Annotated in this window: 58 protein-coding genes and 3 pseudogenes; 1 reads left to right on the top strand and 60 read right to left on the bottom strand. The window is 42.8% G+C overall.

Going from position 1 to position 57,671, the window contains the following annotated elements; translation table 11 throughout:
- Window positions 1-239 precede the first annotated feature (239 nt).
- The 32 genes from DMI82_RS02395 to DMI82_RS02240 form a co-directional block, all read right to left on the bottom strand.
- Complete coding sequence (locus DMI82_RS02395) at window positions 240-800, bottom strand: hypothetical protein (RefSeq protein ID WP_006426967.1); 561 nt, start codon at window positions 798-800, stop codon at window positions 240-242.
- 80 nt (window positions 801-880) lie between these two features.
- Entirely contained in the window at window positions 881-3,142 is a 2,262-nt protein-coding gene (locus DMI82_RS02390) for a glycoside hydrolase domain-containing protein (protein ID WP_007884642.1), read from the bottom strand.
- A 170-nt stretch (window positions 3,143-3,312) separates the two neighbouring features.
- Window positions 3,313-5,004, bottom strand: coding sequence for a lysozyme family protein (locus tag DMI82_RS02385; protein ID WP_006426969.1), 1,692 nt, complete (start codon window positions 5,002-5,004; stop codon window positions 3,313-3,315).
- 29 nt (window positions 5,005-5,033) lie between these two features.
- The gene (locus DMI82_RS02380) at window positions 5,034-5,384 is read right to left on the bottom strand and encodes a hypothetical protein (protein ID WP_006426970.1); all 351 of its coding nucleotides are present in this window, start codon (window positions 5,382-5,384) and stop codon (window positions 5,034-5,036) included.
- Complete coding sequence (locus tag DMI82_RS02375) at window positions 5,384-7,714, bottom strand: VirB4-like conjugal transfer ATPase, CD1110 family (protein WP_199669452.1); 2,331 nt, start codon at window positions 7,712-7,714, stop codon at window positions 5,384-5,386. The genes DMI82_RS02380 and DMI82_RS02375 overlap by 1 nt, the downstream gene beginning before the upstream one ends.
- A complete protein-coding gene (locus tag DMI82_RS02370; RefSeq protein ID WP_023923453.1) occupies window positions 7,707-8,147 on the bottom strand; it encodes a PrgI family protein in 441 nt (146 codons plus the stop codon). Before DMI82_RS02370 ends, DMI82_RS02375 begins: the two co-directional genes overlap by 8 nt.
- 3 nt (window positions 8,148-8,150) lie before the next feature.
- Window positions 8,151-8,582 (bottom strand): DUF4313 domain-containing protein, encoded by a 432-nt coding sequence (locus DMI82_RS02365; RefSeq protein WP_055215240.1) that lies wholly within the window; start codon window positions 8,580-8,582, stop codon window positions 8,151-8,153.
- Window positions 8,583-8,587: 5 nt separating this feature from the next.
- Entirely contained in the window at window positions 8,588-9,430 is an 843-nt protein-coding gene (locus DMI82_RS02360) for a hypothetical protein (protein WP_171027960.1), read from the bottom strand.
- 87 nt (window positions 9,431-9,517) lie between these two features.
- Window positions 9,518-9,835: a hypothetical protein gene (locus tag DMI82_RS02355; RefSeq protein WP_006426976.1), complete on the bottom strand. Its 318-nt coding sequence runs from the start codon at window positions 9,833-9,835 to the stop codon at window positions 9,518-9,520.
- Window positions 9,836-9,922: 87 nt separating this feature from the next.
- Window positions 9,923-11,647 carry a VirD4-like conjugal transfer protein, CD1115 family gene (locus DMI82_RS02350; protein WP_179976722.1) on the bottom strand — a complete coding sequence of 575 codons (1,725 nt, stop codon included), beginning with the start codon at window positions 11,645-11,647 and terminating at the stop codon, window positions 9,923-9,925.
- A 23-nt stretch (window positions 11,648-11,670) separates the two neighbouring features.
- Complete coding sequence (locus DMI82_RS02345; RefSeq protein WP_101884938.1) at window positions 11,671-11,949, bottom strand: DUF4314 domain-containing protein; 279 nt, start codon at window positions 11,947-11,949, stop codon at window positions 11,671-11,673.
- A gap of 16 nt (window positions 11,950-11,965) precedes the next feature.
- On the bottom strand, window positions 11,966-12,277 hold the full coding sequence (locus DMI82_RS02340) for a hypothetical protein (RefSeq protein WP_004614509.1): 312 nt from the start codon (window positions 12,275-12,277) through the stop codon (window positions 11,966-11,968).
- Between the two features lie 83 nt (window positions 12,278-12,360).
- Window positions 12,361-13,347 carry an ArdC family protein gene (locus tag DMI82_RS02335; RefSeq protein ID WP_171027959.1) on the bottom strand — a complete coding sequence of 329 codons (987 nt, stop codon included), beginning with the start codon at window positions 13,345-13,347 and terminating at the stop codon, window positions 12,361-12,363.
- Between the two features lie 5 nt (window positions 13,348-13,352).
- Window positions 13,353-14,159: a PcfB family protein gene (locus tag DMI82_RS02330; protein ID WP_004614511.1), complete on the bottom strand. Its 807-nt coding sequence runs from the start codon at window positions 14,157-14,159 to the stop codon at window positions 13,353-13,355.
- A 2-nt stretch (window positions 14,160-14,161) separates the two neighbouring features.
- Window positions 14,162-15,445, bottom strand: a complete 1,284-nt coding sequence (locus DMI82_RS02325) for a relaxase/mobilization nuclease domain-containing protein (RefSeq protein ID WP_110102386.1) — start codon at window positions 15,443-15,445, stop codon at window positions 14,162-14,164.
- 6 nt (window positions 15,446-15,451) lie between these two features.
- Window positions 15,452-15,760: a plasmid mobilization protein gene (locus tag DMI82_RS02320; protein WP_015513332.1), complete on the bottom strand. Its 309-nt coding sequence runs from the start codon at window positions 15,758-15,760 to the stop codon at window positions 15,452-15,454.
- Window positions 15,739-15,915 (bottom strand): DUF3789 domain-containing protein, encoded by a 177-nt coding sequence (locus DMI82_RS02315; protein WP_015513331.1) that lies wholly within the window; start codon window positions 15,913-15,915, stop codon window positions 15,739-15,741. The genes DMI82_RS02320 and DMI82_RS02315 overlap by 22 nt, the downstream gene beginning before the upstream one ends.
- A gap of 138 nt (window positions 15,916-16,053) precedes the next feature.
- Window positions 16,054-16,377 carry a DUF7768 domain-containing protein gene (locus DMI82_RS02310; RefSeq protein ID WP_015513330.1) on the bottom strand — a complete coding sequence of 108 codons (324 nt, stop codon included), beginning with the start codon at window positions 16,375-16,377 and terminating at the stop codon, window positions 16,054-16,056.
- Between the two features lie 81 nt (window positions 16,378-16,458).
- The gene (locus DMI82_RS02305) at window positions 16,459-17,262 is read right to left on the bottom strand and encodes a DNA-methyltransferase (RefSeq protein WP_330409188.1); all 804 of its coding nucleotides are present in this window, start codon (window positions 17,260-17,262) and stop codon (window positions 16,459-16,461) included.
- A gap of 20 nt (window positions 17,263-17,282) precedes the next feature.
- Complete coding sequence (locus tag DMI82_RS02300) at window positions 17,283-17,876, bottom strand: hypothetical protein (protein WP_110102472.1); 594 nt, start codon at window positions 17,874-17,876, stop codon at window positions 17,283-17,285.
- Between the two features lie 11 nt (window positions 17,877-17,887).
- Complete coding sequence (locus DMI82_RS02295) at window positions 17,888-18,634, bottom strand: hypothetical protein (protein ID WP_110102382.1); 747 nt, start codon at window positions 18,632-18,634, stop codon at window positions 17,888-17,890.
- Between the two features lie 6 nt (window positions 18,635-18,640).
- A complete protein-coding gene (locus DMI82_RS02290) occupies window positions 18,641-19,618 on the bottom strand; it encodes a DUF3991 and TOPRIM domain-containing protein (RefSeq protein WP_110102380.1) in 978 nt (325 codons plus the stop codon).
- The gene (gene metK / locus DMI82_RS02285) at window positions 19,618-20,778 is read right to left on the bottom strand and encodes a methionine adenosyltransferase (RefSeq protein ID WP_164979694.1); all 1,161 of its coding nucleotides are present in this window, start codon (window positions 20,776-20,778) and stop codon (window positions 19,618-19,620) included. The genes DMI82_RS02290 and metK overlap by 1 nt, the downstream gene beginning before the upstream one ends.
- Before the next feature lie 88 nt (window positions 20,779-20,866).
- On the bottom strand, window positions 20,867-25,231 hold the full coding sequence (locus tag DMI82_RS02280) for a SpaA isopeptide-forming pilin-related protein (protein ID WP_110102377.1): 4,365 nt from the start codon (window positions 25,229-25,231) through the stop codon (window positions 20,867-20,869).
- A gap of 74 nt (window positions 25,232-25,305) precedes the next feature.
- Complete coding sequence (locus DMI82_RS02275; protein ID WP_015513326.1) at window positions 25,306-25,788, bottom strand: gamma-glutamylcyclotransferase family protein; 483 nt, start codon at window positions 25,786-25,788, stop codon at window positions 25,306-25,308.
- A gap of 12 nt (window positions 25,789-25,800) precedes the next feature.
- Window positions 25,801-26,757 carry an amidoligase family protein gene (locus DMI82_RS02270; protein ID WP_006426990.1) on the bottom strand — a complete coding sequence of 319 codons (957 nt, stop codon included), beginning with the start codon at window positions 26,755-26,757 and terminating at the stop codon, window positions 25,801-25,803.
- Between the two features lie 2 nt (window positions 26,758-26,759).
- Window positions 26,760-28,055, bottom strand: a complete 1,296-nt coding sequence (dcm, locus tag DMI82_RS02265) for a DNA (cytosine-5-)-methyltransferase (protein WP_110102375.1) — start codon at window positions 28,053-28,055, stop codon at window positions 26,760-26,762.
- Between the two features lie 70 nt (window positions 28,056-28,125).
- Window positions 28,126-28,716 (bottom strand): hypothetical protein, encoded by a 591-nt coding sequence (locus DMI82_RS02260; protein ID WP_015513324.1) that lies wholly within the window; start codon window positions 28,714-28,716, stop codon window positions 28,126-28,128.
- A 154-nt stretch (window positions 28,717-28,870) separates the two neighbouring features.
- Window positions 28,871-29,161, bottom strand: coding sequence for a plasmid segregation centromere-binding protein ParR (locus DMI82_RS02255; protein WP_110102373.1), 291 nt, complete (start codon window positions 29,159-29,161; stop codon window positions 28,871-28,873).
- A complete protein-coding gene (locus DMI82_RS02250) occupies window positions 29,158-30,066 on the bottom strand; it encodes a ParM/StbA family protein (RefSeq protein ID WP_158526417.1) in 909 nt (302 codons plus the stop codon). The genes DMI82_RS02255 and DMI82_RS02250 overlap by 4 nt, the downstream gene beginning before the upstream one ends.
- Window positions 30,067-30,253: 187 nt before the next feature.
- Window positions 30,254-30,586, bottom strand: coding sequence for a DUF5720 family protein (locus DMI82_RS20200; protein ID WP_005341391.1), 333 nt, complete (start codon window positions 30,584-30,586; stop codon window positions 30,254-30,256).
- Window positions 30,587-30,626: 40 nt separating this feature from the next.
- Window positions 30,627-31,019 carry a hypothetical protein gene (locus DMI82_RS02240; RefSeq protein ID WP_242981797.1) on the bottom strand — a complete coding sequence of 131 codons (393 nt, stop codon included), beginning with the start codon at window positions 31,017-31,019 and terminating at the stop codon, window positions 30,627-30,629.
- A 129-nt stretch (window positions 31,020-31,148) separates the two neighbouring features.
- Here DMI82_RS02240 and DMI82_RS02235 point away from each other — a divergent pair, with 129 nt between their 5' ends.
- A complete protein-coding gene (locus DMI82_RS02235) occupies window positions 31,149-31,385 on the top strand; it encodes a helix-turn-helix domain-containing protein (protein WP_005341369.1) in 237 nt (78 codons plus the stop codon).
- A gap of 307 nt (window positions 31,386-31,692) precedes the next feature.
- On the opposite strand, the gene DMI82_RS02230 is transcribed toward DMI82_RS02235, so the two are convergent.
- From DMI82_RS02230 to DMI82_RS02095, 28 genes and pseudogenes are all read right to left on the bottom strand, one after another.
- Window positions 31,693-32,172, bottom strand: coding sequence for a flavodoxin (locus DMI82_RS02230; protein ID WP_242981796.1), 480 nt, complete (start codon window positions 32,170-32,172; stop codon window positions 31,693-31,695).
- 45 nt (window positions 32,173-32,217) lie between these two features.
- Entirely contained in the window at window positions 32,218-32,850 is a 633-nt protein-coding gene (locus DMI82_RS02225; RefSeq protein WP_006427000.1) for a flavodoxin family protein, read from the bottom strand.
- Window positions 32,851-32,868: 18 nt separating this feature from the next.
- Window positions 32,869-33,756: an aldo/keto reductase gene (locus DMI82_RS02220; RefSeq protein ID WP_182465507.1), complete on the bottom strand. Its 888-nt coding sequence runs from the start codon at window positions 33,754-33,756 to the stop codon at window positions 32,869-32,871.
- A 117-nt stretch (window positions 33,757-33,873) separates the two neighbouring features.
- Complete coding sequence (locus DMI82_RS02215) at window positions 33,874-34,800, bottom strand: prolyl oligopeptidase family serine peptidase (RefSeq protein WP_110102365.1); 927 nt, start codon at window positions 34,798-34,800, stop codon at window positions 33,874-33,876.
- 17 nt (window positions 34,801-34,817) lie between these two features.
- Complete coding sequence (locus tag DMI82_RS02210) at window positions 34,818-35,510, bottom strand: DUF4405 domain-containing protein (RefSeq protein ID WP_110102363.1); 693 nt, start codon at window positions 35,508-35,510, stop codon at window positions 34,818-34,820.
- A gap of 158 nt (window positions 35,511-35,668) precedes the next feature.
- Window positions 35,669-36,643 carry a LysR family transcriptional regulator gene (locus tag DMI82_RS02205; protein ID WP_330409186.1) on the bottom strand — a complete coding sequence of 325 codons (975 nt, stop codon included), beginning with the start codon at window positions 36,641-36,643 and terminating at the stop codon, window positions 35,669-35,671.
- 185 nt (window positions 36,644-36,828) lie between these two features.
- Window positions 36,829-38,507 (bottom strand): annotated as a pseudogene (locus DMI82_RS20525) (recombinase family protein); the annotation flags it as partial.
- A gap of 38 nt (window positions 38,508-38,545) precedes the next feature.
- Entirely contained in the window at window positions 38,546-38,692 is a 147-nt protein-coding gene (locus DMI82_RS20015) for a hypothetical protein (RefSeq protein ID WP_199579958.1), read from the bottom strand.
- Window positions 38,693-38,721: 29 nt separating this feature from the next.
- On the bottom strand, window positions 38,722-40,461 hold the full coding sequence (locus tag DMI82_RS20010) for a recombinase family protein (RefSeq protein WP_199579957.1): 1,740 nt from the start codon (window positions 40,459-40,461) through the stop codon (window positions 38,722-38,724).
- 181 nt (window positions 40,462-40,642) lie between these two features.
- Complete coding sequence (locus DMI82_RS19700; protein ID WP_158526416.1) at window positions 40,643-40,804, bottom strand: hypothetical protein; 162 nt, start codon at window positions 40,802-40,804, stop codon at window positions 40,643-40,645.
- Window positions 40,805-40,952: 148 nt separating this feature from the next.
- Window positions 40,953-41,183, bottom strand: coding sequence for a hypothetical protein (locus DMI82_RS02175; RefSeq protein WP_021650484.1), 231 nt, complete (start codon window positions 41,181-41,183; stop codon window positions 40,953-40,955).
- Between the two features lie 4 nt (window positions 41,184-41,187).
- Window positions 41,188-41,508, bottom strand: coding sequence for a DUF6508 domain-containing protein (locus tag DMI82_RS02170; RefSeq protein ID WP_044960788.1), 321 nt, complete (start codon window positions 41,506-41,508; stop codon window positions 41,188-41,190).
- Window positions 41,509-41,971: 463 nt separating this feature from the next.
- A complete protein-coding gene (locus DMI82_RS02165; RefSeq protein WP_330384935.1) occupies window positions 41,972-42,685 on the bottom strand; it encodes a succinate dehydrogenase/fumarate reductase iron-sulfur subunit in 714 nt (237 codons plus the stop codon).
- Window positions 42,682-44,226: an FAD-binding protein gene (locus DMI82_RS02160; RefSeq protein ID WP_110102355.1), complete on the bottom strand. Its 1,545-nt coding sequence runs from the start codon at window positions 44,224-44,226 to the stop codon at window positions 42,682-42,684. The genes DMI82_RS02165 and DMI82_RS02160 overlap by 4 nt, the downstream gene beginning before the upstream one ends.
- Entirely contained in the window at window positions 44,223-44,762 is a 540-nt protein-coding gene (locus tag DMI82_RS02155; RefSeq protein WP_009203875.1) for a hypothetical protein, read from the bottom strand. Before DMI82_RS02155 ends, DMI82_RS02160 begins: the two co-directional genes overlap by 4 nt.
- 10 nt (window positions 44,763-44,772) lie before the next feature.
- Window positions 44,773-45,291, bottom strand: coding sequence for a DUF6921 family protein (locus tag DMI82_RS02150; protein WP_021650478.1), 519 nt, complete (start codon window positions 45,289-45,291; stop codon window positions 44,773-44,775).
- Between the two features lie 16 nt (window positions 45,292-45,307).
- Window positions 45,308-47,662 (bottom strand): heavy metal translocating P-type ATPase, encoded by a 2,355-nt coding sequence (locus tag DMI82_RS02145; protein ID WP_110102353.1) that lies wholly within the window; start codon window positions 47,660-47,662, stop codon window positions 45,308-45,310.
- Window positions 47,663-47,720: 58 nt separating this feature from the next.
- On the bottom strand, window positions 47,721-48,080 hold the full coding sequence (locus tag DMI82_RS02140) for an ArsR/SmtB family transcription factor (protein WP_021650476.1): 360 nt from the start codon (window positions 48,078-48,080) through the stop codon (window positions 47,721-47,723).
- 492 nt (window positions 48,081-48,572) lie between these two features.
- Window positions 48,573-50,087, bottom strand: a complete 1,515-nt coding sequence (locus DMI82_RS02135) for a glucosaminidase domain-containing protein (protein ID WP_110102350.1) — start codon at window positions 50,085-50,087, stop codon at window positions 48,573-48,575.
- Complete coding sequence (locus tag DMI82_RS02130; RefSeq protein ID WP_021650473.1) at window positions 50,084-50,500, bottom strand: phage holin family protein; 417 nt, start codon at window positions 50,498-50,500, stop codon at window positions 50,084-50,086. Before DMI82_RS02130 ends, DMI82_RS02135 begins: the two co-directional genes overlap by 4 nt.
- Window positions 50,501-50,592: 92 nt before the next feature.
- Complete coding sequence (locus DMI82_RS02125; RefSeq protein WP_021650472.1) at window positions 50,593-51,993, bottom strand: hypothetical protein; 1,401 nt, start codon at window positions 51,991-51,993, stop codon at window positions 50,593-50,595.
- Window positions 51,993-52,166 (bottom strand): hypothetical protein, encoded by a 174-nt coding sequence (locus DMI82_RS20760; RefSeq protein ID WP_244094845.1) that lies wholly within the window; start codon window positions 52,164-52,166, stop codon window positions 51,993-51,995. The genes DMI82_RS02125 and DMI82_RS20760 overlap by 1 nt, the downstream gene beginning before the upstream one ends.
- A gap of 18 nt (window positions 52,167-52,184) precedes the next feature.
- Window positions 52,185-53,990 (bottom strand): annotated as a pseudogene (locus DMI82_RS02120) (hypothetical protein); the annotation flags it as partial.
- 164 nt (window positions 53,991-54,154) lie between these two features.
- The gene (locus tag DMI82_RS02115; protein WP_021651675.1) at window positions 54,155-54,439 is read right to left on the bottom strand and encodes a hypothetical protein; all 285 of its coding nucleotides are present in this window, start codon (window positions 54,437-54,439) and stop codon (window positions 54,155-54,157) included.
- A 44-nt stretch (window positions 54,440-54,483) separates the two neighbouring features.
- Entirely contained in the window at window positions 54,484-55,086 is a 603-nt protein-coding gene (locus DMI82_RS02110) for an alpha/beta hydrolase (protein WP_110102471.1), read from the bottom strand.
- Window positions 55,087-55,120: 34 nt separating this feature from the next.
- Window positions 55,121-55,588, bottom strand: a complete 468-nt coding sequence (locus DMI82_RS02105) for a hypothetical protein (RefSeq protein WP_110102348.1) — start codon at window positions 55,586-55,588, stop codon at window positions 55,121-55,123.
- A gap of 123 nt (window positions 55,589-55,711) precedes the next feature.
- Window positions 55,712-56,314, bottom strand: coding sequence for a Type 1 glutamine amidotransferase-like domain-containing protein (locus tag DMI82_RS02100; protein WP_021651673.1), 603 nt, complete (start codon window positions 56,312-56,314; stop codon window positions 55,712-55,714).
- A 204-nt stretch (window positions 56,315-56,518) separates the two neighbouring features.
- Window positions 56,519-57,553 (bottom strand): annotated as a pseudogene (locus tag DMI82_RS02095) (phage tail tape measure protein); the annotation flags it as partial.
- Window positions 57,554-57,671 lie beyond the last annotated feature (118 nt).

The raw sequence follows: 57,671 nt of genomic DNA, 5'->3' as shown, positions 1-57,671 counted from the left end.
GAAAAAACTGTCGCCATTTTATAATTTATTTATATTTTTTATGTTTTATTTATATTTTATCCAAATATTACAGCGATAACTAATAATGTCACCCCCTGCATTATTCTTTTTATTTTTAGCGTCATTTGATAAAACATCAACGTTTTTGATGGCAAAAAGGGAACCTGCAAAACCAGATTCCCTTTAAAATACATGCTCTTCTCTAAAAGGATGATAAATCCACCATCCTCTGCTTATTTTTAAAAACTTTTTCCTTTTTTACAATACTTATAAATATTAAATGGTTTTTCTTTTTTTTCAAATAAAATCCCTGTTGTTTTAATAATTTTTATAAGTTCATCCGACTCCATATCTGTCGTTTTAAATATAAATATTTTCTTTTCATTTGTTATGAAAAAAAAGAAGTTTTTATATAAGAACATTCTATCAATATTTTTAAATTCATAAATTTGATCTTCATCTATTTTAATTGCGTTTTCATCGATATCCACCGTTTCATATCCTGATCTACCCCAGACAAATTCATGAACATTTTTTTCAAAATTTTTACCAATCATTTGATACCAAATAATCCAAGCCACACAAGCCACACAAGTTCCAATCCCTATTCCAAACATCAAATAACTTTCCGACAGATAACAATTAATCGACAGTAAAAATTCTACAGGTGTAAAAATATAGATAATCATTCTACTTTTCTGTCTTGTTTTAAATAATTGATTAGGAATTATAAACCCAAGCGAAAGCATTCTTTCTAATTCTTCCCTATCCTCATCTGACACAATTGATTTAATATGCATTCTTCTTAATCCCCCTTTTGCCAGAGGTCCTCTTTATAAAATCGAACCTCTGGCCATTGTCTCTTTTATTCTTTTACAATTTACAGCGCTTGAATCAACAAACCAAAAACAGTACCTGCTCCAGCTGAAAATAAAGCAATAATTGACGGAATTGCATTTACAACTAATGCACCCGCAAGAACTAATATTACGGCTCCTGCCAGTATATTACTATGCTCTTTTGTGAATTCTACAACATTAAATTCAAGACCACTATTAGAATTTAATGTCATTGTAAAAATCAAAGCAACCGATATTGTCCACTCTTTTTCCTCTTCTGGCAGCAAATCTGATGTACTAAATACAATGGAAAACTCTACACTATTGGCAAAAACATTATTTATTTCAAAAGCAATATTACCAGATTTAACCGATAAAGCAATTTTTTCTATCGTATTTCCAAAGTTATCTGCTCCCTCTATACCTGTATCTGATAAATTTGATGAAATCTCCATAATTTGATTTTTGCAAGTTTGTGTCAATTCTCCATCATTTCCTATATCCACTTTTATATTATAAATTTTACCAGTTGAACTTTCAAGCGATGTGGATATTTTAGTAGAAATATCAATTGCTCCTTGAGGACTCATCATTGTTCCCAGTGAAATTTCCTTATCATACTCCACACCCACATCCATAATTTTATTCAGATAACCAAGCGGCTCCATTACATTATAGACATATTGATTTCGTGCTATTTTTACCTTTGCCCGAAGATTTTCTTGCGCTATTTCCTCATCTGTTTTTGTCGATACGGCATCGAACTTTTTAAATCCAGTATCTCTCCCTGAATATGCATCTTTATCCAGTGGGAACGAAGGTGATGAAGAAAATGAGTTCAACTCACAAAATTGATCAAATGCCCAGTTCTTCGGCATCGAATATCCCAAATTACAGCTAAATCCAGTTGACATATCTGCCACAAATGATTTACTTGCCAATCCTGCTTCATAAACTTTAGTACATACATATCTTGGTGCATAAATGCCGACTTTATAATTTTTATCATTTGTCGAACTGAAAAAGATCATGTGAATCTGTTCAAAATAAGGTATAATAAATGTATCAATCTGATATGAATAACAATCAAAATCCACTGCAAAGTATATAGTCGTTCCACTTGGTATACCGATTCTCTCGGCTGCTAAAATTGCTGTCTGTGCATCAACACTTCCCTGGGACGGATCCTTAAAATAGTTTAATTCATATCCTCCATCCTGATATATCGGGAATACCGATAATCCTGCATTTTCAATGTTTTTCACTTCTGTTGATGTCAAATATTTCGGTGTATGTTCTTTTCCAACAGAACCTGTCAGATAACGTCCTACATGAGTATACCCTGCATTTTTTATATCTAATGCCTGTTGTTTATTTAATACTGTTGCACAGTCACACGCTTTTGCTGCCCTGTTTGTATCGCCTTTACTCGTAAGCAATGATTTCATAGTAGAAACATTTACTTTTCCTTTTGTTACAAGTCCAATTCCTGTCAGACCATAAAACTCCTGAAATTCTGACACCTTTGACTCTGTAGTCGAATCAAACACGCCATCGAATCTTCCCGGATTATATCCGTTAAAATATAGTCCGTATTGAGCAATCTTATTAAATGGAACATATTTCGTCGAGTTCTGTCCGTTCTGTAATGTACCCGGAAACGCATTTGTTGTTGCATCGCCAAAATTAACTGAATTCAAATCTGTAATTAATTCAGTTGTAACTCCTTCAGCCGCCTGCAATGCACCAACTAAAGACAAAATTGTCTGTCTTGAGGCAATTCCATCACAAGGTCCAACACCAATAACATCTGACCAGTCACTATTTAATTGCTGTTGAATAAGAACAATATTGGAATCCCCACCAGAAACCTTTGTAAACCAGTTTAGGGATAACAATCCAGACCAAACTTTCCAATCAATTTTGCCCGTAACTTCCAGTCCTGCATTTTCCTGCATCTTTTTAACTGCATTTACTCCTGATGTATAATAAATTCCAGTAATTCCTCCAGCAGCATATCCTTTGCAAAACAGAGCACACTGAATCAAGCATACATTAACCTGCGGAGTATCATTCGGATCCATTTTTGTAATAATGGCTAACTTCTTCATGGTATTAATAGTAAGTGGTCCAACCGTTCCTGTAATCGTTGAGATTCCATTCTGAATCTGAAATGCACGAATGATTCCCTGCATCACGGCTGTTCCGGTCTTTCCATCTTCATCCAGTTTTACCCAATCCTTATGTCCACCAAACATCGCATTTAAATATTTTTGTGCTGCTTTTACATTCTGATCACTCATATTCACTACCTCCTAATTCAAGTCAATTATAAAGATTTCTAACTCTTTATATGTCTATCACTAAAAGTTACAATAACAATTTATCAATCAACTGTGCCTATTTTGTGACTATTTTCCAAAGAATTCATTAACTCCCTTATAAAATCCTTAACAAATTATGAAAGAAACCATCAATTTATCACCCCATATCCCATTATAGAACTGTAATCTACTGCATAATTTCTCTGCCGTACCTGATCACTGGAATTTCCCTCAATCGTGTAAACTCTTCCACCTTCACACTTTTCTACTATTCCTACATGATCCGATGTTCCATCATGATCCCAGTCAAAAAAGATGATCATTCCAGCTGTCGGAGTTGTTCCGCCACTCTGCCACTTATTCTTTCCCTGAAACCAGGACACTCCATCACTGCACAATGAGAATTTAGGAACATTCCCACTTGCAATCAGACCGCTCTGATCCGCACACCAGCTTACAAAACAGGCACACCATTCTACCCGACTGTCAAATCCGTACCAGCTCCAGAACTTCTGACCGCCACTGTTTCCAAGCTGCCCCATTGCAACCGACACAATCTGCTGATTACCAAACAAACCAGCAAACAGGCTGCCACCGGAATAATACCGCATCACATGGGGAACGTATTGGGGATCTCCGTAACTGCTCCATCCATGCGAAGCTGCCTGTTCCTGTGAAAACTGCAATGCATTGGCTTCTGTATAACCGCCTCTTTGCAATGCCCATCCTATGTAGCCATTTCCATAGTTATATCCCTGCCATGCAAGTTTCAGCTTGTCCAGATCCTGTGGACTGCTGCATCCTGCCTGTCTGATACAGTCTGCAAAGGTCTGTACTCCAACCTCTATCGAATAATCCGGATCAGTAATAGAACCAGGAGTGTGTGGGAATCTTGTATTATATGGACTTTCCGAACACTGCATCGGGTCTGTTCCCCTGCCTCCAGATTCCTGCATCATGATGGCCTGTATCGCAGACACATATTCCGGAATGCCGTATTGGGATGCATACTGCTGTATCACAGAAGTATACGCAAGCACTTCTTCACTTAGGGATTCGGAGCTTTCCGAATTACTGCTGAAAGCTGCTCCTGCAATGATTCCCACAATCAGAATAAATACCAGAAGAAATGCACTACCTCCGGCAGCAATCCATTTTCCCATTTTTTCAAGAGCTACTACCCCTTTTTGAATCGCTGCTGTAATTCCCTGTACGGATAACTTTGAACCCTTTCCAGTTACCTGAAGGACTGCTTTTCCACTTTCTGCCGATGCCTGTGCTGACTTTCTTGCCATCTGGGCTGCTCTTGCTTTCTGCATCGCCTGAAGACTTTTTTCCATCTGCTGTTTCTGCATGGATGCCTGTGTCTTTATTTTTTCTTGAGACAGACCGGATACTTTTACCACTCTCGGTGCTGCTTTCACCTGCCGTTTACCATTCTCCTTGGCAAGTGCTGCCTGCTCCGGTTTCAACTTGATTAATTTCTTTCCGCTTTCTGCCCCCTGCTCCATTGCTTCTTCGGCAGCTTTCGCTTCTTCCTGTCTGCTTTTTCTTTCCTTTATCTTCCTGTAGGTCACTCCAGCAAGTTTTTTTCCACCTTGATATGTGGTTTTCCCTATACTTTTTCCTGCCACACTCGCCGCTCTGTACTGTACGGATTCTATTTTTTCAGTTCCATACTGTGTTGGGGATTCTGACTGCCCACTGCTTTTTTCATGTAGTTCCCTTGGCTTTTCTTTTGCTTCCAGAACCGCTGAGCGAACCAGTTCTTTCGGAAGTCGGGCAGCCGGATTTCGAATCTTCGGATTCTTATCCCTTACCCGTTCCTTGATATCTTTCATCCGGTCACCCTCTTTCCGTATCTCTTATCTCATCGGGCAACATCCCGATGTTTCTTTTTTTCCTGCTGTTTCTGCAACTGCTCCACCTGTCTGATTGCCTCATTTACCAGTGGATGTTCGTTGTAATATGGCACAAGTTCCAAGTCTCCCCTGTCTTTTGATGACAACGGTAATGGATATTCCATGTCTGAATAAATTGATTCTGGATCATGAATAGAAAACTCAATAGCCGGACACATATTGGCAGATGTTCTACAATATTTCTGGTACTTTTTATATGCCTCTTCCAGCGTTCTGCATTTTGTATATTCTCCTAAATCATGGAACTCACCGCACTCTGCAGCATAAAAAGTTATCGTTACTTCTTCTTTTTTCTTCATTATGATTCTCCCGGTTTTGTTGTCATTAGTTTATAAAGGTCTGTATTCTTTGGGAACGTATTCTCAAATGGTACGATATTCCCAGAGCAACGGATTAGGCCACTGCCAACCGATACATTTGTAATATAGGACAGTTGGTTTTCGGAAATATTCAAAAGAGCTGCCAATTCTTCCCTGTCTGTACTTGCCTGATTCAAAAGAATCAAAAACTCACTGTTTGCCAACATCAGTCTTGCAGTGTCCGATTTCAGAAGTTCCTCAACATTTTGGGTTAAACCTGTCACGAATCCATTGTATTTTCTGATTCTCTTGTACAGTCGGTAGAAGAAATTTGCACTGTATTCATAGCGGAATAACAGATAGAACTCATCGGCAAATATCCATGTCGTTTTTCCTTCTTTCCAGTTCTGAATTACCCTGTTGAAAATACTGTCTAAGGTAACCAGCATTCCCAGTGGCATAAGCTGTTCCCCCAGTTCCCGGATATCATAATCCATGATCCTGTTCTTCTTATTCACATTGGTCGGCTGTGCAAAGGTGTTCAGGCTTCCATTGATAAAAAGTTCGGATGACAGTGCAAGTCCCCTTGCCTCTTCTTCCGGCTGTAACATCAACTGTCGGTACATATCTTTCAATGTCGGAACTTCTCCGGTATAACCACTTCGGATATAATCCCGGTACACATCTGCAGCACAGCGGTCCAGAATCGACTTTTCTTTTGCCGACAGATTTCCTGCTCCAACCAACTGCTCGAACACAGACAGGATAAACTCCGATTTTTCAATCAGTGGATTCTTTTCATTGCCGTAGGCTGCGTCCATATCCATTGCATTCAGATGATTGTCTGATGTCGCAGATACTTTTACAACCTGTCCGCCCAGAGCCTCTACTAATTTTGTAAATTCGGACTCCGGATCAAGAATCAGGATATCGTCATCGGTACTCAATGCCAGATGCACAATCTCTTCTTTTGCCGAAAAGCTCTTTCCTGATCCACTGACGCCCAACCGGAAACTGTTTCCATTCATCAGTTTCTTCCGGTCGGCTACCAGAAGGTTCTTGCTGACTGCATTCTGCCCATAATAGATACCTCCCGGCTGCAGGATTTCCTGTGTATGGAACGGGATTAAAACAGCCGTTGATTCCGTTGTCAATGTACGCAGGGCATTGATCTTTCGCAGTCCGTAAGGAAGCACTGTATTGAGTCCGTCCACTTGCTGCCACTTTAATGTTGCCATCTGACACAGATGCTTTCTTGCGATTGACAGAATCAGTTCCGTATCGGAATCCAGTTGCTTTTTGCTGTCTGCCAGATGTACCATTGTCAAAATCCCGAACATCATACGCTGGTCTCTGGTTGTCAGATCATCGAGCATTTCCTTGGTTTCTTTTCTCTGAAGTTCCATATCGTATGGTACGATTGCCGAGAAGTTATTATTAGCGTTCTGCCTTCTCTGCCAGTTGGTCACGTTAGTTTCCACACCAAGCAGTCGGTTCTGGATTTCCCTTACCGCTTCATCCGTAGGGACTGGCAGGATGTCAATCGACAACATCAGATTCCGGCTAAAGTCACACAATTCTGAAATCATGTCATCTTTGACATAACTTGCATAATCCTGCATATACAGGACTCTTCCGTATCTGTCACCGATTTTAAAATGGTCACGTTCAAATTCCATAGAATCCGGACACATCCAGTCCTTGAAACTTGTTCCCTTCTTGGCAAATTGTTTCAGATCAAACGGAAATGCCTGTGGGACATCTCCCTTGAAGAAATCCCTGAAAATCTGGAGCCGGCTCTCTGCGTCCAGTCCTTCTGCTGTGGACGATAACTTTGCCAGATGTGTTACGATGTCTGTTCCGATACGTGCAAAATAGGTTCTTGCATCATCAATCGATCTTTTATGTACACTGACGGTCAGATACCGTTCCTGATAGATGCTGTTGTTTGTTCCTGTAATCTTAGACAGGAGCATTTCGTTGTATTCTTCCCGATAGTGGTCCAGTCCATCTTCCTTCATTGGAAGCAGAATAGACTTTTCGAATTCTTCTTTATTGATTCTCCGATTATTGATGGTAATTTGGGCAGAAATGCCGGAATCCAGTGAATTTAAGAGTTCAGAATAATCCAGAAACATTTCTGTCTTATTGTCCTTACTCGCAATATAATAGTTGATATCTGTAAAACGATATGTTTTTGAGAATTTCGTTCCCTGTTGAAAAATTCCATCCGGCCAGATTCGCTGGATGGGAATTGCCTGTTGGACGGATTTCGGAACTTTGAAGCGTTCCTTATCCATCCGAAGTGCCTGACTTAAGGTTTTAATCAAAGGCATCACTCCTTCCCTTGCGTTTCTTTCTCTGTTTTGCTTCTGCTTTTTGCTCCCGCTCTTTTATGATTTCCGCTCCATCCTTTTGATTCTTTTCTCCCAGCGAGATGGTCTCCTGCATGCAGGAGTAGTAGATATCTTCCGACTGAAACACCAGTTTCTTCGGATACAGCAATTCGGATTTGATCACTGCCCATAAAAACTGTTCGGCTGTCATACCATGATATTTGAAAAAGCCACAGGCAGCAAATGGAGCAGCACCAAGCACACACAGCCATCCGGTTATTTCCTGTCCGGTAATATCACGCATTCCAAAGTAAATTCCGATTGCTGTAAGAATCGCAAGAACAGAACACACACATTGTCTCAGGTCCAGTCCCATAAACATGGATTCTTGATAGTCCCTGATTTCTTTGTTCATCTTTACTTCCATAAATTATCGTTCCTCTCCCCTGTTTTGTTTCTTCGTTTTCTGTGGTTTTTCTTTCGGTACTTCTATCCCGGCAAATCTACAGTGTTCCGCAACGCCTTCCGGATCAAATTCCGCAAGTCTTGCAAGGTCAAACGCTACCTTCTGATAGGTTGCATATCCTGATCTTCCTGTTTCATTCAACACTTTTCCAAGTTTATGTTCCTTGATAAAATGAAGCATATCCTTGGTAAAATCTCCTGTTATAAAAGCCTCATTTGGCTCTAAGAACTGATAGGGCAGATTAATGGTTACATCTCCAAAATCTTCCCAGTCTCTCCCTTCCTTATGGCAGAGTCCTACATATAAATTCCCATTGTTCCGATAAGAGCTCACTCGTATCGCTACTGTCTCACGTCCGAATTCCCAGTTATATCTTAATGTTTTCTTTGTATCCATATTTTTTAACCTCCAAGTCCCATCATTTCTCTGACAATACGGTCAGATGCCTTAATTGCTCCAACAAGTACCAATAAATTGAATACCAGTTCTCCTACATAGTTCCACACGATTGTAACTGCACTCAGCTCCGTATCTCCCACTGCCGGAGGACTTGCCGCATAAGCAGAAAAGATAATACACGCCAGTGCAATAATTGCCCCTTCCAGACACACGCCTATATAAGAACGGATAAAGTTCTTTCCAATAGACTGCGTGGGTTCTCCTGCAAACGAGGAAATCGGAATCGGGGCGATTGCCGTATACATATAGATTTTGAACATTCTGCCATACACTGTCAGGATCATCACAAATGACAATACGGTGATCAGCAGACTGCCAAGCAGTGTGACAATCCACAATGGAATGGATTCCAGCATTCCCACACTCTCGATCTTATCTACAATCTCCGTTGGCAGTTCCGTCACGCTTCCTGCCATACTGGAGCCACTCATTACGGTTGTCACGATTCCTTGCACAATGGAAAACAGTGCCTGCATAAGTTCCATTCCATACGTGATTGCTCCCTGAGCAAGTGCAAACCGGATAAATGCTTTTAGCACATGTTCCGGCTTTTTCAGATCTGTAAAACTGCCACACGTTTTAATGATTCCGGCTGCAAAAAACAACACCAGTAATCCATAGGCAATAGCTGTCAGTGCATCATTGATATTGGTCATAATCCGCCAGATGCCGCCGCCTTTAAAAGTTGCCGGATTTTCAGTAAGCAGTGTCCACAGTTCTGCCATCTTTTCACTCCATGTAGACAACGCAGAGTTCAGATTCTGTACAATCCAGTTATCGCTCAAAAACTTTCACCTCCCTGAACATACTTTTGAATGCAGGAGTACCTTCCGGCACTCCTGCTGTTTCCTGATATACTTTTTCAAAGAGGCTTACGCCATAATCAGATCCAGGATTTCTTTGGCGAACGTAATAATTACTCCTCCGGCCAGTGTCAGAAATCCATTTGCCCTCTGGCTTGGATCATGGCTTTTTAAAGACAGACCAACCTGCACAACACCAAATCCAAGCAAAATCAAACCGATTGCACGAATCAGGGAAAAAATAAAAGTAGACAGGTTATTGATAACGGACAACGGATCACCGGCTGCGAATGCGGTCGTTGCTCCAACCGTTACGGTCAGTACCAGTGCCATGTAAAGGCTCATCCACTTTTTCTGTTTTCTCCCCATCGGCATCGGGGTTGTCATTTTTTCAGTTGTATTCTTTTTTGTTCTATTCTTTTCTCCTGTGAGAAATTTCTTCAATACACATCACTCCAATCCATCAAAAAACTGCTATTCACCAAGGATGTCTTCGGTAGACAGCAGTTCGTAGTCGTCTAATCTGTTAATGTCAATCTTTAGGTCGTCGTGAGCCAGTGGTGTTTTCGCATAATCATAAGGCGATGCACCACCGTCCTCTGTGTATCTGAAATTCACATGCTTTTTTAAATCATATTTATCGTCCATGATCGGACGCTCCCCACGAATAAACAAAATCGCTTTGCGGTTATCTAAAAGCCGTATTTCATCCGGTGTTAAAAGTTCCCTTCCAGTCTGCTGATAATTCACCGAATAGCTGCCGCTACGCCCTTTTGTCTGTCCGTAGGTATTGGTATCCAATGTTTCTTTTCCCAATAATTCCGAGACATACTTATGTCCTTCTTTTTCATTTCCACCCAGATATAAAAATTCATCGCAGTTGCCGATCAGACTCTCATACGAGTCTTTAAATAAGGCTTTCATCTGTGCGATATTCTGGATGATGATACTGCAGGAAATCCCTCTGGAACGCATGGTTGCCAGAATCTTGTCAAAATCATCCGGCAAGGCTACGTTTGGCCATTCATCCATAATGCAGTGTACCGGAATTGGAAGCCTTCCTCCGTACTTCCGGTCTGCCACATAATACAGTGTCTGAAACAGATTACTGTAAATCATGCCGACCAGATAATTCATGCTGGTGTCGGCATCCGGAATACAGCAAAACAGTGCTACTTTTTTCTCCCCGATACTGTATAAGTCCAGTTCGTCTGTACAGGTCAGATTTGCAATCTGTTTCAGGTTAAAAGCTGCCAGACGGACACCAACCGAGATCAAAATAGACTTTGCAGTCTTTCCGGCTGCCTGCTTATAAATGGCATACTGCTTGACCGCAATACTCTCCGGGTCCCGCATTTCCAGTCTTTCAAACAAAATGTCCAATGGGGACTGGTAATCCTCATCATCTTCTTTGACCTGAGCGCTTCCAAGCATTTCCATGATCATCGGAAAGTTCTGTTCTTCCGGTGGAGCCTCATGCAGCAAATACAGCATAAGTGCCTGTAAAAGTGCAGTCTCGGACTTCTCCCAGAACGGGTCTGAACTCTGCGCTCCCTTCGGTGTTGTGTTGCGGATCAGGTTATTGATCAGCTTCAGTACATCCTTATCATCCCAGACATACGCAAACGGATTATAACACCAGGAAGTCTCCGGATTGATCAAATCAAAAACCCGGACTTCATATCCATTCCGTTCCAGAACACCTCCGGTTTTACGCAAAAGTTCTGCCTTGGGATCAGTAATCACCATCGAACAGTTGCACTGCATGATGTTTGGGATTGCATACGTCCGGCTCTTTCCAGCTCCTGAACCTCCGACTACCAGCACATTTAGGTTTCGTTTGTGCTTATAGCCGTCCAGTCCCATACGGAAATGCTGTGTTAAAAGCAGATTTTGCGTGTATCGTTTTTCGCAGTAACGTCTGCAGATTTCGGACACGTTGCCCCATTTTGCGGAACCATGTTCCACACCTCTTCTATAATTTCTTTTTTGGGATTCATAAATACCAATGCCTAAGAAATAGGCTGCTGTGAATATCAGAATACATTTGAACGTATACGGTGTATACGTGATAAAAAACGGCTGTTCGAGTTTTTCGCTCAGCGTTTCTAAGATTTGAATAAAATTCTTATCCGGTGCAATGGCACAAGCGGTAATCGCTGCCGCCCACCAGACAAATGGCAGAAAGACAAGACACAGAACCAAGTCCTGCTTTTTTTTACTTATCTCTGCAAGTCAGATTCTCTTTTCTTGCGTGGCTTTTCTTCTGGATGTTCCTGTCCTTCTTTCTTATGAAAGGAATCCACTCCCGGTATCAGTGAGAGACTTCTGCCGTTGTCCCAACTGATGCCGAGCTGACCTGCATCATCCACATACTGCACAGTTCCTTCCAGTCCCTGCGGCATACCCGCTTCTCCGTCCATCGAATCCAGACAGATTCTTGTTCCTGCCGGATATTGTTCTCTAAGTCGTGCCACTTTTTCTCTTGAATAAATGACCAATCAACCACTCCTTTCTCTACCAGAACATGTGTCTGGTGGTATTCGGTTTTGCAACCTGAATAATGATTTTATCTATTCCATCACTATATCTTCCGGCTGCAAGATATTTACTTCTAAGCCTGTTCAGTGCCTTACGGATCTGCCTTTGTTCCCCGGCTGTAATCTGCAGCCGTTTCTGGGCGAGGTCGTATTCACTTACTTTTTTCAGAAGAGCTTTCGTTTCTTCCAAACATTCATCCTGCTCACTCTGTGCCTGCAGCTCATCATTCAGTGCCACCACGAACATATTTTTCATAATGTTATCCATCTTCAAATAGTATTTTGTCATCTGGCTGACCTCCTTTTTTTATTACACCAACCATATCACAAGACCTCCGTAATAGCTACTCCAACCGTCCAACTTTTTCACTTTTATCGTTCCGGCTGGCTCTTTGCTTTTTTCTCTTTTCCGGATACTTGTTCAGATGGTTTTTCATCCTTGGTTTCCGGTATTTTTACAGGGTCTCCGATTGCGAACTCATCGGTTATATACTCCTGTTCCTTTGCACCAAAATTGCGTTCGATATGGTTTCGTATACTGTAGGAAGCCTGACGGACATCATTTAAAAAGTCTCTCAGTTCCTGCGGATCTTTCTTTCCACATTCATTTCTCTGTGCAATATACTCCAGATTGAATCCGGTAACATCCACACCATAACGTTTTGCAATCACATAGGCCGCACAATATGCCTGTGCGCTGACTTTCTGTCGGCTGTAGGTTCCGGTATGCTGGTCCAGTGCTGCACATGCCAGTTCTCTGTTCAGTGCATGGAATGTCGTTACTTCACTCATTCCGTTGCGGATATAAATGGTACGGTATCTCGGATTGTACTGGGCCTGCACTTTGTCTGGCAGATTATCCTCAATCTGTACACGCACCGACTGGTCTTTTAAGACAACTCCTACCAGTTCTGTCAGACTTCGCTGTGGGCGTTCTTCTAATGGCTTTCCTGACATCTGACTGATGTCAAATCCTTTTCCGATCGTATATCCTCTCCGCATTTCTCCGTCTTTTTCGTATTCAGTGGAAATCATATAAGTAATGCCATGCTCCCCTGCTTTTACTGAACGGTGTTCTTCTCTCCAGCGTTCATAAGACCTTACCACCTTAAAATCCGGATGCTGTCCGTAGATCAAAAGCAGATTCGGAGTTCTCTGTGTATTACACTCTGCCATAAAATCCAGAAAGCCTTTCAGTTTTTCTCCATCCTGAAAAACTCCCTGTGCCTGTGAATCTACTTCAGCCCATACCTCTTCTCTTTCCTGCTGCTTCTTGGCTGCATATTCTTCCTTGGTCAATTTCTGTTCAGGAATCTGCTGTTCTTCCGTTCCACCTGAAATCATGTCTGTTAAATCCATATACATTACCTGCCTTTCGTTTTCATATTCTTACGTTTCTTCCTGCTCTCTCTGGCATTTTTCCGTCTGTCCGGCCTCTTACGTTTCTCTTCCTGTTCCTTACGGATATCTCCGAGTTCTTTCCGCACAGATGGTTTTTCATTCTTTTCTTCCCAGCTAGTTTCCCGACCGGAAGAAATATTTTTGTTGCGCGAGAAAGGTTCGGACGGATTCTTTGCTTTCCCCTCCTGCGCATGTGTAAAATTTCCTTCCGGGAAAGCCTCATCCCCGATCTGGAACATTTCTTCCGCATCATCCAGTTCAAATTCTATCTTGCCTTCCGGCAGGACAACAGTCTCTGTCCGTACATTCTCCCCGGTTTCTTTTTCCATCTGGTTCTCTGCCTTTTCCGGTGCATTCTCTTTTTCCACTGCTTCTGTAACCATAGAGCCTGATTCTGCTTTTACAAAATCCAGATTCATCCGGTCTAATACCCGGTTCATCTTTGCTGCATCATCTGCAAATACCATGACCTCTGTCTGATCCGGATTCACCTTATCTTTGATGACAACATATAAGATACCTCTCGCTTTGGCTTCTTTCGCAAATTCTTTTAAGCGGTCACCCGGAACGGTAAAAAATTTCATCGGGCGCTGTTCCTTTAACATTCTGGTAAGCCTTGTTTTCCCTCTTGTCTTTTTCTGATCTTTCAGGGCGGCCGCAATAAAGATTGCCACATGCTTTGCCACATTTCCGGTAATCTTCAAAGAGTATTCCATTCCTTCCAGACTGTACCGCACCACCTGATCTGCCGGTTCTGCTCCGTAATTCATACTTATCTCACCTCCTGACTCTCTTTTTCTTTGTGTTCCACACGTTTCTCATTCTGGTTTTGTTCTTCTGCCTTTCGAAGTCTTTCTTCGATTTCCAATGAATGCTTTTCAATCCGGACGGTCATACGGACTTCTTTTCCGAGATTTTTTAATTCCTCATTGATTTCAGACAGCCGTGCTTTTCCACTGTCTTCACTGTCATTCCGATAGAGCTTTCTGCGTTCCTTCATCAGTTCTGAAATCTGCTTTTGTAACGGCTCACGGTATGTGGCAAGCTGTTCTCTGGTCGTAATGTCATGCTTCATTAAAAACTCAATCTGTTCAATCCTCTGATCCAGTTTCCGGATATCCTCTCTGACAGCGTATGGACTCCTTTTCGGTCTTTTTGGCAGTACCCCCATTTGATATAAATAGGAATAATACAGTGCCTGAATCCCGGTCAGTTTCTTTTTGGGATGAATCTGTACTGCCTTTTGATAGACTCGTTTCACCTTGGGCTGTAGTATCTGCCCACGTATTTCCTCTTCAGAATAATTTTTTCCAAGGGAACGCAGACGAATATACCGCTCCATTCCCGGAGCTTTTAAAGAAATGTATTTCCTGTTCAGTTTCCATGTATAACCCCGCTTTTCCATCTCTTTTAGGAATTGTGACCAGGAGTAGCTTTCCTGTACCGATTCCCTGATATCCAAACGGATCGCCGTTCTCCATGTCGGCTTTCCTTCCTGTTCTGCTTTCCACTGTACATAAGGGATTGATTTTTTCTGATTGGATTCAATGATAGACAGACCATATTTTCTGCACAGCTCATCGGAGATCTTCCGGATCTCCGTATAATAACTCTTTGCATTGCTGTGGTACTTACGCCCGTCTGCCATGCTCACAGAGTTCCAGACAATGTGGTTATGATAATGTCTGGTATTCAGATGCGTTGTGATAACGACTTCATACTGTCCCTTTAAGAGCCGGTCTGCCAGTTCCTGTCCGATGAGATGTGCCAGTTCCGGTGTCACCTCACCTTCTGCAAAACTCTGTACCAGATGGTATCCTTCCACACCGCCCATCTTATGGAATCTCTTTTTTGTTGCCACCATATCTGCATACGCATTTTCATTGGTACATCCGATGGTATCTTCGAAGACCGCCTGTTCCGTCTTTGTCCGGTTCATGGCATAATCAATGGCAGCCTCCAAAGAGTCTGCTTTCTGTGTGGTTTTTTCTTTGTCTTTCACATATTCGATGGAACGGTCCAGGCGGTGGACGGGGATAACACTTGTATAAGCCATCGGTCATTACCACTCTTCCTTTACCAGATGCCATGTCTCTTTGGTAAGCCGCAGCATTTCCTGAATACTCTGCTCGCTTGCCATACCAGAAGCATTGGCAACATGTGCAAGCTGATTGGCATTGTTGCATAAGCCTGCAATCTTTCGGAGCAATTCGGGATGATGCTCACAGGGTTTTGCATGAACCTGCGCTCCTAAAATCAACGAACGCATAAACTCTTCCCGGCTCAGACCGCTTCTTTCGACCTGCTCATTCAGTTCCCTGACTTCCCTTGCATTAAGCCGTACCGGGATCACATGGTTTCGTTTTCGCATTGCATCACCGTCCCTTCTTTTTTCTCTTCCTCTTTCATCATACCGCCAAGATCCTCATCGGATTTTTTCGCTGCAACCATGCAACAGGTCACTATCACTCCTATAAATCCTCCGCTCATCAATGCGATTACAATCATTACTCCATTTCTTAACATGACTTGATCCTTCCTTTCCATTTCCGTCTGTGTCCGGGGGATTGGGGTTCTCCCCAAAGTGCGTTTGGATATCCAAACGCTATGCTTGCAAAACGAGTACCACCAGTTTCTGTAGTACCGGATTAACTCGATTCCGATTTATTTTGATTCTTTTATCTGTACCAGTCCATCAAGTGTCGTACAAATGATATGGAGTCTGTCTGCCATACTGATTTCGGTATTCATTGTTCCTGTCACTTCTTTCCCACATACGACTACCATCCGGCATCTCCGCAAAAGGATATGGGACATTCTTCCATATCCCTGCATATCTTCTGCATCGGATTCTTCCAAAAATGGTGAGAATACAAATCTCGGACAGATTGGTACATACCCAAGTTCATAGATTTTTCTGCAATATTTCTGCACTTTTACCCGACTTTCTTCTGCTGAACAGCACACATAAGCCAGCGCCTGTTCCATACGCTCCATCTCCTTCCTGCATCCAGTTGGATGCCAAGTATTTTCTCTATAAAAAACAAGATGTCCAATTGGACATCCCGGCTACTTTTCATCCTCTTTCTGCTCTGCTTCTAATGCAATTCTCACTCTGTCACTTCCCAGTTTGTAGTAGGAATCTGTTACCTCAATTCCTACTGCACGATAGCCTGTCATAACCGCTGCAAGGACAGTCGTTCCTGCTCCGGCAAACGGGTCCAGGATCAGACCTCCCGGTTCGCAAATCTGGATGACATCTTTCATAAGCTGCAACGGCTTCTCTGTCACATGAATCCGGTTCTGCGGATTTCCATATCGGAAGACTCCCGGCAGACAAGATACCGGACGGTTGATTGGCATCGGTCCATTACTGCCCCACACAATGTATTCAGCCTGCTGGCGGAAACGGCCTTTCTGTGGACGGGAGTTTCCCTTATCCCACACCGCTGTTCCTCGCCAAATCCATCCTGCCCACTGCAATGCATCGGTAATTGATGGATACTGACGCCAGTCAATGAACAGACAGATCGGAGCTCCTTTCTTGCAGGCTTTCCGCACATCGTAAAGCCACTCAGCCATCCAGTGTGTCCATGATCTCTGATCTTTATTGTCCCCATCAAAATCCGGAAGTGCATTTGCAGCACTCATACTGCTGTATTTCTGGTTTGTAGTACGATTTCTTTCATTCTGCTTTGTTCCACCGGACGCATACGGTGGATCGGTAATGACTGCATCAAAGATTCCCGGCTGGAATGCTTTGACCAGTTTTAATGTATCTCCATGTAATATTTTCCAGTTTTCCCCTTCAGCATATTCCTCTGGGTATGTTCCCTCTTTCATAAGTTCTTCCAAACTCAGGCCATTTGTCATAGGCATCATCCTTTCTTTTCTCAGCGTTCCGGCTGATTTTTCTTCTTTGTTTGTCTTTTCTGGTAGGACTGTGGCGGTTTCAGTTTCTCAGGAACAGAAAAAGCACTCCACTTTCCATTTTCATATAAGAACATATCTTTTGTGTGGTTATTAAATATATCCCAAGGGAAAATATCCCCTTTGATATAGATATTTCCTCTTACTTCTCCATACACATGGCTTTCTCCACCGATAACAGGTGCATTTACTCCTACCGTATCAATAAATGCTTTTCCACTGATTACCGCATTTTCCTTTATCTCACCGCCACAGATATAACAGTCTCTCTTCGCAACTGCTCTGTCATAAAAAGTAGTATCTCCGGTAACAACAGCATAACCTCTGACCAGACTGCCATCATAAAGTGCAGCCTCTTCCTTTACCTCACCGTTTTCACAACAGATTGCATCATCATAAATCCAGCAAGTCCCTTCCTGTGACAGATTGTTTTCATTCTCTATAAAACCGCCCAGTGTTCCTTTTGGTACTTTCTCATTCACATCTGACACCGCCTGTATTCGATGGAGCCATGGATATTTCGGATGTTCAATCTCTGTAATCTTATACTTACTCACGTTCTCTCCTTTCACCGTTCCGGCTGCTGTTTCTTCTTTGCCTTCCTATTTTCTTTTGGTGGTGGACTCAACTCAGTTTCCACATATTCGCTGATAATCAAAAGTGCTTTGTAATAGTCCCCACTTTCCAATACCCTTTTACACATTTCTTTTGCTTCTGCTGTCTGTTTATTCTTTTTCAAAAGAGTTGAGGCATCGCCCATAATGGAAAAAATATTCCCATCATGTCCAAGGAACTGTAACTTGGGACGTTGTTTCTCAGGCTTTGTCGGAATCTGCTCTGTTTTCTTTTCATACATTTTCGGCTGTTCCATATCTGGATGCCAAAAATGCACATTCAGCGTTCCACCATCCACCTTTATATCCCTCTGCTCAAATCCTTCACCCCAACCGTCACTGTACTGTCCTGTAATGTATTCGGTGAATTCCTGTAGCTCTTCCTGACTTAAAAATTCATTTAATTCCAGTTTGGTACAGCCGTACAGGATTCCGTCTTTGTTTTCTATCGTAACAACTGCACTTTGTATCTTTCCCTGAATGGACTCACTTCCATCAAAATACTGCATGAGATCATCTTCCCCATAACGTTCCAGTTCTTCTCGGATGACTTCTTCATAATCGGCAAGTTCTGTTCCATCTAACGGCATTCCATATTCATCACTCTCCGACCAATCTTCTTCCCATTCGGATTCTTCTGAATAAAGATTTCCAGTCAGCTCCGTCAACAGATGTACGTGCATCGTTCCTTTTTCTTCCATTCTCTATCACCTTCTTTCCAATGGTCTGTCCCTGCATTTATTTGCCTGCTTTTTTTCTTTCGCAAGGTCTGCATAATCTTCCCCTTCTTTTTCCGGCAGATTGCAGATAATCTGATACGTTCCCTCGTAATGTTTTTTCATCTGTTCTTTCGCCCATCTCCCGGCAAAGTCATTATCGGTGCATATTTCAATTTCTTTGATTTCCGGATGGTTCTTCAGAAACTCTTCCAGTGCGTCCGGCGGCTTTTTAAAACGTTCACTCTGTATCAGTGCGTTTTCTTTCGGAGCAGCGATTCCCCCAAGGGAAAGACGATATTTATCCCTCTTTCCTTCTTCCAGTGTCATGTGTGCCAATGCATCAATACACGCTTCATATACGGCAACTCGCTTTGTTTCTCTTTCAGGTGGAATGCAAAAGCTGTACTTTTTTTCACTCCCGGTCTGCTCCATCTTGAATCCCTTCCCGTTTTTTTCATAGATTCCTCGCAGGAATGCATATCTTGCTTTTCTGGATTCATCTTTCCCAACAAAAACTGCGTTATGGTACGGGACACTTTCATAAAGGATTTCATGTGAAATACAATATGTGATCACTTCATCGCTGATTCCTCTGTGGTTTAAATAAGCCCTGATTCGTCTGCAATTACAATATCTCTCCGGCAGTTTAAATAGTGGTTTTTCCTTTTCGGCAGACTGTGTCGGAATAAAAGACGGACTCTCTTCGCACAGCAGTTTTACAGCATCTGTAAATTTCATTCCATCCACTTCAATCAGGAACCGCAGTGCAGACACTCCCCCGATATCTCTGGATTTCCAATGCCATTTACTCGACAATTCATTGATTTTAAAACTGTCATGGTCCGTCAACTGCCATTCATTTCTGGTTCTTGTCTTTTGCAGTCTCTGTGCCTGATGTGTTCGCAAATACTCATACGCAGTCATATTTTTTGCTGCCTGAATCTCTTCTTCTGTTACCCAAGGCATTACAGAATCGTATCCTGAAGAGCCAGTACCTTATCTGTCCGCTCCCAAGGAAACTCCTTTCTTCCAAAATGACCAAAAACTGCCGTCTGCCGGAAAATCGGACGATTCAATCGAAGGGATTCCATGATCTGAACGGGTGTCACTCCAAACACCAGTGGGATTGCTGCCGCCAGACAATCATCTGCACACACTTTTCCTGTACCAAAGGTATCTACCTCAATCATAACCGGTTCTGCTACTCCGATTGCATAAGCCAGAGACACCTGACACTTGCTTGCAAACTCAGCAGCTACTATATTTTTGGCGATATACCTTGCCATATAAGCCGCCGAACGGTCTACTTTCGAACAGTCCTTTCCCGAAAATGCACCGCCGCCATGCGGAATCATACTGCCATAAGTATCCACCATCAGCTTTCTCCCCGTCAGTCCGGTATCTGCATCAAACCCTCCACACACAAATTTTCCTGACGGATTAATCAGAATCTTCGTATCCTCATCCGGCGGCAGTAATCTGAGTGCTGAGCGAAGCACTTTCTCTCTAATCTCGGCATCTAACTTCTTCAGGCTCTTTTCTGCACCATGCTGGCAGGAAACAACAACACTTTCCAGTCTCACTGGTTTTCCATCTTCATATTCTACGGTTACCTGTGCTTTTCCATCAGAAAAGATATCTTTGATATATCCGCTTCTTCTGCAAGCCGAAAGTTCACGTGTGATCCGGTGTGCCAGAACAGTCGGCATTGGCATAAGCTGCGGAGTCTCATCGCACGCATATCCGACCATAACACCCTGATCTCCAGCTCCCCTGCTTCTGTCTCTTATCTTTGCACCAATATTATCCCGAAATTCTTTCGACACACTCACTGCTTTCGCAATATCTGGACTCTGCTGGTGTACAAACGTATCCATTTCTATCCCATCTGTACAATACCCACACTCTTCTAAAACTTTTCGGATCACATCAAACACTGGTGGTTCATATCCGCTGGTGATTTCTCCTGCTACAAACACATTTCCTCTTGTAGCAAGGACTTCACACGCCACTCTCGAAGATGGATCGTAACGCAGACATTCATCTAAGATTGCATCTGCTATCTGATCGCATACTTTGTCTGGGTGTCCTTCTGTTACTGATTCTGCTGTATAAAAACGTCTCATCATTCTTCTCCTTATATACAGACAGGGCAGAAGCTGCTTTATGCACATCTCCTGCCCTGTCAGATTGGTTTATCCTGTAATTTTTATTTTATTTTTCTTCTGTTTCTTTTTTGTTGTCTGTCATTTTTGACTTCTTTCTGCGGTATACAGTCACTCCTGTAGCTGTTCCAGCAGATGCCAGTGCAAGCAGAACAAACGCCCATATTTTCTGGTTATCACCTGTTTTTGGTGCATTTGTTTTTTCTGTTGTTTTCTCCGGTGTTCTGGCATCTTTCATTTCTACTTTCTGGACTTCCATTGTATCTTTCAATGTAAATGTGACATCTTCCGCAATCTCGTAACCATCCGGTGCTGTGATCTCACGCAGAGTAAGTTCTTCATTGACTGGGAGTTTTTCAACGGAATGTGGTTTTCCATCTGTAATCCACTCTTCCAGAACAGTTCCGTCTTTGCGGATAATCTGAAGCTTTGCCCCTTCCAGTTCTTTTCCGGTTGTAAGGTCTGTTTTTGAAATTTCCACTTTGGAATATTCATCTTTCATCTCAACCTTTGTCACACTGCCATCTTCTTTGACTTCAAACATCACATCGCTGGCAGACACATAGCCATCTTCATAAGGAGCCAGTTCCTCATGTAAGGTATAACTTCCTTCCGGCAGTCCGTAAATGACATGTTCTTCCTTACTGCTTACCCATTCTTCCACAACATTTCCGTCTTTATCAATGACCTGCAGTTTGGCTCCTTCCAGCTCATTTCCGGTAGTTGCATCTGTTTTTGTAATGCGTGTTTCTGTCGGCTGATTCTCAACTTCTTTGTTCAGTTCAATCTTTGCAAGATTCTGATTTTCGTAAGTTGCATCTACATTCCATACTTCCTCATTTGGAAGATATCCAGCTTTTCTGACTTCCTCTTTGACATAGTATTTTCCATGTGGAAGATCACTGTCGAAAGTAAGTGTTCCCTTTGCATCCGTTGCTTTCTTTTCCAGCAAGGTATCTTTCTCTACGAGAACCTCTCCCTGATTAGAAAGAATATCTTCTGCAGCATACAGTCCAAAAATAACACCTTCCAGCTTTTCGCCTGTGACAGAATCTTTCTTTTCTACTGATACGAAAACTTTCTGTCTTTCATTTTTATAGGTAACGCCTTCATAAACAACTGCCTGTGTATCATCCTCTGCTGTCAGGGTAAATTCTTTCTGTTCTGTATTTAGGACAAAATTCTCTCCTGCTACAACTTCTTTCAGATAATACGTTCCCAGTGGCAGATTGTTGATAACTGCTGTTCCATTTTCATCTGTAGTCAGTTTGGCTACCAGATCATCTTTCTCATAACGAACAACTGGATTTCCTTCTTCGTCCTTTGCTCCGTCCGGTGAATAGATGGTATCTTTGGCATATACTTCGAATTCAGCACCTTCTACTCCGGTTTCTTCATATTTAAAGCCTTTATAAATACCTGTTTCTTCTTTACCAGATACGGTATTTCTTACTTTAGAAACCAGTGCTTTTACTTTTGCCAGAACAGAATCTCCGGTTACTTCGGTAAGCTGTTCTCCCTTTTTCGTCAGGAGCAGGCTTCCTACCTGTTCGTCATTTTTCTGTTCTACTTCTACAATCGCAGCTCCTGTATCCGGATCAATCTGATGTGCAGTGTTTGAGGATACTGTAATTACAATACCATTCTGTGGATTTTCTTTATATGTTCCTTTTGTAGTCTGCTCTAATGGTGAAATAATCGTTGTTCCATCATACAGGGACTCTTCGCTTCCCTGTCTTACAAATCCTTCCGGTGCTTTTACTTCTTCGATTCGATAGGTAGCGCACTTCAGTTCCTGCGGTGTGATCAGATATCCTTCCTCATTTGTTTTGAATACACTGATCTTTTCTTTCTTCGGATACTGAACAACCTGTTCCACATATTTCTTATTTGTCACATCGTAAATCTTATAAGAGGCTCCGGCCTTTAAAACCGTATTTCCAGTCTGTGCATCCTTCTTTACGATTTTCAACAAAAATTCAAACGGACGGTCATCAAATACTCTCCACTGCATTGGTTCTCTGCTGTCATTTTCCACATTTACAACAAATGGATCAATGGTTTTCAGATTCTCCGGGGTAGTGCTTTCCACTACAACATAACTTCCATACGGCAGTTCCGGGCTGACTGCATATCCTTTGGTATCAGTGATCAGTTCCGGTACTGGTACGGCGGTTCCATTCTCATAAGTAACTGCAACCTGCTCTTTGCTGAAGTCATAATTCTTGAAATCACTTGCTGTATAGCTTTCTCCATTGGACGGTTTCAGTTTCCCATTTTTCACCTGTGTCAGGTCGCTGATCAGATATACCTTAAATCTTGCTCCTGCAACCAGGTCCGTTTCTGTCTGCTCTCCATCTTCACTGATTTTGATTAACTGGAATGCCTGTTTCTTTACCTGCTCTTTTACCGTAAGGTCTCTTGTCACTTCGGCAACATCCTGACCTTCATAAGTTACTGATACCTCATATTTGGTAGTATCCAGTGTATATCCTTCCGGTGGAGTGATTTCTTTTAGATACATTTCTCCAAGGTATAATTCTGAAAATTCCAGTGTTCCGTCATCTCCGATGACTCCCTGTGCAATCAGGCTGTCCTGTTTATACAGAACTCCTGTTGTGCCATCCGGATGCACGATGTCCTCTTTGGCATAAAGACCATACACCGCACCACGAAGAGCACTGTCCCCCTGCGCTTTAAATGCAAGTGTTTCTTTATCGATCTTTGCGATTTTTACTTTTCCGGTGACTCTCTCATCTGTTGCTGTTACATTCAATGTCTTTCCGGCTGCAACATCTACTTTATATACTTCTGTATTCAGTTTATATCCTGTCGGAGCAGTGATCTCTTTTACATACACAGTTTTCAGTGCAGAATCAAAATAATCGCTGACTGCTTTTCCATCTCTTCCGGTTGCTGACATTGTCATCAGCAGGTTTTCACACTTCTTATCAGTATAAATACCATAAACTGCTCCTGACAGTAGATTCTGTGTATTGACATCTTTCTTCATAAGTTCAATGCGTGTCATATTCAGCCACTGTACACTAAAACTTACCGGAGCTGCTGTTTCACTTTCAAATACACCGATATCCTGCTTGGAATTTCCGGTTGTCAGCACCAGTGTTCTCCATGTCTTTCCGACAGAACCATATAAGTTGCCGGAAGCATAACTGCCTGTCAGTAATAAATCCGCAGACAGATAGAATGTATCTCCACCATAAATCTGGATTTTTCCATTTGTAACACTTGTTCCTTTGGAAAGATTATGTGCTGTCACATTTTCCGGTACACTCAATGTCACATAGTTTCTGTGATCTCCAGACAGTGTGATATTTGGTGTTTTCTGGATGTTTCCATCCCGTACTGCATTCAGCTTTGTGCTTGAAAGGCTCAGTTCACCTTTTGGCGGTTCTTCCTGTCCAAACAGATAATTGATATATGCGATAACCCCTGCATTTACAAGGTCATTATAATTACACCCTGTAAATCCGGCTTCTCCTGCATAAGCGTAGCTGGCTGCAATGTGTGTATACACATACTTTTCATCTTCCGTTTTTCCAGACAGATAACTTCCTGTCAGATCTCCTGCCCCGCCATAACCATAATAAAGGACTTTCTGTAGATTTTTATTGCTGTCCAGTACCTGTGCTACATAACTTCCACTCGGTGGGGATGCTTTCTGGGACTGAAGGCAGTATGCAATTTTCCCATTGACTGTAAACAGGCAAGTAAGATAATTTCCAATATAACTTGGATAATAAATAGTTCTCCCCTTTGTCAATGTAACTGTGGAACCGCTGCTTGTAGCTCTTTCAGCCGCAGACAATACCATCACATTTCCCTCTTCGATGTCCTCTTTCAGTTCTTTGACTGCCTGTGCAGATGCATCTTCTTCGGATGTTTCAATTTCTACATCTGTGTAGTTCTGCACAGGCGAATCCGAATCATCTTCAGATTCTGTATCTGACTTCTGTTTCTCTCCACCATTTTCTTCAGAATGTGCCTGACCTTCTGTATCCGTCAGAGTCACTTTCCGGGTGATGGTATAGCTGTCACTCTTATCTTTTGGAACGACCATATAAGTGGCAATATATGTTCCTGCTTTGTCAGAATGATACTCTCCACCATTCTCATCTTTGATACTTACAAGCGTAACATCTTCTTTTTCTGCATCATAATGGATTCCTTCCATACAGGTTTCCACCGCAAATGTTTCATCCGAAACCGCTTTTGTGATATCATCTGCTGTAACCGATGTATCTTTCTGGCTTGTTACCGCCTGTACTTCCGTCTGCTGTTCCGAGCCTGTCTGTTCGACCGCAAACGCATTTACACTGCTCAAGGTACTGATGCCCATCAGGACAGCCAGTCCAAAAGCAGCTATTCTGGTCTTTAATTTTCTAACCTTCATGTGCTTTTCCTTCCTAATTATAAATAGATTTTTTTAATTAAATACCGCAGAAGATGTTTCCTCTGCGGTACGTTTTATCTTGTATATCGATTTTTTTCTTTTTTCACTTCCTGTCTGGTACGCTTCACCGCTTTCATGACAGAATCTGTTGGAATCTGGTTATCCTTATATCCTTCCAGAATTCCATCCAGATAAAACTTCGATGGTCTTGCCGGAACATCTTTGTGCGGAGCGTTCATCATATATACAAACACCTCTTTCTCCACTCCATCCTGATTTTTTACCTGAATCGATTCTTTCCCATAAAAACTTGGAAATCCTTCATAGAAATCCAGACTCTTCTCACACGCTTCTGTGATTTTCCATAAAACTCCTTCGACACAGCTTCCCTTTTCCGGCAGTACCGTTGCTACTCCGTTACCCGGAGCCTTTCCTCGAAATGCCAGCCGATAATCTTCAAGCCGGACATTTTCCACAACTTCCGCAGCCGGACACCTGTACTTCATCTGCTCCAGATTCATGTTGCTGCCATAAGCGAAGTAATATCTATCTTCCATTTTTTCTCACCTCTATCTGACTCCTTCTGTCCTTTGATTTTTCTTCAAACACTCATACGTGCTTTTATCATATCTCCACGCAAGATCACCATCCAGATTTGCCAGCAAATGTTTTCGGACATTTTTATATTCGTCTCCAATTAACCCAAGTCTCAATAAAAATGTACGAAATGTAAATGCTGGATTTTCTGATATCAGTGTCTTTTTCATCTGTGTCGATCTCTGATTGATCGCCTGTGCGGAAATGGCTAATGCCAGAGTAATATTTGCTCTTACCTTTCCTGCATGAAGTGTGCTTTCAAAACAGCGCCATTCCAAAGTTCCTTTTGAAAACACAGCATGAAGATTCAGAGCATAATAACGGGTATGATCATAATGGGTATGACTTCCATCCCTGCCTCCATACCAGACATTTCTTACTCGGTCCATTGTGATTGATTTATTTGGTATTTTTCGGATTTTCTCCAATACCTCCGGTCGCACCCTCTGACAATAACTATTTGCTCTTCTCTCCTGCACTTTCAGTGCTTTGAACAGAATATCTTCCTTTGCATACATAATTGTCAGTGCATTTTTCAGACTCTGCGGTGTATGATTCGATGCATCTACATGAACATGCTGACCACAGGACTCATTTACAAAACCGCCATGCTGTCGCAGACATCGTACTACTTCCTGTAACTTACCCATTTCATCATAGGATAATTTCGGAGATACCATTTCTGTTGAATATTCTCCACCTGCGTCTACAATTCGACCGTATACTTTTCGTTGTGTATAAATGCTCCCATCAGACATAAATTTCCACTTTTTTCCTTCCAAATCTATCACTGACCAGACTCCATAAGTAGTGCCGTCATAATATGCTTCTGTTCCAAACATTTCAGCAACAACTTCTGCAGCACGTTGTCTGGTAATTCCTGTCATCTCGATTTCTGTGCCAAAGTATTGGTCTTTTATACCGATCATGCCTAATGGATTCCTTTTTCAGACACTTCCTGTGTGTTGAGTTCGGAGTCTGCCTTTTGTAACAATCTGCCAATTGCCTCGATAACATTGACAGTTACTCCGTTTCCAGCCTGTTTATAAAGCTGTGCATCAGAAGTGCTGTCTATGATTTTATTTATTTGCCAATCATAATACCCCTGCAGTCGCAGACATTCCCTTGGAACTAATCTTCTTATTCTTCCGTGATACAAGATGCCATGACGATCGGTTGCAGTAATTGTAAACATCGGTTCTTCTGGTTCTTTCATGCGTCTGCCGTTCTGACGGACATTTTCTTTGGCTGGTGTAAGGACTGCTCTTGCCCCTTCTTCACTTAATACGCCGGAACATTCTCCTTTGTATTTATGGATTCCACATTGTCGGGTATTAAGGCTTCTGCATTCTTCAGTTACCAGTGGTGGCGGAGACAAATCTACAAAATGAAGTGTTCCCTGTTGGATACCTGTAGTCAGGGTGTGTGCTATCTGATGTCCGACTCTTCCTCTCCTGCTGTTGAGATTCGCATAGCCTAAATCGATGCTGTCACCCTCTCTTGCAAGTTTGTAGCCGAGCTTTGTATTTTCTTTAATTGGAACACCCACATCATATAATCCTGTCTTTCCACCCATTCCTCCGGCTTGTGATGTCAGGGTACAGCTTAATCCTTTTGGACTGTAGACTCTTTTTCCCTGACTTCCTGCCCGGATTTGAACAAGAGCTGCTCCATTTGTTTCTGGTTCAGGTAATACTTTTCCGGCACATCGGAAATCAAGATATCCGACAATATACACCCGCTTTCTTGCTTGGGGGACTCCGAAATCCTTGCTGTTAAGCACTTTCCATTCGACATGATACCCCAGTTCAGAAAGCGTACTGAGGATGGTGCAAAACGTCCGGCCTTTGTCATGCGATAACAAACCGGGAACATTTTCAAGGATAAAATACGATGGTCTTTTAGCTTCAAGAATCCGGGCAATTTCAAAAAAGAGAGTTCCTCTTGCGTCAGCAAATCCTTCTCGCTTTCCGGCGATAGAGAATGCCTGGCAAGGAAATCCTGCACAGAGTAAATCAAAATCTGGCATTCGTTCTGGTTCAATTGTTCTTGCATCACTACAATACCACTCCCCTTCTGTGTCAAACAGCAATCGGTAGTTCTTATCCGCATAAGTATCCACCTCGCAATGTCCGACACAGACAAAGTTTCCTGCCCGTCTTAAGCCTTCACGGAATCCCCCGATTCCGCTAAAGAGATCAAAAAATTGAATGGTTGCGGCTATCAACCTCCTTTTTGCTGATAAAAACAGGCGGCATGATTTCTCATACCGCCCTTCGTTATTCTGTATCAATTGGTTACCATTCTGTTGGTTCTTCTGTTTTGGTTTCTTCTTCCAGATCAGTTTCTCTTTCTGGTTCAGTTTCCTCTTCCGGTTCGCTGTCCCCTTCTGGTTCGTTTTCCTCTTTCGGTTCACTCTCCCCTTCTGGTTCGTTTTCCTCTTTCGGTTCGCTCTCTCCATCTGGTTCGCTTTCCTCTTCTGGTTCGCTGTCCCTTTCCGGCTCAGTGCTTTCTTCCGGTTGTGTTTCTTCTGTTCCCAATTCTCCAATTGTCTGTTCGGATTCTTCAGGCTGATCTTTGCTTTGCCATTCGGCCTCTGCCTTTTCCAGTGCTTCTTCTATAATCTGAATTAAGAAGTCTTTCTGTTTCATGTGTTTCTTTCCGATGACTACTTTTAATCTCTGGAATAATTCCTCTGATACCTGTACTGCTACTGTTCTTACTGCTCCCATGCTTATTTCTCCTTTTCCTTCCAGTCTGTTGAAATGTTCTTCAATGACCTGTTGTAAAAATTTTTGTGTGCTGCTTTCTGTGAGTTCAATCTCTTCTCTTACTTTCTCATGTAAGTCCATCGGGATCTTTCCGCAGATATTTTTCATTTCTGCCATAACCTTTCTCCTTTCTCTTTCGCTACACACAACATACTCCAAAGCCGCATGGAAAGCTATTCACAATACCCACCAAAGATAACGATGCATTTTATGCCTTACCCCTAGCAGATCCAACAATGTATGTATCGTGCAATCATAGGCCTCACCCCCTTTACAAATTTTCCATTTGAGATAGAAAATCCATCATCTGATCTGGTATTTCTTCCGATGATGGGTTCGTTGTCGATTGTTCCGTAGTGCCACATATTCCTAATTCTCGAACACTTTCTTTTATCGTCTTTTGAATGACTTCTTCCAGCCATTTTCGATCCTCTTTTTCCAGAATTGCCTGAACCAGATACTGGCTTTTCTGCCCTTCTGGAACACTTTGAAATTTCTCCCATGCCCTTTGGTGTTCTGGTTTTTTCAGATTCGGGCGGAACGAATACACAGGGCGTGTCATCTCGCCCACATCTGCTGTACAATCCGTTCATACCCTGTTGCGTTGGCATGGACGTCCTCTATAAAAACGGGGCGGCAAATCGCGTCCTGTGTGGTCACGTGGCGTTTTAAAATTGCAGAGCCTCCCCCCATAAATACGGTGGGTACTGCCCGGAGATCAAACCCGGATTCTGTCACCGCAGACAGTATTCTTTCTATATATTTCCGTCCGTTTTCCTGTATGATCCGTCTGGCCTCTTCTGCCATACTGCAAGATTCTCCCCGAAGCACACGCTCAATTTGAGTTTCTGTCACAGACAGTCCGGTATTTCTACGCACTTGTTCTGCTGTCTCATCAATACATCGGATTACTCCAAGTTCCAGACTTCTGCACGTTGCTGCATTCGGAACAGCATTGTCCAGCCTCATAAGGTCAACGGTCCAGCCACCAATATCAACAAGCAGAACAGACGGTTCATTCTTCAGATACTCTGGATGCAGAGCAAGCGCAGAGTATCCCTGTGGGAACAGTTTCACATCTTTTATTGTTATCTCATATAACTCACTTTCATATAAAAATCGCACTGGCTGCTCTTTCCGCAACAGATACTCCCTGAATCCCTGTTTCTCTCTTCCAAAACTTGAAAGCGGAAGTCCAACAGCCAGAATTACCTCTGTCTTTCGTTCCGCTTTCCGATGCTTGATTTCTTCTGCAATGGCTGCCAACGTCAGCAGATAATAATTATCATTTGACGTTTTATTTTTTACCAGCGTCTGTCTTCCCGTACCGCAGACATAATACTTTCCTTGATATTGCAGAACATTCTGCATGGTATACGGCTCGTAATCATACCCAATAATTCCACTTGGGAAAGACACTTGTCTTGTTTTAATGGCATAATAGCCATGATCAATTCCTATGATTATCGCAATCACATCCTTTCATTTTTTCTGTTTAACGTAAGGTCAAAAATGTTGTCACTGCTGCAACGGATCGTTGCAAAAGTGCCATTCGTGAACACTTTTCTATGTTCCAGCGTCCCAAAACCTGCGGAAAATCTGGCTTTTTTATACCACTATCGCCAGAGGAACACTACTGTTCCTTCCCAGCCGGTTATAAAAGATCCCTCTCCCGGCGGCGGTCCAGCCTGTCCGGGGGAGGGATATATCGCAAGTTTCCTTTTTGAACAATTGCCTGTCTTTTTATTTTTATGAGATGTTTTTCCTGCTTTTGTAAAATGGGAAGATACTCCGGTTCTGTCAAAAACTTCCGTATATAATTGCCCTTTTTTCCCAGCTTGTTATCATTTTTCAGCAGTTCTATTTCTACCATGTAATGGGTATCTGGATGAAATCTCTTCTCACACAAAATGCTGTCCCCTTTTATATAATCAGATTTAGCCGATTCTCTTGCTGCCGCCAAGAGTTCATAAATACTTACTTCCACCTCTTATCACCTCCCAAAAGACCAGAAAAAAGCAGACCTCTTAATCGAAGTCTGCTCCTGTCGGATATGGTAATCCTCTTTCTTCATATTTTTTATCGATATAATTTCGAATCCATTCCCTGTATTCTTCCGTTAATGCCAGTTCCTGAAATTCTAACAACCACTTTTCCCCTTTTGCTTCGTCATCAAGCCATCGATCTTCTATGCACTCCGGCTCATCTAACATTTTCATCATCGCTTCAAATGGCTCTTTTACATCATCACCAAATTCTTTCCATAAGGCGATTCCATAGTTCTCCAGTTCAAAAAATCCTGTCAGATATGTCAATCGTTCCATATCCCCCAATGTCATTCTTTTTTCACCTGACAATAATGCTCGATCTCTTTTGCCACATAGATTTAAAAATTTTCTCTTTTCCATCTCCACATCCATTATACTTTTACCTCTTCCTGTTAAAAATAATTCCTTATTACGAAACATTATAAAATTTAAATTCTTTAGAATCAATATATATGTTTCTGTATTACGAAACTTTTTATTTTATAAGGGGAGTTCATCATTATGCAAAAGATTAGACCAGATATGGATATTGGTAAAAATATCCAAGCAATTCGATATAAAAACAATATGACTCAAGACCAAGTAGTTGCAAAATTAAATCTTATGGGTATCTCCATCACCAAAAGTACCTATGCCAAACTGGAAACAAATCGCATGAACATTAAGGCATCTGAATTAGTTGCACTTGCAAAACTCTTTCATACCGATATCAATGCTTTCTTTTCCGGCTTGCTATAGTTCGACATTCCCCGACTCCCTGTGTATATAATAGCATATTAAAAATAAGAACCAGTCTATATTCTTATCGGATATAAACCAGTTCTTTTTTCTTATCAAATAATATAAAAGTGACAGGGAATTCAGATTCTTATCTTCTGTCACTCATGTAATTATTATTCTATTTTAAATTTAATGAATTTACCCATTCTTGAATTTCTTTTTCAATGTTATTTTCTATATAAACGTCATACACATTTTTCCACATTATCTGTGTATACTGTTATTTTCAACCCCATAATTATAACTTGGTACACGCTATACACTACTATAAACTGTACTCCATTTTAAGATAGCCAATGTATACCGTATCATATGAATCCCAGTTATCAACTGTTGTAGACACCAGTTCCACATCTCTTAAGCTCTCATCATCATGTTCTCTTGACACCCGGCTGTCATCATCTGTCCAGTCAAGGTCATCATCTGTATATGGCTCCACAGGCTCTATTTCAAACAGATCTGCCTCTGTAATTTTTGCTATCTTTTCAGCAACATCTTTTGTATTTCCTGAAGCTGAATAATATACAACCAATGTTTTTCCATTTCCTGTTGATGTATTTTCTGTTGTATCTGTAGTGTTTTCGGAATTTGTATCCGCTTCTTCATTTCCAGACTGGTTTGTACTTGTAGAATGGCTGTCATTATTAGAAGCAGACTGGTTTGTATTGCTTGCTCCACATCCTGCCATCAAACCGATTGCCACGATGCATGTTAAGAGTACTGCTGCTATTTTCTTTGTTTTCATTCTAAGGTCACCTCCTGTCGTATAAAATGTTTGTCACGCTAATTTCTATCGGATGAAATTGGTAAATACAAAATCCGGTGCCTTTGGCATTTCAATTCCCATTTTTGTCGCAACATTTTTACAGTTAATGAAATATGCCATATTGTTTCCAAGGATCTGCATAACCTGCATTCCTTCGAGATCCTGTTTTACTTCATCCGGATTCGTCCCATGTACCATATTCCAATATCTCGATGTGATAATCGGCATCTGCATCAGACCAAAATATTTATTTACCTGATCCCATGTGGCCGTTGTTCCGGCCCTTCTTGCTGAAATTACCACAGCGGCAGGTTTCAGGCGGAATCTGTCGCCGCCACCGTTTAAATCGGCATAAAAGACTCTGTCCATAAAGGATGTGATTGCACCGCCTGCACCACCCCAGTGTACCGGAGTTCCAAATACGAATCCGTCATAATCCCCTGCTATTTCCAGAAATTCATTCACGATATCATCCAGGATGCATTTATTTTTTTCCTGACATTTTCTGCAGGCAATACATCCTGAAATCGGCTTGTTTCCAATCCAAAAAATATCTGTACTTATGCCATTTTCATTTAATGCACTGGATACTTCACAAAGAGCTGTATAAGTACAGCCATTTTTGTGTGGACTTCCATTGACAAGTAATACTTTCATTGATTTTTCCTCTTATGCTTACCAGTTCTTTTTTTCTTTTGAACTGTCATTATTCTTTTTTCTTTCCTCAACCATCTTCACGAACCATTCCACCATATTCGGATCCTGATGCGAGAAGAAGGAGCTTGTCTTCTTGTCCAGTTCTGCAATAGTCTTCATATCTTCATCAGAAAGTGTGAAATCAAAAACATTAAAGTTTTCTTCCATTCTCTCAATGTGTGTTGATTTCGGAATAACCACTACCCCTCTCTGAATATGCCAGCGAAGCATAACCTGTGCCGGAGTCTTCTGATATTTTTCTGCAATCTCTGCGATGACAGGATTCTCAAAGGTGCCTCCTCTGCCCTCACCGAATGGTGCCCATGCTTCTAACCGGATATCATATTTGTCTGCCCATTCCTTCATCTCTTTCTGCTGATTGAAGATGTGGGTTTCCACCTGATTTACCATAGGTTTAATGCGGTTGAAGGATGCAAAATCAACCATTCTGTCTACATAAAAGTTGGAAATTCCGATTGCTCTGATTTTTCCCTCATCGTACAGATCTTCCAATGCATGGTAAGCACCGTAAGCATCTGAAAATGGCTGGTGAAGCAATACCAGATCCAGATAATCTGTCTTTAACTTTTTCATGGATTCAAGAACTGATTTCTTTGCTTCTTCATATCCATAATGTTCGACCCACACCTTTGTTGTAAGGAAGATTTCTTCTCTTGGAATGCCTGACTTTTGGATTGCATTCCCAACCTCTTCCTCATTAAAATAACTCTGTGCTGTATCAATCGCCCGGTATCCAACTTTTAAAACATCAAGCACACATCTTTCACATTCCTCTTTTGTTACCTGATATACGCCATATCCCAGTATTGGCATTTTTACACCATTATTTAATGAAATATATTCCATTGTCGTATCCTCCTTGTTTTCTTTCATTTATCTTACATTCATACTATAATACTGATAGATTCCTTTGAGAAGTTTCGATAAGTTTTTCAGTCTTAACCTTTCGGTTTATTCTGGTTCTTACTGATTGAACAGCCATCCCATAATTTCTTTGTCACGACAAAACAGATAGCCACCGCCATGCTGATAAGTGACCGGTGTTCCTTCAAAGTAATCTTTATCTTTTACATCCAGTACCACCAGTTTATCAATCTCTGATTCCGGTAATCCCTGTTCTTTGTAAAGCTCATGTATCTGCTGGTATGCCTCTTTAAAAGGTTCTGATCCATAGTATTCGTCGCTTTCGCCAATCACAAAATATACCGGCGTTTTCATCTCCACAACCGGCTCATATGCACCATCCCACTGAGAGCTGCACATAAGTGCCGCTGTATATAATTCCGGCTGCTTTGCCAATACCAGTGACAGGGTTTCTCCTCCTCCGGAATAACCATTAATATATACTTTCGATGGATTAATAATATAATGCGTCAGAAAATACTGTGTCAGTTCAATTGTCTGATCTGCTGATGTCTGTCCCCAGTCATTTAACTGTGGAGCTACAATAATCATATCGGTAATATACTTCTGTGCTTCAAATCCAAAATCTTCTGTCCGGATATTTTCTCCCACGCCCTGAAAATATAATCCCTGATATCCGGGTAATGTTACATATAGTGCATATTCCTTTGTCCCGTCATATGCATCCGGAATATATACATTGTAATGAATGTCCCCTTCATTTGGAGAATGAAGAACATTATCCAGGAGGAAGCCCCGGTATTCTTCGCTTCCCGGCGTAACATTTTCCAATTCATCTCCGGATGTATTTTTTTCTGTATTTTCTTTTTTCTCATCTGTCTTCTGCTGTACGGTCTGTACCTGGTTTATTGTTTGTTGATTCTTCTTTTCATCCCTGCCGGGTTTTGAAAAGTAGATATATACCATGATTACCATTGCTAAAATAACAACTCCAATAATTGTAAGTACTAATTTCCGCTTTTCCATAAATACACCACCTTCTTTCAGTATGAACCTTTTCGTTTTCTCTTACCTGTTTTCTTTAGAAACACTCCACTATAATATCCAATAAATGCAATCAATATCATTACTGCCAGATAATCCAGCAGAAAAGGAAAGATCCCCTTTTCATAATCATAAAATACAAAATGCATCCTCATAATCAGATAATCTCCTATCTGTCTCCTGTAAAATGCATATAAACCATAACCTGCAATTGTGGTTGCGACAGATCTTGCTGCCCATGTTCTGATGACGGATGGATGTTCCCATAATCGTCCTGCCATTGCTACCGCTATATTCCAATGAAATCCGAGATGTAATGACATCACCACCAGTCCCCAGTATGCGCAAAACATATGTATCTGTCTGGCTGTCATATATGTTCCGGAAATCTTTATCCATTTAAATATGTGATTTGACAATAATATTCCACTTATCATGGAACCCATTATAAGAATAAGCATGATGATAACCAATACTGTCTGTATCACTCTGAACGCATTATATTTTCCTTTCCTTACAGAGGTCACCCATTTATGATTCAGTATGTAATGTGAAATAAAAAGCACAAGCATCGCCATACCAATCCACTCATGTGCAGTCTCGCTGAGCAGACTATATGGCATAAGAAGAAGCAAACATATCGTCATTCCTATATCTATCAATATTTTTGCTGTAAATCGTTTATTTTTCATATCCTACCTCTTATCTAAAGCATTCTTATTGTCTTTATTTGCATATAGTATCCTCCATTTTCACTTCAGCTAAAGTATAACAAAACGAGACTCCATTAGAAGTCTCGTTTTGTTATTCAGTATTAACCTTTAGGTTTCTACTCGCATGTATTCAATTTTTATTTTACCTTGTTAATAGCATTTATCAGCCGCTTAACCTTAATGGACGGTTTTTTCGAATGAAGAATTCCAAACGGCATAGTATAATCCCACTCTACTGGAATGATTCTGATCAGTGGATGAACACTTTCCCAGCTCTTGAATGCCAGTAATACCTCATTATTGTTTTCGCATCGGTTAAATGCTTCTACATTGTACAGATTAAAGTCTACAATATTGATTTCAGGATGATTTTTCATCATATCATCCCTTAGCATATCGCCATAATAACTCCATCCTCTTCGCATGAGCATAAGATTTTCTCCAGCCAGATCATCAAGTGTAATTTTTTCTTTTTTTGCCAGCCTGTGATGAATTGATACCGCCACACAAAATGGTTCTCTTGAAATCTCAGTGCCATCACAGCCTCTGAGTTCAAGCATTTTTTCATCAAAGATTCCAGCTATCACATCAATATTCTTTCCCATATTAGCCAGTATCTCTCTTGCATTCTCTGGTGTATTTTCAAATGTAATCAATTTAAACTTCATCTCCGGATATATTTTCTGTATCTTAGGCCAAAGTTCCACAAAAACTTCCGGTGGCGTCATCGGAGATATTCCAACACGAATGATTTCTTCATTATGATTCATTGCTTCCTGCGCCCGTATCAACGATTCTTTTGAATATTGAATCAGATATTTTGCATCCTGATAGAGCGATTTACCAGCTTCCGTAATAATAAGACCTCTGTGTGTTCTTTCAAATAATTGCAAATTTAAGCTGTTTTCCAAAGAATTTATCTGTTTAATAACCGCAGGTGCACTTATATATAATTCTTCTGCCGCTTTACTAAAACTTCCAGCTTCTACAACGCAGATAAATGTATCAAGTTGTGGATTATACATCATGTAATTCACTCCTCTTTGTGATTTTAAATCATCTGAAATGCTTTCAGTGCCCCAATAATTGCCTCTTCTTTCTCCTTCGGACATTGTGGTTGCTTTGCTCCCTCTGACCTAGGAATATTAAAATTCTCCGCTAATTCAATTCCACACTTTCTCTTCACCTGTGCAATATACAGATTAGATACCTTCATCCCATCATTATACTCTGCAACATACTTCTTTATCTCCTCATAAGTAGCCTTGCTCTCAGCCGCCGTTAAATCCATCTCGTCCATGTCAAGTCTCACATTCACATGATGCTTCGCTTCGTGGAGTTTGGACAATAAACATACCATCTCGACTGTGTTTTCGTTGAGCAACCGAATTGCTTCGCCTTCAAAACCTTCATAATACACCGGAAATGCCAGATCAATCTGCCTGATGATGCGCCCATCATCCATCTTTTCCGGGTATAACTCAATTGCATCAATAAACAACTGCATAAACTCCTTTTTTTCAATATCTGACATTTCTGCATACAGTATATCAAACTTTTGCAGGATTTGGTACAGTTGTTTTTCACTAATTTGTCTTCCATACGCTGCCTTAATCTTTTCCTCCACATCGGCAATCTCATTCTCAAAACCAGAAATCCTGTCGTAAAGATTATCCAGACGGTCCTGCATGCCCTGGAACTTCCTTGCATAATGCTTATCGCCAGCATCCAAAGTATCCATCATCACAAGCAGTTTATTCTTCGCCCCGACAACCTGCTGTAACTGCCCCTTCAGCTGATCCCGTTCCTCTTCTCTTCCAGCTTCGAGACATCCACCTTTTCCTGCAATCTTTCTCCAATATACTCATGAAACCTTTCATCAGCAATCATCCCTCTGATGAACCACTCCACCTCTGCATTGATCTCATTCTGATTCAGTGATGGCTTAAAATCACAGAAATGTTCCTCATCAATCTTTCTCCTGTGCTGACATCTATAATAGAAGTCATCCTTATATTCACCAGATTTCTTATTCTTCCTTCTCCTCACAGTTCCTGCCATTCCAGCACCACACACCGGACATTTCAAAAGTCCCGACAAAATATGCTCATGTTCAAGACTACGTGTCTTATTCCACTTAACCCCCGTCCTCTTCCTTTTCTCTCTCGCCGCCTCCCACATCTCTTCATCCACAATCGCCTCATGCAGTCCATCTGCCAGCAGGTAATCATCAGTCTTCACACGCCGGTATTCATCCCTCGTTCCCTTCACCTTCTCCGTAACATTCTTCCCGTAAGCAATCTTACCAGTATAAACCGGATTATCCAAAATCTTCATGATCAGTCCTCTGGCAAAATAGTTCAGCTCATGCCCCCTGACCTTTTTCTTCGTATAACCTCTCTGGTTCAGATAATTACAGATAGCATCTGCCCCCATATCCGTATGCCCAAACTTGTCATAAATAATCCGCACAATCTCCGCTTCTTCCTCATTCACCACCAGAGTGCTATTCTTGGAATCCAGATCATATCCGAAAGGAGCCTGTCCGCCATTCCATTTTCCCTCTCTGGCCTTCTGCTTTCTTCCTTCCATTGTCTGGACCAGAATATTCTCCCTTTCAATCTCAGCCACTGCCGACAGCACCGTGATGGTCAGCTTGCCGGAATCCTTAGAAGAATCAATCCCGTCTTCCACACAGATCAGATTCACTCCATAATCCTGGATAAACTGCAGGGAGTTTAAAACATCTGCTGCATTCCTTCCAAAACGTGACAGCTTAAACACCAGAATAAATGCCACTCCGTCACGTTCCTCGGACACATCCTGCAGCATCCTCTGAAACTCCGGTCTGCCCGTAATACTCTTTCCGGATTTACCAGCATCACAGTATTCCCTGACCACTTCCATTTCCTGGAACTCCGCAAACTTCATCAGCCTTTCTTTCTGTGCCTCCAGACTGTAGCCGTCCACCTGCATTGCCGTAAAAACACGGATATAAATATAACATTTTTTCTTCACTCTGCACTCTCCTTCCTGTACTCCACATCCTCATCCAGCATCCGAAAATGCTTCAAAGCATCCAGAATTGCCTTTTCCTTTTCCACCGGACAGACTGGCACATGATTCTTATTTTTCGCTGGTTTGTTATACGCTTTCCCCATATCCAGACCATACTTCCGTTTCACCTGCGCTATATATATAATGTAGGAATATTCATCCCATACTTCTCTTTCACATATGCACGGATCTCTACGTAAGTCGCTTTCGCCTCAGAAGCCGTCACCTGATGCTCCGTACAGTCCACTGCAAAAGTCACCATTTCATCCGGCTCATCATTCACTTTTCTTTTTCCATCGCTCTCATAATAAACAGGAAAACGGAAAACAATCTTTTTCAGGATCCTGCCATCTTCCCTTTCCTCAGAAAAAACATCAATCCGCTCAATAAACTGCCTGCACAGTTCCCTGCGTTCCTCACAGCTCATTCTCTCAAACAGCAGATCAAAGTTATCAAGAATCTTTCGTATATTATCAGAAGAACGAACCCCTTTCTTCAAAGCCTCCATCTTCTTTTTCAGCTTCCGGATCTTCTCCTCCAGACATTCGATCTGGTCATAAGCCCCGTCAATCTTTGCCTGAACAGCCTCATATTCTCCGTCATAGTCCTCTGCAAAAATATCCAGATTGTCCAGTTCCATCCCCAGCTTATATTTCAGATGCTCCTGACTGTGCAGTTCCTTTCTGGTCCTTTTCAGATCCGCTTCACAGGCATCCAGCGAACTCCTGTCCCCAACCACATCCATAACTGCCTGACGGAACTCCCTTGTTTCTGTCACCTTTCCCACAATCTCCATCACAGCCTTATCCAGTTTCTCCTGATTGTATGTCCGCCAGCAGTCACAGACACGCCCTGCACTCTTACGATAATTCCGGCACCCATAAGAATAAACAATCTTATAATAGCCGCCACGATTGCTGTTCTTCCGTTTATTCTTTTTTGTAACCAGCCCTGTTCCGCACACCGGACACTTCACCAATCCGGACAGAAGACTGATCCGCTCCGGATCATCCACCTTCTTCTGCGGTCTTCTCAAGCTCTTCCGCTTTTCCTGTACCCGCATCCAGACATCTTCCGGAATAATCGCCTCATGTCTGCCCCTGATGGAAATAACCTCTTTCGGATTCTTTTTAATCTCCTCAGAATTTATCCGCCTATTATATACGATCATCCCATAATAAATAGGATTTCCCAGCACCGAAGAAACAAAATCCGAAGTGATAACCTTATCCTCTCCCTTCACCACACGCTTATAACCATTCTCATTCATCCAGCCCACAACCGTATTCAGCATCATATCCGGTTCCAGATACTTCTGATAAATCATCCTCACCAGATCCGCCGCCTCAGGAACCACCACCAGTTCCTTATTCACACTCACATATCCATACGGCACGCCGCCGCCCGGCCATCCCCCATTCATCAGCTTCTGCATCCTCGCCGTCGTGAACTGGACTGTAATATTCTCATGCTCCATTTCTGCCACAGCCGACAGGATAGCAAGTGTCAGACGTCCGCCCTGCGTGGAACTGTCAATGGCATCCTCAACACAGACCAGATCCACATCAAAATCCATCAACAGCTGCACAGACTTCAAAATATCTGCCGCATTTCTTCCAAAGCGGGATAACTTAAACACCAGCACACAGGAGATCTCATCTTTCTCACAGGAAATGTCATCCATCATTTCCATAAAAGCCGGTCTGCCCTTGATGCTCATTCCAGATCTGCCTACATCACAGTATTCCCTGACCACTTCCATTTCTTTATAGTCCGCATACTTCCGAAGCCGCTCTGTCTGTGCTTCCAGACTGTATCCCTCTGTCTGAGCCGCTGTAGAAACACGGGTATATATGTAACATTTCTTTCTCAAATCTTCACCTCATTTCGGTTGCCCATCGTCATACGGTTGCCGTACATAAAATATATCGGAATCACCAGTCTGTGCCAACTCGCAGAACGACCAAAAAAACTGCCCCAAAATCCACCTTCTCCTATGCGGTTTCCATAGCGCAAAAAGACCGGCAGCCCCAAAAGACCACCGGCACACTCGATCACTTCCCCTGCAGCTGTGAATTTCTCTCCTCAATCTCCCCCAGAACCACATCCCCGTACTTCTGGATCATTCTTGCCAGAAACTCTGCACACTTTTCCATGTTTAGCCTGGCCTGTTTCTCCGTCAGTCTGCCGGTATCGATCAGTTCAATTTTTCCCATAGCCAAAAACCACCTCCTACTGTTCCAAGGAGTCCTGGTCCCTGATTTTTTGACTTTCCGGACAAAAAAATAAACCCGCTGCCATCCACAGATTTCTCCGCAAACAGCAACAGGTTTCCCCTGATCATTTATTTACTTTATCATCCGTTCAATACCATCGGTCATACGGATTCCCACGCACCCTCTTTGTCTCTGGTGCCTTCTCAATACTCTTTTCAGCTTCTTCCCTCGTTGCAAACAGCCTGTGAGCCTTCACCTGTATTCCGCCGCCCGTATCTGTAAAACGTACCAGGAACATCCCGCCGGAACACCTGCGGATCTCCACTTCTCTCACATACCTGTTTGATTCCACAATATATGCAGTATCCCCGACTTTCATAAAATCACACTCCTGCACTCAAAACATCCTTCATCCTCACCAGAACAGGAAGCACCTGCCCGTCAGCAAATCTCCGTTCAAAAGAACCATTGGAAAAATGATCTTCTCTCAGCAGCATTGTCAGCAACGCCGTACAAAGTTCATAATCCGCTCCCGGAACACGTTTCAGTTCCTCATTACAGTCAATCGGCTCCGTAATCATGTAATCCCCATAATTTGTTTTCAAATCTCCTATTGTCTTTAACAGATCTGCATACAGATTCTCTTGTGGATTCTTTAATTCCAATATTTCCTGAATTTTTCGTAGTTTCTCTGACTTTGTCAATGCTATACACCACCTTGATAAACGTTCGAATATATGTTCTTTATATTTTAACATATACCCAATAATTATTCTAGCGCAAAATATATTCATGTAATATCCACAACAGCAAGGTTTCGTTGCGACTACGAAATTGATACAATTTAACGGTGCACACCCTTGTGAACACCCCTGTTCGCCTTTCGTTAAATAATTAAAATAGGCTACTCTTTTGCATATTTCTGATCAGCCTGTTTCTTCCATAAAAAAAGAGACATTGACATAATTTGATCAATATCTCTTCTGCTGCTTTGCTGAGACATATTCTTCCGACTGGATATACTTCTCAGGGAAGCATCAAATTCATCCTTGACGGAATCCAGTCCATAATAAAACCGCTACCACACCGAAACAAAGGATATGTCTCTATTTTTGGTAAAACCATAGATGTAGGTTAATCATGTTTTTTTAATCAGCGTTTTGATACTCACTGTCTTCCCCAAATAGCTACCGAATTTGACCTCACGATCAATTCTTCGACAGGCAGACCAATCGGGCAAATGTTATGGCAAGCTAATGATTTCCCGCATCCCTCAAAATAATTTTCCTTATATTGAGTTGAAACCTCATTCCGATGGCTTATTTCCTGTTCTTCATTCAGAATCCGAAATGCGTTGACTGCAGCAACAGCGCCTGCGAAAGTCCCATTTGCAGAGAAGTTAGGACACACTTCAAGGCAGCAGCCACACATCAGACAGCGTGCCGACTGGTATCTCGGTTCATGTGTCCACGGATTCATATAAGCTTCACTTTCAAGCCAAAGGTTCAGTTTTTTCAAATTTTCAAACAGAATTGACCGGTCAACGATCAAATCTCTTACAAGCGGAAATTTGCTTAAAGGTTCCAAGGTGATTGTAGAACCTTTTAACGTATGTAAAAATGTAGAGCATGCCAGCCTCGGACGTTCGTTAATCAGCATGGCGCAAGCCCCACATTTTCGCACCATACAGCTACATTCCCAGCTGATGGGAGTAACTATATTCCCTGAATTATCTTTCAAAGGTGTTCTACTGTTCAATTCCTTTAGAACATTGGCAACAGAGCTGTTTTTGCTTCCGTCAAACTCAAATTCCTGCCAATAACTGTCTGATTTCTGACTCTCCTGCCGCCTGATTCTTATTTTATATACCAAGTGAATCACCGCCTTTCTGGAACAGGTACAAAGGAAATCTGTATCTGCTTTCCATCAAATCTGGCTACCGTTGTTTTAAGGTAATCATCGTCATTGCTCTTCGGATAATCCTCCCGCCAGTGTGCACCACGGCTTTCTTTTCTTGCAAGAGCACTCTTTAGAACTGCCATGCCAAGCAATGGAAGATTTCCTGTCAGCGCTTGTACCGTTTGAATCCCATTTAACAACGTATTCTCATTTCTGACAACGCCCATAGTATCCTGCATCACTTTGTTTAATTGCTTTATTTCTGAAATTTGAGACGTTGGTGGAAAATCTATCTGTGTCGCACAAGATAGATCTACTACATCTGCCTGTTCACATGCTGATTTTGCCGCAACACGTCCTCCGTATAACGCTCCTAACAGAGAATTTCCACCAAGACGGTTGGCACCATGATATTGGGCACAGCATTCTCCGGCAGCGTAAAGATTCTGAATCGGCGTTCTGTGCTGCTCATCCACCAGAATGCCTCCCATAAAATAGTGAATTCCCGGTAAAACAGACACCGGTTCCTTTCGTATATCTTTATGCAGATAGGTCATACAATCGTCTGCCAGACCAGATAGCTTATTTGAAATAATCTCCTCCGATATTTCCGTCATGTCAAGAAATACCTCTGATTCATGGCTGACCTTCCATATCTCTCTGGCGGTAATATCTCGTGGCATCAGATTTCCAAGCTCCGGGTATTTTTCCTCCATGAAATACCATTGTTTTCCATCTTTCATGGCAAACAACCTGCCACCTTCCCCTCTGGCCGCCTCGCTGATGAGCATGCGTTTTCCACCACATTTCACAGTTGTCGGATGGTACTGGATCATCTCGCCATTTGCCAGAGGAACACCAAGCCGGAACAATTCTGCGGTGACTTCTCCTGTATTGCTCAGCGAACCCGTTGTATTTCCAAACAATCCGTGCATACCACCGGTGGCAACAATAACCGCATCCCCCGGTAATTCCACAGTCTCCTGACTGTATTCATCCCTGATTACGCAGCCACAACAAATATTGCCACACAGACGAAGTGTTAGGAAAGAATGATGGCTGAACCGTTCTACCATACCAGATGCTTCTTTCCTGCGAACAGCGTCTATCATAGCTGTCATGATCTGCTTCCCGGTATCGCTCTGTGCAAAAGCAGTCCGTTTCTTTTTCTGCCCGCCAAAATTCCGCAGATCCACATCATCATAGCCACTCATGTTAAATTTAACTCCAAGTTTTAGCAGCCAGTGCACCAGCTCCGGTGCTGCCTGTGTCATTCCCCAAACTGCATTTGGATCTGCCAGACCACATGCTGCCTTTATTGTATCTGTAAAATGTTCTTCGGGACTGTCGTTTTCATCTTTTGTATTCAAAGCTGCGTTGATACCGCCCTCCGCCATAACAGACTGTGCCCGCTCTGACGGAAGGGAGGAAACCAGTTTTACATTGCATCCATTTTCCGCTGCCTGCAAAGCCGCTGAAAGTCCTGCCAGTCCAGCACCTATAATAACAATTGTCTTACTCATAGATATTGCCACCCAATATAATATAAAATAACCGCTCCCGCTATAAAAAGAAGAAGCACCGAAAGGATCAAATAAATATCACTCCTTCGTTCTTTATAACTGATGATTCCCAGTGATACGAGCAATGGGCGGATATTGATAAAAATATGAACAAAGATTGCCGCTACGAACAAAAGCTGAGTTACCATCTTTACCGTTGTAAAAGGGAACAAAATATATGTCCCATTCTGCACCTTTCCAAACAAGCCAATATGGAATAACAGCAGAATCAGTATTGCCATCCCACTGGCTCGTCTCGCCCAAAATATGACGTTTTGTTTCAGATACATTTTTCCTGATTGCTTCGCTGTCTGTAAACTCTGAACTGTCAGGATGACACCAATCACCGTATGCACAACAAGAATACCAACACCAATCCATGCAAGAAGTTTCCCTGCACTACTTCCAACTCCGTTCAGCATAAAGCTGCCCATGATTCCATGAATCATAAAAATGAGAAGCATTAAAACAGACAAAATCGTATTCCATTTTCTCATAAATTCCCGCTCACCTCATTTCTTCGCTGTCCATGATCATATAGTCCATCTGTGTTAGCGTTGTAACGTCAATAAAATCATCCGATGCCAGGAATACATCATACTTTCCACTTACCACTCTTGATAGCATCATTGTGTTACTGTACTCTTTCAGATCTACGAAAAAACCGGCCTGTTTCAACCTGTCACAGAGTTTCTTAGCATAACTGACAAGCGGATAATCCGTCTCAGATACATATAACCGAAAACTAATGTCCGTTTTCATGAGATCTGTTTCATTTGTTTCCGAATCGTCCAGTGCCAATTCTTTTAATTTATTCCGGGTGTTCTCGTTGTCGAGACCATCTGACATCATATTAATACCGAGAACATAAGAGCCTTCCAACTGTGCGGAGGCTTGAGCCGCCTTTTTTGACTTCGGTGTTGCTCCTGTGACTGCATCAATCATAGAAGGCGGTGAATGCAAAAGTGCACCGAAACCTGCAAGAAAAACAATTGTAACTGCTAACAGAATCAATTTCCGTTTCACATTGCCACCTCGTTTCTTATTTTTTCAAAATCCTCATTGCGTTCAAGACGGCAATTATGGTAACGCCTACATCACCAAATACAGCTTCCCACATTCCAGCTATACCCAGAGCACCAAGGATCAGGAACACACTCTTAATTCCAAGGGCAATCACTATATTCTGCATGACAATTTGCTTTGTCGCTTTTGCCACATCAATCGCATCCACCAGCTTAGATGGTTCATCTGTCATCAGAACCACATCCGCAGCTTCAATGGCCGCATCTGAACCAAGACCACCCATTGCGATACCAACATCCGCACGAGCAAGGACAGGAGCGTCATTGATACCATCACCAACAAAAGCTAATTTGCTTCCCTGTCTCTTTTTACTGTCTAAAAGCTCAACCTTTTCCACTTTTTGATCAGGAAACAGTTGTGCATAATATTCATCCAACTGCAATTCTTCCGCAACAGCCTTTCCGATTTTTTCATCATCACCAGTAAGCATGACTGTTTTTTCCACACCGATATGTTTCAAATCAGAAATTGCTTTTTTGCTGTCCGGCTTTACTTCATCTGTTATCAAAATGCATCCGGCATATTGACCATCTACTGCTACATAAACCTTTGTACCAACTTTTTCACAGGCTGTGTACTCCACATGCTCTGAATCCATAAGTTTCGTATTGCCAGCATAAACTTTCTTCTTTCCTGCCATGGCACTGATTCCATATCCGGAAATTTCCTTGTAATCAGAGATAACTGATTGGTCAATTTCTTTTCCATAAGCAGAGAGAATGGATTTTGCAATAGGATGGTTAGAAAAGCTCTCTGCCTGGACCGCATACTCCAGAACCTGTTCTTTTGAAAATCCATTTGCAGGCAGAATATCAGTCACATTGAAAACACCCTTTGTAAGTGTTCCAGTTTTATCGAACACAATAATGCTGACATTATTAAGCGCCTCTAAATAATTACTTCCTTTTACAAGAACACCTCGTTTAGATGCCGCACCAATACCTCCGAAGAAAGTCAGCGGGATTGAAATGACCAATGCACATGGGCAAGATACCACAAGGAAAACAAATCCTCTGCGAATCCACTCTGTCCAACCTCCACCAAGAAGGATCGGTGGCAGAATTGCCAGAATAGCTGCTAAGATTACAACAACAGGAGTGTAATAACGTGCAAATGTAGTAATGAAATTTTCTGTTGGTGCTTTTCTACTGGACGCATTCTCCACAAGATCAATAATCTTTGAAGCAGTAGATTCACCAAATGCTTTCGTTGTCTTAATCGTTAAAACACCCGTCTGATTCATACAACCGGAAAGTGCTTCGTCTCCTTTATGAACGCTTCTCGGAACCGATTCTCCAGTTAAAGCCCTCGTATCCAGCATAGAATCTCCATCCAATACCACACCGTCTAATGGGATTTTTTCACCAGGCTTTACAATAATAATCTCGCCAATGGCAACACTTTCAGGAGATATGGTAATCAATTCTCCGTTCCTTCTGACTGTAGCACAATCCGGACGTATATCCATTAAATCTGATATAGATTTTCTGGAACGCTCAACAGCCAATGACTGGAAAAATTCACCAACTTGATAGAACAGCATAACAGCAACTGCTTCCGGATATTCACCAATGACAAAAGCACCAATCGTAGAAACGCTCATCAGGAAATGTTCATCAAATACACGTCCCTTTGAAATATTCCTCACAGCTTGCCATACAACATCCCCGCCAAGAATAATATAGGAGACAATGAGAAAAACTAACTCGACAGGCAGTGGCACTTTCGCAAAAACTGTCAATGCCATACCAATACCATAGATTGCTGCGCCAATCGCTAAACGAATCGTCAACTTCTTGTCCTCATTGTTATAGGATGTATTGGTATCCTGTTTTTTTGCAGGTATATAGTATTCCTGTGCAATTTCGGAAACTTCTACATCTGGCTCATGGCTGTGGACAATCGTTTCAATCTGACTGGCTATTGTATTTGCGGCAACTGGAGCAACATTGATTGTCAGCGTCTGCTTCATCAAATTTACAACTGAGGATTGTACTCCATCCAATTCTCCGACTTCTTTTTCAATTTTTGCGGAGCAGTTCGGACAGTCCAAGCCCTTTAACAAATAACTCTTTGTAACGGGGATAATTGTTTCTTCCTGAACCTCCACACCCGGCTCATGGCTGTGGACAATCGTTTCAATCTGACTGGCTATTGTATTTGCGGCAGCTGGAGCAACATTGATTGTCAGCGTCTGCTTCATCAAATTTACAACTGAGGATTGTACTCCATCCAATTCTCCGACTTCTTTTTCAATTTTTGCGGAGCAGTTCGGACAGTCCAACCCTTTTAATAAAAATATTCGTTTCATAATGACCTCCTTGTAATTTGTTTAGTTGCTCAATTGCTCAACTATAACGCTAAAAATATTATTTCTGCCATAGATGCTCAAATCCCTTATCAATAATCTCTTTCACATGATCATCTGCCAGAGAGTAGTAAACTATCTGCGCTTCTCTACGGAATTTTACCAAATTCGCAAGACGCAATGCCTTTAACTGGTGTGAGATTGCGGATTTCGTTACCCCCAGTAGCACAGCAAGATCACATACACACATCTCACTCTGTTCCAGAGCGTGTAAGATTTGTACTCTGGTACCATCTCCAAATAGCTTAAATAAAGATGCCAACTGGATATAATCATCTTTGGGTTGCATCTTGGATTTCACATCATTCACAATATCCTCATGAATCACATCACAATTACAAATATAAGACGGTTTAGACATACACTTACCTCGTATAATCGTAGTTGAATAGTTGTTCAACTATGATTATATTCATTTTTTGTTCTATGTCAATAAGATTAGTAAATATCTTCTTGGATTTTTGTTTTTAACTGCTTAATACTTTTGTACCGCATCAAAGAATGTGTAGATGAGTTTGAATATAAATTCAAGGACTCCGAAACAGGAAAAATTAAAAAGTTCAAGATAACAGAAAAAAGGATTGTTACTTTTAATCCCAGACTAGCCAAGAAGCAGATATATGAGATTAACTTCTCTTTTTTCTTTTCGTAAAGATTCCTCAAAGTATCTTCCTTTTTCTGATATCTATAAATGAGCAAAGTTCGTGATTTTGCAGAAAAAAAAGATACCTCGATTCCGGATGTTATATTGAAAGCGACCAAAAACTCCACAATGGCAAACAGGGCTTTGCCCTAACAAAAAAAGGCTTCACACCACGACCACCGCCGCAATGCAAAGCCTCATCACTCACTATTATATTCTTGTCACAAAATCCAGCGAGATCCACCCATTCCGCTCTTTCTCATACGCTTTCAGCAGCCCCCACTTTGATGCTCCGACACCGTCAGCCTCAGCAACAATAGTAAAACAGCCAACACCCGTATATTTTCCAACCTTCTCCTGATCCGTTCCCGGCTTCTTCCGGATATTCAGATCCGAAATCTCCACACGAACCAGATACGGACGAAACACCTCTTCCTGCTTCTTATCCACGGAACTGTACACTGCCTTTCCATTCTCATCAAACACCGAAAATCCCGGATGCTCGTCTGCACATTTCTTTGCATTGTCCAGCACCTGAAATGCTCCTGCCTGACTTCTAGCATCCTTCCAGTCTTTTCTCACCCGGTACCAGACCTTTTTCTCCACCTTCACGCCATCAAACCGTGTCAGCCCATACTTCTCAATGATGGCACAGATCTTCTGTACATAAAAACTGTCCGTTGCATAGCCGCCATCCTTAATGATCCGGACAGCCTTCCGGTAATCCTTCTCCCCGGCCAGTCCCGCATATCTCTTTTTCTTCCCATTCATTGCGCCCAGCAGATAAGCAGAATGATCCGCAATAGACTGCTCCACACAGACATACTTCCGGAAATCCGCAGTCACCGTGTACAGCTTTCCGGTTCCATCATCCTCCTGCGTCTTCTTCCGGTACTTATTGGTTCCATCCCAGATACTTCCATTCCAAGTATTCCCAGACAACACGCACTTCATCCCAAAACAGTTATTTGCCTTCTGCGCCAGTTCCGTCCTGCCATAACCCGATTCCAGAATAAACTGCGCCGCAGACACCGAAGCCAGAATCCCACTGGTTTTCATATCCTCTGCACACAGCACTCCAATCCGCTCCGCTGCCTTCTCATCGGAAATCCCCAGAAACACAGAAGCCTGCGTCCCTTCAGCTTTCCCAGACATAGCAGCCTTCACAGCTTTCCTGAATCCATCCATCGTATAAGGCAGTCCCAGACCTTTCCACAGATGCTCCGGATCTCCATGATTTGTAGCAATTCCCCTTGCGTGTCCCTCTCTATGGGAAATCACCACACCATCTGCCAGCGGATCCAGACCAAACTTCTTACAAAGCATGGCAAACAATTCCACCGCTACTTCATACGTCCGCACTGCCGATGCCCTTGCCTTCGCCAGATCGGAGCAGGTAAAACCAGATCCGCTTGTGTACCGGATGCAGGCAGGCTCACACATCTCCACACCAATATGCGTATTATTTCCACTTCCCTTACTACCGGAGCCACAGTGCCATCCCCTGTGGTTCCATGGCAATGCCTGATACACCGTTCCATCATTTCCATCAATAAAACCATGCACACATGCACTTCCAAAAGAAGTGTGATTCCAGGAATCAAGAAAAACCTGTGCTCTCGGCTGCGGACATCCAACCGAGTGAAGCATCAGGCCTTTTACAGTAATTTTTCTCCCTGCAGTATAGCAGGGATTCTTAGTCAGAAAACTTTCAACCAGTCTCATTCCCCATCACTTCCTTTCCCTCTGTCATGCAGCTGTTCCAACACATCTTTCATCTTCTGCGGGATCGGCAGCCCCAGATGTCCTGCATTCTCCAGCAAGCTCACACCCTCATTGGAAATATAGAAAAAGATCACCGCTGTCCTCAGCACGGATCCGTTCCCGATCACAGCCACATCCAAAATATTGGCCATTCCCACCAGCAGAAAGATCAGCACCTTCCTGCAGATTCCCCGGAATCCCACCTCACTGGAAAGCGTATGGTCCGCAAAAGCACACATCACCCCGGTCAGGTAATCGATCACTACAAAAGCGATCAGGGCATACAGAAGCCCGTCACAGCCTCCCATAAACCAGCCCAGCCATCCGCCTACAGCCATAAAAACCATCTGAATAAAGTTCCAAAATTCCTTCATGCCAGAATCCTCCTCCCATGAAAAAAGCAGCCCCCATTTCTGAGAACTGCCGTAAATAAGTTTTCTATCTCCATGCCTTTCGGCAGAAAGACCTACATTATTTCCTCCGTCAGCGTATACGTGATCTTCATCGTTTTGTCCGTATTCTTCACCACCGCTGACGAAAGATTATTGATACTTGCCAGATAAGGCGTCAGAAGATAAGCACACCTGTGCTCCTTCCCGTAACTGCCGCCCCACATAAACACAAAGTTCTTATACTGGAACAAAGGCGTTGCCATGGCTTCAAACCTTGCGCTCCCCTGCGTCTTGATCACCCTGTCATCCGCCGTGATCTGGAAATCCCCTGCCACGATCATGTCCCCGAGAAGTGTCATATACACCTCACAGGAACCAGCCTCCCCAAGGGATTTCAGCTTGGAAGTAAAGCCCAGCGGGATCAGTGTCACATCCGCTGAATTTGCAGTATTGATCTTATAAACTCCCTTCTTATCATAAGAAGGCACATACAGATACCCCTTCCTCACACAGCATTTTACATTCCGTTCCGGATAGGAACCGTCCTTTGCCCTTGTGCCCACTTCCGAAAGCTTCGCCTTGGACAGTGTCCAGCTTCCCTCCGTAAAGGAATAATCCTTTTTGGAGATCCGGATCCATACCATCTTCGCATCCCCGGAAGAATTCGGCTCATTGGAAAATCCATACCAGTATCCGTCATGCCCGTCCATAAACTCCCCGTACTTTGTATAATCCCCCAGGAACGTAAAGCTTTCCGTTGTCAGTGTCTGCTCCTCCAGTACGGTATACGTGGTATCATCCAGCTTCTCATTCAGCCCGATGTTAAACACCGGGATCCGGATCTTCGTAATGGTCACACTGGAAGTCCCAAAGGTGATGGAATACAGCAGGTTCTTTTCAAAATCCAGCTCCACTGCCTCAAACAGTGTCATCTGCTTTGCCTTCGGGATATCCCCGATATCCACCTTTTTCAGAAGCAGGAACGTGCTGGCATCCCCTGCCGCACTGCCAAAAGCATTCTGCCCGCCCAGTGCACTGGTCAGTGCCACCGCTGCAATATTTCCATTCCCCTGGCTGGGAGTAAACTCCCACACAAACTTATATCCATTGTCCAGCTTCTTGCTCTCCGTCTGGTTCAGGCTTCCCCTCGCCACATTGGAACCGGAATTAACATTGTTGGAAGCATAAGCCACCGGCAGGTTCTTCCCCTGCTCGTAAATATGATCCGCCTTTTCTTCCAGCACTGCCGGAAACAGCAGGATCCCCCCGATCATGTTCGGGCAGATGGGAAGCAGCGTCCCGTTCCACAAAACAGAATTGTCATACTCCCCGCTGGCTTTCAGATAAATCCCCATGGGATTCAGCCCCAGAATATTGTTCACTGCCTCCGTGATCATGTTCGTCTCCTGAACTGTCTCCACCGCACCCGTATTCGTATCGGTCAGTTCAATGACCATTTCACCTTTCAACTTCATCACACACCCTCCATTTCTACCGGCCTGCAGAAACCGCTGATTCCCGCTCTCTCAGCAAAATACACTTCAAATCCTCTGTTCACCGTCTCCTTCATCTGCATGGACAGCGATTCCCGGAAACCATTCACATCCAGTCCTCCGCCAATGGCAAATCTCGTGGTATAATCTTCCACCTCAAGCTTTCCGTCCTAGGCTTCCCCTGCCGCCATTGCCTGTCCGCTGACAGAGGCAATGCAGTCTCCCACATCAACGGTCCCGCTGCCATTCTCCATCCAGAGATACACATTGAATGTATTCGTATAATTGGCAACAATCTTCTCAATGGGATAATACAGCGACAAAATATGTTTCCCTGAATGCCAGGTCTCCACCGGACAATGCTCCACGATCTCCTCGTTATTAAATTCAAAGACCACATGGCAGACCGCCTGTCCGTCTTCCTGCCACTTCACCGGCAGGCTCACATCCACAGAAACCTCCGAACCACTCCCGGTTCCGGATCCGGAATCCGAGCCACCAGCGACATCATCCGTACTCCCTGTATTCTCATCCCCGGAAGTATTTCCAACTTCATTCCCTGCCGCATCATTTTCAGAACTTCCTGCATCCGATGTCTCCCCGGTTCCATCAGAACCACCCGTACCACTTCCAGTTCCACTGCCGCTTCCGCCCGGAAATGGAATCACCACAGTCCCGGAAGCCTCCGCAGACCGTTCCACCGGATCCGCAGCCACATCCACAACAACCTGTGCAAAAAACTGCATATGGTTTTCCTCAGAAGAAGCAAACTGGATACTGATCAGCTTCACCTTCGTCTGCCCGATCTCATGCGCGGAAGCATTGGTAAACATATGGATCCCGATCTTCCCGGTCTTCGCATTGTCTTCAATCTGATTCAGCAGTCCCGAAATATTCTTGTCATTTCTTGACTTTGCCTGAGCCAGCCTCGGGTTCTTCCCCACACATTTCAGGCTCTGCTTTCCCCCGATCTTCTGTCTGATGGAAGTGATGCAGGTGATCTGTCCCTCATCCGCCTGTCCTCCTGCAAATGTCAGCACATCCCCCGGATCCAGGGCAGGGTTCCCGATTGTATCCGAATCAAAAGGTACATAGTTGATCACTGACAGATCCGTCAATATATTCCTGCACAACATCTCTCTGGTCTCTGCCAGTCCAAACTGCAGAAGTGGGTTCACACCCAGATTCATGGTCAGCCCGTTATCCGGATCCAGAGCATAATACTCTGCAATCTGCGTCTGCTTGTTGGTGGAACTCACTGCCGTGTATCTGGTAATAAAATCCGAAAAACTGGAAGAAAAACGGTGTCTCTGCTCCACCTTCATCACAGGATCCTTCCCGTACTTTCTCAGTTCCAGTTTTCCCTCCCTGTTGATAATAAAGAAACCTCCCAGAACCTGTGCCACATAAAACAGCACGTCCCGGCAGGTCTCAATATCATTTTCAGTATAAACAGAAAGCGTCACCCCGCCATTCGGCATGGCATCAATCTCCGCCCTCTTATTCGCAAACTCCACTTTACACCGCTTACAGCACAAAGTAATAAAATCATAAGCAGTCCCCACAGTCTCAAATCCGTTGAAACTCTTATCAAACCGCAGCATAAAATCATACGCCTTCAGTTCCAGGCACTTCGCCAGACGGTTCGCCTCACTGACCTCAAAAACTCCCATCGGCACATCTTCCACCGAACCATCCGCCAGCACCAGATGAAACACCAGCGTCACCAGTGCATCCTCCAGCGTATACCTGTCAATATCACTCAGAAGTGTGATCCCCATCTCCGCCGCATACACCGTCCCCAGTTCAATCTCCGTACTCCCGCAGCACTGCCTGGAAATATATCCGGAACCCTTCACAATCTCCTTCGCCCCGAGCTCATACGTCATTCCGCCTTTGGTAACGATCGTACCCGTCCAGTAATATTTTCTTGTATTGCTCTTCACAGCCCTCAGAAACCCATCCGACACCGGATACATCCCGCCACCTCCATTTCCCCACGAAAAAGGCACCAGCCAACCAGGTGACTGATGCCTTCGTAAATATAATCATCCTATCTGTTGTAAGTCCAGTGTTTCAGGTACCATTCATGCAGTTCTTCTGTTGTTTTACAGCAGTCTGCAATTTCTTCTCCCTGTGATATCTACCGGCAGGTTTCCCGTCTGAATGTAGCAATATCCAATGCACAAAACTTGTATGTTCCGCCTCGTCTGTGCATCACTTCATCATCACACTGGAACTCAAAATAATCATCCCCGTCCAGAACAACCTTTCCTGTCAGGTTCCACACCCCTGACCACGGAGGACCATCATCCCCCGGAACACAGAAGGACAGCCTTCCATCTTCCAGAATAACAGGAGCCACCGCAATATTTTTCATCCGCGGCATATATGGCTGTTCAAACCAATACGCTTTCCTCTCATCCATTTCTCTTCATCTCCGTGATAACCAACTTCCCTGCAAGCTGGAATTTATTTGGAAGATTTTATTATCCATTCATCAAGAAATTTCATTTGTTCATCCGTATGAAACCAATGCTCTCCATTTTTCATAATAGAAAATGTTGAATTAGTCCTCTGTACAAATTCAAATATCGTTCCATAAGCGGTAAGATTATCTTTTTCACCATACAAAATGTGCGTTGGGATTTCCCATATAATAGGATTTTCTCTTGCATAGCAAAGATAATCCCATGAAAGAGTCTCTCCAAAGGTTGTCTGAATTTCTTTTTTCTCTTTGAGTTCATCCTCTGTAACATTTGCCCAAATCATCATATCAGCAATAAGCCTTTCCATATCTACAACGGGCGAAATAAAATATGCTTTCTCTATTTGCTGATTTGATAAGGCATTGATAGCAAAATACGCTCCAATGCTATTGGCAATTACTTCAACCGTCTTGTAGTTTCTATAAATTGAATTAAAAAGTAATGGAAATTCTTCTTTTGCTTCCCATGGAAACTGTGCAGTATAGTCGAGACCAATCACATCACAATTACTAAAGAGCGGTTTGTAATGAATAGCTTCTTCAGCATTACCACCTTTTCCATGTATATAAATAACTGTTTTATCCACAATAGTTATCCTCCACAAATTCAAATTGTTACACTTAAAAAAGCGGAATTTCACCATCATAGTTTTCTGCTTTTTCCAATAGCGGTCCTTTAGCTCCCATCGTAAACGCGATGTCGCTACTACGGATAGAGGGCAGCTCCATTCCGGGTCTCACCTTCAAAAAATCCATCATTTTCTTCGTAAGAAGAATTTGCCCCTCCTGTGAAATCTCTACCCAGCAGTAGGAACGCCCCTTGTATTTGATAAATTCGCCAGAACCTGCTGAGTAGTCAAGCAACGGTGGAGTATCGTCCAAAATGTGACCAAGTTTTGACGGATGCAAAAGGCCTTTCCGGGTGACGCAGAAGCCACCGGTAATCTTACTTCCGGTAAAAAGATATACTTTTCCTTCATCTGCAATGTGATATTCTTCCATTGCCTGCGGTGGAATCCGCAATGTTCCATCCGTCCGAATGAGTGATTTCCCGAAAATAAATTTTCCTCCCTTATTCATTTGTGGCATAAAAACACCTCCTGAAATTCCGATTTTAATGTCTCTATTATACCATAATGATACTATTATAAAAAAGGAAAAAGAGCTCCTTCGAGCTCTTTTGATTCAGTTCTGTAAACTGGAATTTTCAAATTAGTCTTTGCAAATAACCTTTGAACCTTCACCGTCAATTACAATTCCCTGACGGTTGTTAATTGGGCATAGATTCAAATCCGAAAACTCAGTCATTATTTTCTCGGTAACTTTCTTAAATGGTGCTGTAAGATAATGCGGAAGAACATAGAAATCAATCAAATCAAGCCCTGCATCATCTTCTTGTGAGTAGTCCTCCGGCTTTTCATCCATCTGCTGGATATATTGGATGCTTGGAGCGCATATAATTGCGCCTGCCGACTCGCCGATCATCAATTTTCCATTTGCCAATTCCTTTTTCAGCAGCCCATCAGTTCCCGTTTTACGGAGTCGGTCCATAAGAAAAAAAGAATTTCCGCCGGTAAAATATATCACATCTGCATCTTCAAAAACAGACTGTATCGTTGAATAAGCCTCCGTTGAAATATCAATTTCAGTTACGATTGCTCCCAACTTTTTGAATAATTTTCGAGCCGAGCCGACATAACCGGTGTAGCCTTCACGCAGCGAAGCTGTTGGAATAAATGCGACTTTCTTATTTTCAATTTCTTCCTTTATCAGACTTCCTACACTTGAAAAATGCGAACATAAAAATAGTTTCATCAATATTCTCCTTTATAAATTCCGATTTGATGCTCCCATTATACCATCTCCCTACATCTCCTTCAACGTAAAACTAACCGTCCACAATCCCTTATAACTGGTATCCTTTTTCAGCTTCGCCTTATACCCCGTCACATACATCTCTGCCAGTTTCAGTTCCGCTGTCTCCACATCAAAATACTGCACACTGATCTTATCCTTCTTCGCATACCCTGACAGCTTCACATCCCCGGTCAGGTTCGTCATGATGGAACGCATGGAAGTACCGGCCTGGGAAGCCTTGATACCGGCATTGCCCATCAGACCGATTGCTTCTGCCGTATCCTCAACCGAAAATCCCAGCGCCCCCGCAACCGGCGCACAATACTTGAACGTCTCGCCCATCATGGACACATTGGTATTGGCATTACTGGAAGCAGCCGCCAACACATCCGCAAAATGTCCCGAATCCGCTGCAGTCAGCCCAAAAGCCGTCAGCGCATCCGTCACAATATCAGAAGTCGTTGCCAGGTCTTCCCCGGATGCCGCAGCCAGATACATAACACCCTCAATACCGGACAGCATATCCTCCGTCTTCCATCCGGCCATTGCCATATAGTTCATGGCATCTGCCGCCTCAGTCGCAGAGAACTTCGTTTTGGCACCCATCTCCCTGGCCTTATCCCGGAGGCTATCAAAATTCGATCCCGTTGCCCCAGACACAGCCGCCACCTTACTCATCGCAGAGTCAAAATCAGCGGCAGTTTTCACCGCCGCCGTTCCAAGCCCTGTCACCACTCCCGTCACAGGAAGCAGCTTCTGCCCAACAGAAGAAATCTTGTTTCCAACCGTCTGCAGCTTTTCACCGGTTGCCCCGATTTTCTGCAGGGCAGTCGCAGACTGGTTCGCCTGCTCTTCCAGACTCCGCAGTCTCTGTTCCGTCTCAATGATCTCCCTCTGCAGGGCATCATACTGGTCCTGGGAAATCGTTCCGTTCCGCAATGCCTCATCCGCCTGCTGCTGTGCAGTCTTCAAAGTCTCCAGCTTTTCCCTTGTTTCAGAAACCGCCTGTGCCAGCAGTCTGTGCTTCTGCGCGATCAGCTCCGTATTCCCCGGATCCAGCTTCAGAAGCTTCTCCACATCTTTCAGCTGGCTCTGCGTATTCCTAATTTCCGTATTAACCCCTTTCAGGGCAGTCTGCAATTTTGTGGTATCGCCGCCAATCTCGACAGTGATCCCCCTGATTCTGTTCCCTGCCATGTAAGCGTCAAATAAAACAGTGTATAGAAAAATAACCGTCAGCCTTTTATACTAAAAGGTCAACGGTTATCGACAGAATTCTTTTACAAGAGGATTCCAAGGCAGATAATCATCCAGA

Source organism: Blautia sp. BCRC 81119 (genome assembly GCF_003184505.1).
Classification (GTDB): domain Bacteria; phylum Bacillota; class Clostridia; order Lachnospirales; family Lachnospiraceae; genus Blautia_A; species Blautia_A fusiformis.
Note: the sequence above shows the minus strand (reverse complement) of the source record. Positions and strands in the feature narration are given on the sequence as shown.

Bases quoted from the DNA above. Each gene is read 5' to 3' on its own strand.
- DMI82_RS02390 (WP_007884642.1), bottom strand. From the start codon at position 3,142: ATGAGTGATCAGAATGTAAAAGCAGCACAAAAATATTTAAATGCGATG.
- DMI82_RS02335 (WP_171027959.1), bottom strand. From the start codon at position 13,347: ATGGATTTAACAGACATGATTTCAGGTGGAACGGAAGAACAGCAGATT.
- DMI82_RS02320 (WP_015513332.1), bottom strand. From the start codon at position 15,760: ATGCGAAAACGAAACCATGTGATCCCGGTACGGCTTAATGCAAGGGAA.
- DMI82_RS02240 (WP_242981797.1), bottom strand. From the start codon at position 31,019: ATGGATGTGGAGATGGAAAAGAGAAAATTTTTAAATCTATGTGGCAAA.
- DMI82_RS02275 (WP_015513326.1), bottom strand. From the start codon at position 25,788: ATGGAAGATAGATATTACTTCGCTTATGGCAGCAACATGAATCTGGAG.
- DMI82_RS02330 (WP_004614511.1), bottom strand. From the start codon at position 14,159: ATGAATTACGGAGCAGAACCGGCAGATCAGGTGGTGCGGTACAGTCTG.
- DMI82_RS02290 (WP_110102380.1), bottom strand. From the start codon at position 19,618: ATGCCTTGGGTAACAGAAGAAGAGATTCAGGCAGCAAAAAATATGACT.
- DMI82_RS02210 (WP_110102363.1), bottom strand. From the start codon at position 35,510: ATGAAAAATAAACGATTTACAGCAAAAATATTGATAGATATAGGAATG.
- DMI82_RS02270 (WP_006426990.1), bottom strand. From the start codon at position 26,757: ATGATCGGTATAAAAGACCAATACTTTGGCACAGAAATCGAGATGACA.
- DMI82_RS02225 (WP_006427000.1), bottom strand. From the start codon at position 32,850: ATGAAAGTATTACTTGTCAATGGAAGTCCACACAAAAATGGCTGTACT.
- DMI82_RS02370 (WP_023923453.1), bottom strand. From the start codon at position 8,147: ATGGAAGTAAAGATGAACAAAGAAATCAGGGACTATCAAGAATCCATG.
- DMI82_RS02105 (WP_110102348.1), bottom strand. From the start codon at position 55,588: ATGCCACAAATGAATAAGGGAGGAAAATTTATTTTCGGGAAATCACTC.
- DMI82_RS02305 (WP_330409188.1), bottom strand. From the start codon at position 17,262: ATGACAAATGGCCTGAGTTTGGAAGAACTTATGAAAGAGGGAACATAC.
- DMI82_RS02160 (WP_110102355.1), bottom strand. From the start codon at position 44,226: ATGAGTAAGACAATTGTTATTATAGGTGCTGGACTGGCAGGACTTTCA.
- DMI82_RS02340 (WP_004614509.1), bottom strand. From the start codon at position 12,277: ATGACAAAATACTATTTGAAGATGGATAACATTATGAAAAATATGTTC.
- DMI82_RS02395 (WP_006426967.1), bottom strand. From the start codon at position 800: ATGCATATTAAATCAATTGTGTCAGATGAGGATAGGGAAGAATTAGAA.
- DMI82_RS02385 (WP_006426969.1), bottom strand. From the start codon at position 5,004: ATGAAAGATATCAAGGAACGGGTAAGGGATAAGAATCCGAAGATTCGA.
- DMI82_RS02235 (WP_005341369.1), top strand. From the start codon at position 31,149: ATGCAAAAGATTAGACCAGATATGGATATTGGTAAAAATATCCAAGCA.
- DMI82_RS02380 (WP_006426970.1), bottom strand. From the start codon at position 5,384: ATGAAGAAAAAAGAAGAAGTAACGATAACTTTTTATGCTGCAGAGTGC.
- DMI82_RS02175 (WP_021650484.1), bottom strand. From the start codon at position 41,183: ATGAAAGTCGGGGATACTGCATATATTGTGGAATCAAACAGGTATGTG.
- DMI82_RS02145 (WP_110102353.1), bottom strand. From the start codon at position 47,662: ATGAAACGAATATTTTTATTAAAAGGGTTGGACTGTCCGAACTGCTCC.
- DMI82_RS02205 (WP_330409186.1), bottom strand. From the start codon at position 36,643: ATGTCCGAAGGAGAAAGAAGAGGCAATTATTGGGGCACTGAAAGCATT.
- DMI82_RS20015 (WP_199579958.1), bottom strand. From the start codon at position 38,692: ATGGGGAAAGCGTATAACAAACCAGCGAAAAATAAGAATCATGTGCCA.
- DMI82_RS02280 (WP_110102377.1), bottom strand. From the start codon at position 25,231: ATGAAGGTTAGAAAATTAAAGACCAGAATAGCTGCTTTTGGACTGGCT.
- DMI82_RS02315 (WP_015513331.1), bottom strand. From the start codon at position 15,915: ATGTTAAGAAATGGAGTAATGATTGTAATCGCATTGATGAGCGGAGGA.
- DMI82_RS02220 (WP_182465507.1), bottom strand. From the start codon at position 33,756: ATGGAATATATTTCATTAAATAATGGTGTAAAAATGCCAATACTGGGA.
- DMI82_RS02115 (WP_021651675.1), bottom strand. From the start codon at position 54,439: ATGGATGAGAGGAAAGCGTATTGGTTTGAACAGCCATATATGCCGCGG.
- DMI82_RS02140 (WP_021650476.1), bottom strand. From the start codon at position 48,080: ATGTCTAAACCGTCTTATATTTGTAATTGTGATGTGATTCATGAGGAT.
- DMI82_RS02255 (WP_110102373.1), bottom strand. From the start codon at position 29,161: ATGACACGCCCTGTGTATTCGTTCCGCCCGAATCTGAAAAAACCAGAA.
- metK (WP_164979694.1), bottom strand. From the start codon at position 20,778: ATGAGACGTTTTTATACAGCAGAATCAGTAACAGAAGGACACCCAGAC.
- DMI82_RS19700 (WP_158526416.1), bottom strand. From the start codon at position 40,804: ATGGGAAAAATTGAACTGATCGATACCGGCAGACTGACGGAGAAACAG.
- DMI82_RS02100 (WP_021651673.1), bottom strand. From the start codon at position 56,314: ATGAAACTATTTTTATGTTCGCATTTTTCAAGTGTAGGAAGTCTGATA.
- DMI82_RS02230 (WP_242981796.1), bottom strand. From the start codon at position 32,172: ATGAAAACAAAGAAAATAGCAGCAGTACTCTTAACATGCATCGTGGCA.
- DMI82_RS02325 (WP_110102386.1), bottom strand. From the start codon at position 15,445: ATGGCTTATACAAGTGTTATCCCCGTCCACCGCCTGGACCGTTCCATC.
- DMI82_RS02215 (WP_110102365.1), bottom strand. From the start codon at position 34,800: ATGGAAAAGCGGAAATTAGTACTTACAATTATTGGAGTTGTTATTTTA.
- DMI82_RS02365 (WP_055215240.1), bottom strand. From the start codon at position 8,582: ATGGATACAAAGAAAACATTAAGATATAACTGGGAATTCGGACGTGAG.
- DMI82_RS02130 (WP_021650473.1), bottom strand. From the start codon at position 50,500: ATGAAGGAATTTTGGAACTTTATTCAGATGGTTTTTATGGCTGTAGGC.
- DMI82_RS02355 (WP_006426976.1), bottom strand. From the start codon at position 9,835: ATGACAACCCCGATGCCGATGGGGAGAAAACAGAAAAAGTGGATGAGC.
- DMI82_RS02125 (WP_021650472.1), bottom strand. From the start codon at position 51,993: ATGAAGTTGAAAGGTGAAATGGTCATTGAACTGACCGATACGAATACG.
- DMI82_RS02155 (WP_009203875.1), bottom strand. From the start codon at position 44,762: ATGAGAAAATGGAATACGATTTTGTCTGTTTTAATGCTTCTCATTTTT.
- DMI82_RS02260 (WP_015513324.1), bottom strand. From the start codon at position 28,716: ATGGCAGAAATGAAAAATATCTGCGGAAAGATCCCGATGGACTTACAT.
- DMI82_RS02135 (WP_110102350.1), bottom strand. From the start codon at position 50,087: ATGAGACTGGTTGAAAGTTTTCTGACTAAGAATCCCTGCTATACTGCA.
- DMI82_RS02295 (WP_110102382.1), bottom strand. From the start codon at position 18,634: ATGGAAGAAAAAGGAACGATGCACGTACATCTGTTGACGGAGCTGACT.
- DMI82_RS02310 (WP_015513330.1), bottom strand. From the start codon at position 16,377: ATGGAACAGGCGCTGGCTTATGTGTGCTGTTCAGCAGAAGAAAGTCGG.